Origin of the sequence: Cognatiyoonia sediminum, from assembly GCF_900129845.1 — a bacterium.
In the GTDB taxonomy this organism is placed as follows: Bacteria; Pseudomonadota; Alphaproteobacteria; order Rhodobacterales; family Rhodobacteraceae; genus Cognatiyoonia; species Cognatiyoonia sediminum.
The window spans coordinates 112,661-153,904 of sequence record NZ_FQXB01000006.1 but is presented as its reverse complement, the minus strand read 5'-3'; the positions used below and the strand labels follow the sequence as shown (position 1 = coordinate 153,904).

General features: G+C 54.3%; 47 protein-coding genes and 3 tRNA genes (1 of these 50 running past the window's edge). 18 read left to right on the top strand and 32 right to left on the bottom strand.

Annotated features, from left to right (window positions below; genetic code table 11):
• Window positions 1–107: 107 nt before the first annotated feature.
• Window positions 108–1,766, bottom strand: a complete 1,659-nt coding sequence (locus BUA85_RS15055; RefSeq protein ID WP_072902495.1) for a hypothetical protein — start codon at window positions 1,764–1,766, stop codon at window positions 108–110.
• Window positions 1,767–2,043: 277 nt separating this feature from the next.
• On the opposite strand from BUA85_RS15055, the gene BUA85_RS17125 reads away from it, so the two are divergent.
• The gene (locus BUA85_RS17125) at window positions 2,044–2,316 is read left to right on the top strand and encodes a thermonuclease family protein (RefSeq protein ID WP_072902493.1); all 273 of its coding nucleotides are present in this window, start codon (window positions 2,044–2,046) and stop codon (window positions 2,314–2,316) included.
• 252 nt (window positions 2,317–2,568) lie between these two features.
• Here BUA85_RS17125 and BUA85_RS15045 read toward each other — a convergent pair.
• From BUA85_RS15045 to BUA85_RS16830, 11 genes are all read right to left on the bottom strand, one after another.
• Window positions 2,569–2,643 (bottom strand) — tRNA-Phe (locus BUA85_RS15045).
• Between the two features lie 79 nt (window positions 2,644–2,722).
• The gene (locus BUA85_RS15040) at window positions 2,723–2,905 is read right to left on the bottom strand and encodes a DNA gyrase inhibitor YacG (protein WP_072902491.1); all 183 of its coding nucleotides are present in this window, start codon (window positions 2,903–2,905) and stop codon (window positions 2,723–2,725) included.
• Window positions 2,905–3,927 carry a ribonuclease E/G gene (locus BUA85_RS15035; RefSeq protein ID WP_072902489.1) on the bottom strand — a complete coding sequence of 341 codons (1,023 nt, stop codon included), beginning with the start codon at window positions 3,925–3,927 and terminating at the stop codon, window positions 2,905–2,907. Before BUA85_RS15035 ends, BUA85_RS15040 begins: the two co-directional genes overlap by 1 nt.
• The gene (locus tag BUA85_RS15030; RefSeq protein ID WP_072902487.1) at window positions 3,924–4,529 is read right to left on the bottom strand and encodes a Maf family protein; all 606 of its coding nucleotides are present in this window, start codon (window positions 4,527–4,529) and stop codon (window positions 3,924–3,926) included. Before BUA85_RS15030 ends, BUA85_RS15035 begins: the two co-directional genes overlap by 4 nt.
• 46 nt (window positions 4,530–4,575) lie before the next feature.
• Window positions 4,576–4,794: a translation initiation factor IF-1 gene (infA, locus tag BUA85_RS15025; protein WP_010137880.1), complete on the bottom strand. Its 219-nt coding sequence runs from the start codon at window positions 4,792–4,794 to the stop codon at window positions 4,576–4,578.
• 91 nt (window positions 4,795–4,885) lie between these two features.
• A complete protein-coding gene (locus BUA85_RS15020) occupies window positions 4,886–5,368 on the bottom strand; it encodes an arsenate-mycothiol transferase ArsC (protein ID WP_072902486.1) in 483 nt (160 codons plus the stop codon).
• A 5-nt stretch (window positions 5,369–5,373) separates the two neighbouring features.
• Entirely contained in the window at window positions 5,374–5,853 is a 480-nt protein-coding gene (locus BUA85_RS15015; protein ID WP_072902484.1) for a UPF0262 family protein, read from the bottom strand.
• A complete protein-coding gene (gene hisD, locus BUA85_RS15010; protein ID WP_072902563.1) occupies window positions 5,850–7,154 on the bottom strand; it encodes a histidinol dehydrogenase in 1,305 nt (434 codons plus the stop codon). Before hisD ends, BUA85_RS15015 begins: the two co-directional genes overlap by 4 nt.
• A gap of 134 nt (window positions 7,155–7,288) precedes the next feature.
• Complete coding sequence (locus BUA85_RS15005; RefSeq protein WP_072902483.1) at window positions 7,289–7,768, bottom strand: DUF2948 family protein; 480 nt, start codon at window positions 7,766–7,768, stop codon at window positions 7,289–7,291.
• Window positions 7,768–9,033 carry a UDP-N-acetylglucosamine 1-carboxyvinyltransferase gene (gene murA, locus BUA85_RS15000; RefSeq protein ID WP_072902562.1) on the bottom strand — a complete coding sequence of 422 codons (1,266 nt, stop codon included), beginning with the start codon at window positions 9,031–9,033 and terminating at the stop codon, window positions 7,768–7,770. Before murA ends, BUA85_RS15005 begins: the two co-directional genes overlap by 1 nt.
• 6 nt (window positions 9,034–9,039) lie before the next feature.
• Window positions 9,040–9,186, bottom strand: coding sequence for a hypothetical protein (locus BUA85_RS16830; RefSeq protein WP_165611627.1), 147 nt, complete (start codon window positions 9,184–9,186; stop codon window positions 9,040–9,042).
• 83 nt (window positions 9,187–9,269) lie between these two features.
• Between BUA85_RS16830 and BUA85_RS14995 the strand changes: the two genes are divergently transcribed.
• Window positions 9,270–9,344 (top strand) — tRNA-Thr (locus BUA85_RS14995).
• A 250-nt stretch (window positions 9,345–9,594) separates the two neighbouring features.
• Window positions 9,595–10,020 (top strand): hypothetical protein, encoded by a 426-nt coding sequence (locus BUA85_RS14990; protein ID WP_072902481.1) that lies wholly within the window; start codon window positions 9,595–9,597, stop codon window positions 10,018–10,020.
• A gap of 26 nt (window positions 10,021–10,046) precedes the next feature.
• On the opposite strand, the gene BUA85_RS14985 is transcribed toward BUA85_RS14990, so the two are convergent.
• From BUA85_RS14985 to BUA85_RS14965, 6 genes are all read right to left on the bottom strand, one after another.
• Entirely contained in the window at window positions 10,047–10,571 is a 525-nt protein-coding gene (locus BUA85_RS14985) for a hypothetical protein (RefSeq protein WP_072902479.1), read from the bottom strand.
• A gap of 61 nt (window positions 10,572–10,632) precedes the next feature.
• The gene (locus tag BUA85_RS17035; RefSeq protein WP_278246412.1) at window positions 10,633–10,758 is read right to left on the bottom strand and encodes a hypothetical protein; all 126 of its coding nucleotides are present in this window, start codon (window positions 10,756–10,758) and stop codon (window positions 10,633–10,635) included.
• Between the two features lie 42 nt (window positions 10,759–10,800).
• A complete protein-coding gene (locus BUA85_RS14980) occupies window positions 10,801–12,687 on the bottom strand; it encodes an acyl-CoA synthetase (RefSeq protein ID WP_072902478.1) in 1,887 nt (628 codons plus the stop codon).
• A gap of 117 nt (window positions 12,688–12,804) precedes the next feature.
• Window positions 12,805–14,598 (bottom strand): ABC transporter transmembrane domain-containing protein, encoded by a 1,794-nt coding sequence (locus BUA85_RS14975; RefSeq protein WP_072902476.1) that lies wholly within the window; start codon window positions 14,596–14,598, stop codon window positions 12,805–12,807.
• Between the two features lie 77 nt (window positions 14,599–14,675).
• A tRNA-Gly gene (locus BUA85_RS14970) sits at window positions 14,676–14,749 on the bottom strand.
• A 73-nt stretch (window positions 14,750–14,822) separates the two neighbouring features.
• A complete protein-coding gene (locus BUA85_RS14965; RefSeq protein ID WP_072902474.1) occupies window positions 14,823–16,619 on the bottom strand; it encodes an IlvD/Edd family dehydratase in 1,797 nt (598 codons plus the stop codon).
• A gap of 132 nt (window positions 16,620–16,751) precedes the next feature.
• On the opposite strand from BUA85_RS14965, the gene BUA85_RS14960 reads away from it, so the two are divergent.
• Window positions 16,752–17,624, top strand: coding sequence for a sugar kinase (locus BUA85_RS14960; protein WP_072902472.1), 873 nt, complete (start codon window positions 16,752–16,754; stop codon window positions 17,622–17,624).
• A gap of 166 nt (window positions 17,625–17,790) precedes the next feature.
• A complete protein-coding gene (locus tag BUA85_RS14955; RefSeq protein WP_072902470.1) occupies window positions 17,791–18,234 on the top strand; it encodes a cupredoxin domain-containing protein in 444 nt (147 codons plus the stop codon).
• On the opposite strand, the gene BUA85_RS14950 is transcribed toward BUA85_RS14955, so the two are convergent.
• The 3 genes from BUA85_RS14950 to BUA85_RS14940 form a co-directional block, all read right to left on the bottom strand.
• On the bottom strand, window positions 18,228–18,896 hold the full coding sequence (locus tag BUA85_RS14950; RefSeq protein WP_072902469.1) for an SOS response-associated peptidase: 669 nt from the start codon (window positions 18,894–18,896) through the stop codon (window positions 18,228–18,230). The genes BUA85_RS14955 and BUA85_RS14950 overlap by 7 nt on opposite strands.
• A gap of 1 nt (window position 18,897) precedes the next feature.
• Window positions 18,898–19,200 carry a DnaJ family domain-containing protein gene (locus BUA85_RS14945; RefSeq protein WP_072902467.1) on the bottom strand — a complete coding sequence of 101 codons (303 nt, stop codon included), beginning with the start codon at window positions 19,198–19,200 and terminating at the stop codon, window positions 18,898–18,900.
• 67 nt (window positions 19,201–19,267) lie between these two features.
• Window positions 19,268–20,830, bottom strand: coding sequence for a bifunctional metallophosphatase/5'-nucleotidase (locus BUA85_RS14940; RefSeq protein ID WP_072902465.1), 1,563 nt, complete (start codon window positions 20,828–20,830; stop codon window positions 19,268–19,270).
• Between the two features lie 149 nt (window positions 20,831–20,979).
• Between BUA85_RS14940 and BUA85_RS14935 the strand changes: the two genes are divergently transcribed.
• From BUA85_RS14935 to arsC, 3 genes are read left to right on the top strand one after another with little or no spacing between them, the layout of a single operon-like run.
• Window positions 20,980–21,312, top strand: a complete 333-nt coding sequence (locus tag BUA85_RS14935; RefSeq protein ID WP_072902560.1) for a DUF952 domain-containing protein — start codon at window positions 20,980–20,982, stop codon at window positions 21,310–21,312.
• Window positions 21,309–22,355: a quinone-dependent dihydroorotate dehydrogenase gene (locus BUA85_RS14930; RefSeq protein ID WP_072902464.1), complete on the top strand. Its 1,047-nt coding sequence runs from the start codon at window positions 21,309–21,311 to the stop codon at window positions 22,353–22,355. The genes BUA85_RS14935 and BUA85_RS14930 overlap by 4 nt, the downstream gene beginning before the upstream one ends.
• Window positions 22,352–22,690, top strand: coding sequence for an arsenate reductase (glutaredoxin) (gene arsC, locus BUA85_RS14925; protein WP_072902558.1), 339 nt, complete (start codon window positions 22,352–22,354; stop codon window positions 22,688–22,690). Before BUA85_RS14930 ends, arsC begins: the two co-directional genes overlap by 4 nt.
• On the opposite strand, the gene BUA85_RS14920 is transcribed toward arsC, so the two are convergent.
• The 3 genes from BUA85_RS14920 to BUA85_RS14910 are packed head-to-tail and all read right to left on the bottom strand — an operon-like array spanning window position 22,687 to window position 24,918.
• Window positions 22,687–24,000: an MATE family efflux transporter gene (locus BUA85_RS14920; protein WP_072902462.1), complete on the bottom strand. Its 1,314-nt coding sequence runs from the start codon at window positions 23,998–24,000 to the stop codon at window positions 22,687–22,689. The two genes, arsC and BUA85_RS14920, sit on opposite strands and share 4 nt — an antisense overlap.
• Entirely contained in the window at window positions 23,993–24,484 is a 492-nt protein-coding gene (locus BUA85_RS14915) for a PaaI family thioesterase (protein ID WP_072902461.1), read from the bottom strand. The genes BUA85_RS14920 and BUA85_RS14915 overlap by 8 nt, the downstream gene beginning before the upstream one ends.
• Window positions 24,484–24,918, bottom strand: coding sequence for a PaaI family thioesterase (locus tag BUA85_RS14910; protein ID WP_072902459.1), 435 nt, complete (start codon window positions 24,916–24,918; stop codon window positions 24,484–24,486). The genes BUA85_RS14915 and BUA85_RS14910 overlap by 1 nt, the downstream gene beginning before the upstream one ends.
• Before the next feature lie 161 nt (window positions 24,919–25,079).
• On the opposite strand from BUA85_RS14910, the gene BUA85_RS14905 reads away from it, so the two are divergent.
• The 8 genes from BUA85_RS14905 to BUA85_RS14870 all read left to right on the top strand — a co-directional run bounded on the left by BUA85_RS14905 (window position 25,080) and on the right by BUA85_RS14870 (window position 32,715).
• On the top strand, window positions 25,080–25,448 hold the full coding sequence (locus tag BUA85_RS14905) for a MerR family transcriptional regulator (protein ID WP_072902457.1): 369 nt from the start codon (window positions 25,080–25,082) through the stop codon (window positions 25,446–25,448).
• A gap of 232 nt (window positions 25,449–25,680) precedes the next feature.
• Window positions 25,681–26,082 (top strand): MerR family transcriptional regulator, encoded by a 402-nt coding sequence (locus BUA85_RS14900; protein ID WP_072902556.1) that lies wholly within the window; start codon window positions 25,681–25,683, stop codon window positions 26,080–26,082.
• Between the two features lie 19 nt (window positions 26,083–26,101).
• A complete protein-coding gene (locus BUA85_RS14895) occupies window positions 26,102–27,880 on the top strand; it encodes an acyl-CoA dehydrogenase C-terminal domain-containing protein (protein ID WP_072902456.1) in 1,779 nt (592 codons plus the stop codon).
• A 48-nt stretch (window positions 27,881–27,928) separates the two neighbouring features.
• Window positions 27,929–28,141 (top strand): hypothetical protein, encoded by a 213-nt coding sequence (locus BUA85_RS14890; protein ID WP_072902454.1) that lies wholly within the window; start codon window positions 27,929–27,931, stop codon window positions 28,139–28,141.
• A gap of 17 nt (window positions 28,142–28,158) precedes the next feature.
• Window positions 28,159–28,791, top strand: a complete 633-nt coding sequence (locus BUA85_RS14885) for a glutathione S-transferase family protein (RefSeq protein WP_072902452.1) — start codon at window positions 28,159–28,161, stop codon at window positions 28,789–28,791.
• Between the two features lie 11 nt (window positions 28,792–28,802).
• Complete coding sequence (locus BUA85_RS14880) at window positions 28,803–30,014, top strand: acetyl-CoA C-acetyltransferase (protein ID WP_072902450.1); 1,212 nt, start codon at window positions 28,803–28,805, stop codon at window positions 30,012–30,014.
• A gap of 4 nt (window positions 30,015–30,018) precedes the next feature.
• Entirely contained in the window at window positions 30,019–30,480 is a 462-nt protein-coding gene (locus BUA85_RS14875; protein WP_072902449.1) for a hypothetical protein, read from the top strand.
• A gap of 36 nt (window positions 30,481–30,516) precedes the next feature.
• A complete protein-coding gene (locus tag BUA85_RS14870; RefSeq protein ID WP_072902447.1) occupies window positions 30,517–32,715 on the top strand; it encodes a 3-hydroxyacyl-CoA dehydrogenase NAD-binding domain-containing protein in 2,199 nt (732 codons plus the stop codon).
• 51 nt (window positions 32,716–32,766) lie between these two features.
• Here the strand turns inward: BUA85_RS14870 and BUA85_RS14865 are convergent, their stop codons facing one another.
• Both BUA85_RS14865 and BUA85_RS14860 read right to left on the bottom strand, forming a co-directional pair.
• Window positions 32,767–33,300, bottom strand: coding sequence for a Hint domain-containing protein (locus tag BUA85_RS14865; protein WP_072902446.1), 534 nt, complete (start codon window positions 33,298–33,300; stop codon window positions 32,767–32,769).
• A 162-nt stretch (window positions 33,301–33,462) separates the two neighbouring features.
• Window positions 33,463–34,107, bottom strand: a complete 645-nt coding sequence (locus BUA85_RS14860; protein WP_072902554.1) for a sulfotransferase family 2 domain-containing protein — start codon at window positions 34,105–34,107, stop codon at window positions 33,463–33,465.
• 103 nt (window positions 34,108–34,210) lie between these two features.
• Here BUA85_RS14860 and BUA85_RS14855 point away from each other — a divergent pair, with 103 nt between their 5' ends.
• The gene (locus BUA85_RS14855) at window positions 34,211–35,836 is read left to right on the top strand and encodes an AMP-binding protein (protein ID WP_072902444.1); all 1,626 of its coding nucleotides are present in this window, start codon (window positions 34,211–34,213) and stop codon (window positions 35,834–35,836) included.
• A gap of 6 nt (window positions 35,837–35,842) precedes the next feature.
• On the opposite strand, the gene BUA85_RS14850 is transcribed toward BUA85_RS14855, so the two are convergent.
• The 3 genes from BUA85_RS14850 to BUA85_RS14840 are packed head-to-tail and all read right to left on the bottom strand — an operon-like array spanning window position 35,843 to window position 37,817.
• Window positions 35,843–36,325 (bottom strand): hypothetical protein, encoded by a 483-nt coding sequence (locus tag BUA85_RS14850; RefSeq protein WP_072902443.1) that lies wholly within the window; start codon window positions 36,323–36,325, stop codon window positions 35,843–35,845.
• Entirely contained in the window at window positions 36,322–37,155 is an 834-nt protein-coding gene (locus BUA85_RS14845) for a c-type heme family protein (RefSeq protein ID WP_072902441.1), read from the bottom strand. Before BUA85_RS14845 ends, BUA85_RS14850 begins: the two co-directional genes overlap by 4 nt.
• Entirely contained in the window at window positions 37,152–37,817 is a 666-nt protein-coding gene (locus BUA85_RS14840) for a cytochrome c3 family protein (protein WP_072902439.1), read from the bottom strand. The genes BUA85_RS14845 and BUA85_RS14840 overlap by 4 nt, the downstream gene beginning before the upstream one ends.
• Window positions 37,818–37,976: 159 nt before the next feature.
• Here BUA85_RS14840 and BUA85_RS14835 point away from each other — a divergent pair, with 159 nt between their 5' ends.
• Entirely contained in the window at window positions 37,977–38,981 is a 1,005-nt protein-coding gene (locus BUA85_RS14835; protein WP_072902552.1) for a hypothetical protein, read from the top strand.
• Window positions 38,982–39,042: 61 nt separating this feature from the next.
• Here the strand turns inward: BUA85_RS14835 and BUA85_RS14830 are convergent, their stop codons facing one another.
• The 3 genes from BUA85_RS14830 to BUA85_RS14820 form a co-directional block, all read right to left on the bottom strand.
• Window positions 39,043–40,053 (bottom strand): SPOR domain-containing protein, encoded by a 1,011-nt coding sequence (locus BUA85_RS14830; RefSeq protein WP_072902438.1) that lies wholly within the window; start codon window positions 40,051–40,053, stop codon window positions 39,043–39,045.
• Between the two features lie 64 nt (window positions 40,054–40,117).
• Complete coding sequence (gene upp / locus BUA85_RS14825) at window positions 40,118–40,750, bottom strand: uracil phosphoribosyltransferase (RefSeq protein ID WP_072902436.1); 633 nt, start codon at window positions 40,748–40,750, stop codon at window positions 40,118–40,120.
• Window positions 40,747–41,244: the 3' portion of an adenosine deaminase gene (locus BUA85_RS14820; protein ID WP_072902435.1), read on the bottom strand. Its footprint extends 489 nt past the window's final position; 498 of the gene's 987 nt are visible here — the last part of the coding sequence; its start codon lies off the right edge, out of view; it ends in the stop codon at window positions 40,747–40,749. The genes upp and BUA85_RS14820 overlap by 4 nt, the downstream gene beginning before the upstream one ends.

Here is a 41,244-nt window from a genome sequence, read left to right as displayed (position 1 = left end):
CTGTCTCATCTCCACTCCTTGGTGGTTGCGATGTGCCAGAAACCCTCTCTTATCAAATCACCCTAAACTGTCCCATTAGCGCTGACGTCAGACAATAGACCACCTAGCTAGAGCATATCCATTTTCTTTAATCGGTCGATCAAGTGAGGCAAATGAGAATTCGCTAGCACATGGCTTTGGCCTGGTCCCAGATTGGAAACTTCTTTGAGCATCCGTTGTCTTTTCCGGGTTCCTCGGGCCCCTACCAACTTAGCTATTTCTGGATCTTTAAGGAGTCTTAGCGCCCTTTTACTTACCAACTGACTTAGTTCACTTGGATTACATGGTGGTAGCGTCTCAGTTGCTTCGTCCAATGTTTTCGTGCCAAACTGACGACCTTCCAAGGCATCCTTATCAAAGCTATCGTTTTTAGCGAGTATACTAGGCGAAAAACCGTCTTGCACCGACTTCGCTTCTTTATCGTACTCAATCTCAATTAGTTCCGGTGCGCCTGTAAAAATTAGATCATGATGAATTTGGTGGTTACGCAATGAAAACGCATCCAAAAAATTCGCTGCATCGTTCAGTGATTTGAAAGAAAGCGGGTAGAGTCTTTTGCTTCCAAGGTACTGCCTCGCATGCATCCGCATTACAACATCTCTATTAAAGACGGGCCAGAATGGAAGGCGATGCCCTCGGCCATGAATTTGCGCCGCAACCTGATCTTCCAAAACTCGGTCCCGCCAACCTTCAAACAGAGAACGATTATCGAAATGCCGCTCAAACTTCTCCAAAAACCTCTGACCGTCCCATACGCTTAACTCGTTGGGGTTTGGGGACTTAAAGTTTCCTCCAAATACGCCGCTACTCCAAAATCCATCCACATGATTGTGATTCCATTGAGGAATAGCGCTCCTTCCTAACCGTTGGCGCCTCCACACAGAGAGTATCTTAGATTGGCGCGAACCCTTTTGGCTGAGATTTGCGGGGTTTTCGGCGAAGTCGCCAAGATTTATAGGCCCGGAAAGTTCAACGTCCAAGGCTTCAACAATCTTATTCGCAATGCGGATATCAACACCTTGTTTGGGGTTGCTCCTAAGAGATATTTTTCCAGCGCGATTTAGGGCTCTGAATTCTTCTGCACCAAACGCCTCCCACGCAGTCGCCAGAATGCTGCGACTATCAATGCCGCCCGTTATATCAAATGTTAGCGGTTCATTGCTTGAAACAATGGTGCGAAAACGACCAATTGTTTCAACCCGATACCGGTTTATAGCTTCTTGGTAATTCTCTGCAAAGGTTTGCTTCCTCGGAACAATGACTGCTTTGTCAGCAGTACAAACGATTTCGCCCCAAGTTGGAACAACCGTAATCTCAGCTACGCAAGTCTGGGAGGTTGTCGGAAACTGAGCGATTGCTCCGGTAATTCGCCATGCTTGTAAGACATCTGGTAGTATATTTAGTTGGTGACCATGTTTCTTGGCTTCAGTTAAGAGACGGTCAAAAGAAGGGGAGACTGCCCAGTAGCCGGGAACACGTAACAAGAAAAGTGGAACCAAACCCGCGCTGTCTCCGGCTATTTCCAGTATTTGTTTCTTCCGGGTAACTGATACAAAAATGCCGTCCTGACCGCTCGGCAAGCATCCAAATTGCTCGTAAAAATGGGTTGCACCCTCCGTGCCCTGATAGAGATTGGCACCCTCAAAAAAATAACCTGAAAAACGATGGCATTCAGGAAAATCTTCAGAACTTATGAGAAAGAGGCTACTAAGCAGATTGATCTTCATATTTCTCTCGGCGGCATACGATTTAATTCCACGGGTACGAAAAAGTCAGAAAGCCGGCAACCTGTTAAAATATGCAATTCTAACCATTTCCAATCCCTCAGGCATGCAAATTGCTAGCTGATTTACATTGCCTTGCTTAGGCGCCTCACTTTGAGTGCTCTACTATGTCGACCCGAAGAGACTGCAAGAACTGCGGCACTGTTACTTTTAGAAACACCGGATGCCCACATGAAGCTATTCTTGGCTGATCCTCCCCCTTTGAAGTGGTCCAGTTTGGATGCTAGTGCATGATTGGCCTGGGTTCCATCGGGATGATGGCGACACCATCAGAATAAAGCACAAACAAATTCATCTATTTGGTATTGATGCGCGCGAGATTGACCATCCGTACGGCAGGAAATCTAATTCAGCGTTCATTGACCTCTGCAATGAAAAAGATGTTAGAGCGGAGATCTGCGATATGGACCAATACGGGCGAGATGTCGCTCTTTGCACTTTTACTGATAGCACCAACCTCTCAGCAGAACTTGTGAGCCAGGGCTTGCATTGAATTGGGGCAAGTTTTCAGGTGCAAATCACAAATCTCCGCAAACAGCCGACGCACAAAAAATGTTGTTTTGGCCAGTTCACGACAGAAAGGGATATGCACGGTTTGTGTAACAACGAAGCTAGTCAGTCGAGAAACAGTGTTTGGACAGCGTTCTCCACAAGCAGCCACAGATCAAAAGGTGGACAAAAAGGTGGACGCAAATCATTGCAAATCTGAAAATATATTCAAAATCAGAAATTTGCTTTAAAATAGTGGTGCCCGGGGGCGGAATCGAACCACCGACACGAGGATTTTCAATCCACTGCTCTACCCCTGAGCTACCCGGGCACGGGGATGACCAATAGTCATCGGGTAGCGGACTTCTATGCAAACTGGCATAGGCTGTCCAGCGCCTTTTTTCGAATAATTAGTGAGGCTTGCGCGCCTCTTCTTCTAACGCCTGCGCGAGGTCTTCGTCATCTTCCTCGACCGCAAAGGGAATCGCATAGGACCCCGTCAGCCATTTGCCCAAATCGAGGTCCGCGCAGCGCTTGGAACAGAAGGGGCGATACTTTGGATCGGTGTCATTTTCGCACATTGGACAGGCCATCAAAGCGTCCCTTTCAGTGGCAAACGTTCGCGCTTGCGCTGAAGCTCAAACAAGCCCATCTGCGTCCATCCCACAAGTGAGGTTTCAATCGGATCAGCCTTAAACGCAGCGCGAAGCGATTGCTCTACCTGCTTGCGATGCGCCTTCGACATGGACACAAAATCAACTGCGATCTGACCGCCCAACCCGCGCAAACGCAACGCGCGGGGCAAAGCGCGGCTTGCTGCCAAATTGGCCTTCAACGCCGCGGCAGGTGACGTGTCATTGCCGGTATTGACGTCTACCGCGACCAAAGCGCGGGTCGCTTCGATGTACATGCTGCCGTCAGATAGCGGCACATGCGCGCTGTCCAACCGGTCCAATTGATCAAGCACGCCCAAGGCTTCGAAACATCCCGCGTCGGTCACGACATCCGTAGGCGCTGTCCATTCGCGCCAAGCCAAGATATGTGGCGCATCCCCTTCGGTCAGAACCGCAGGCTCCTTTCCTTCCGCATCCGTCAAAACTGCATCCGCCAAACTGTTCATGGCAAGAATGTCGTCGGCAATCTCGTCCTCTGGCGCATCTGCGCAGGATGACCGCAAGATCACTCCATGCGTGCCCTCATGCGCCTCATGTGCGATTTCGAGGATGCGATCCCGTTCTTCATCATCACTAATCTGACGACTCACATTCAAACCCGGTTTGCCTGGTGTCACGATGGCATAGCGCGACTTGAAAAGAACGCGGTCGGTCACAGGCACGGCTTTCCCTTCGTCTGCATATCCCGTGACTTGCACCAACATCGCCTGACCCGGCTTTAACCCGCGCCCCTGTCGCAAGAAAGCTGTGTCGCCATCGGGCAGTCGGAGCATCATACCGCCCTGCCCTTTGAGCGGTCGATCACAGATACCACGAAAAATCGTCCCGGGCCTTGGCCTGTCAGGCGCGTCGATCAGAAGATCATCCAACTTCCCATTCACCAAGATCGCCGCCGCTTCTCGGCCGTTGATATGATCAAGCGCTATCGTGCGGCCTTTCATGGCGCAATCTCCATCACAGGCAGGCCAGCGGCCGTCAAAAGAGCGGCCGTTTCAGGCAAAGGCAACCCCATCACCGCATGAAATGATCCGCCGATCCAAGGAATAAAGGCACTGGCAGGCCCTTGAATACCATAACCACCGGCCTTGCCTTGCCAATCTCCGGTGGCGAGGTACCATCCAATCTCTCGATCGGACAGCGCCTTCATCTTAACCTGAGACACAACATCACGCTGCCACATGCGCTCCTCACGTCGAACGGCCAAAGCGGTGATCACCTGATGGCGACGGCCGGACATGGCACGCAAGAACTGCCCCGCCTGGCTCGCATCTTCTGGCTTGCCCATGATCCGGCGCCCCAAAGCCACCGTGGTATCGGCGCAGAGAACAACCTCATCGTCCGCAATCGAAACAGTACGGGCCTTTTCCAACGCAATTCGATTGACGTAGTCCCGCGGTTTCTCACCGGCGCGCACATCTTCATCAATGTCAGGGGCGCGCACATCATGCGCAACAAGCCCAAGCTGGCCAATCAGCTCCCGCCGACGTGGTGAGCCAGAGCCAAGTATGAGCTTGAGATTTGGATCAGGCGGCAGCGCGGTCATCTACTCTGAACCCTCAGAACGGCGATAGGCCGCGCCATGCACCCAACTATTTGAAGCGGTAATTGATCCGGCCTTTTGTCAGATCATAAGGTGTCATTTCCACTTGCACCTTGTCGCCCGCCAAAACGCGGATGCGGTTCTTGCGCATCTTGCCTGCCGTATGTGCGATGATTTCATGGCCGTTCTCAAGCTCAACCCGAAATGTCGCATTTGGCAGGAGTTCCTTAACGACACCGGGGAATTCGAGAATATCTTCCTTGGCCATGAGGTCTCCTAAATCAGTTTCTTGTGCGGAACAGTTCCGCGCGCCGCCTACATGAGGGGTGACGGGCAAAATATCAAGAGCAAAGGCAGGGTTATGACTGCGGTGTGAACCCGTGGCCTGGTCCCCAACGCGACGTTAAGCGGTTTACAATCTGGTCACGTGCCTCGCGATAACTCACAAGTCGCGTTTCGCGGTTGTCGCCTAAACCCGTCGGGTCAAGGATCGGCCAATACTCAACATCAAGATGGAAAAACCGTGTTAAATCTAAAGCACGACGCTGGCTCGCCGGAGATAGGGCCAGCACGAGGTCAAAGGACGACAGATCATCGCCCCACTCTTCCATCTCATCAAACGACCGCGACCGATGGCGGGACAACTCGACGCCGAGCTCTTCGCAAACAGCAATTGAAAACCCGTCAATCTCCAGGTCGTTCTTCACGCCAACCGACTGAATATAGCAATCTGTGCCGTAAAGCTGTTTCATAATACCTTCGGCCATCGGCGACCGGACCGCATTATGATCGCAACAAAACAAAACAGATTGCGGCAAGTCTTCGTATGTGTCCGCCGCCATCTGCTTCACCCGCCGAAGTGCAAGACGCAGATCAAAGTGAACAAGCGGCGAGCCGTATCAATATCGACGTCAGCCTTGCCTTCCAGACGCTCTTGCAGCACGCGCGCGCCCTCATTGTGAATGCCGCGCCGCGCCATATCGATGGTTTCAATCTGGCTTGGTGGCAACGTTTTCACAGCATCAAAATAGCTTTCGCAAATCTGGAAATAGTCCTTCACCACCTGTCGGAACGGCCCCAACGACAGATGGAATTCGCCCGCTGCATCATGCGCCTCAGTTTCAAGCGCAAAGACCAAGCGACGCTCGCGAATAGCGAGATCAAGCCGATACGGCCCTTCGGGGATCAAGCGATCCTCGCGCTTAGGTAAGGTGAAACTGTTGTCTTCCAACAGATCAAAAATCGCGACCTTGCGCTCCTGCTCAATCTCAGGCGTGGGAGGCGGCAGACCCGCGTCATCCAAGTTTATTTCAAAAAGCCGACTCATGACCGGTTCAACTTGTCCAAACGCGCACGCACTGACAAGCCGTGTGCCTCAAGACTTTCCGAGATCGCCAATGTTTCCGCCGCAGGCCCTATCGCGGCCAAAGCATCAGGCGTCATCCGCGCCAATGTCGTGCGCTTAAGAAACTCCATCACCGACAACCCGCTTGAGAACCGTGCCGACCGAGCCGTCGGCAGAACGTGATTGGGCCCGCCAACATAGTCGCCGATCGCCTCTGGCGTCCAAGCCCCAATGAAAATCGCGCCCGCATGGCGAATCTTTGCAGCCATGCCTTCCGCATCGGCCACACACAACTCCAAATGCTCCGGCGCAATCCGATCCGACAAGGCCACCGCCTCATCCATGTCCCGCACAGTGATAACAGCACCAAAGTCGCGCCAACTTGCTCCGGCGATGGTACGTCGTTCTAACGTTTCCAACCGCGCTTCAATCGCCTCTGCCACCCGCTGACCAAACCCCTCATCATCAGTGATCAGCAAAGCCTGCGCACTCTCGTCATGCTCCGCCTGAGACAGCATATCCAAGGCGATCCAATCGGGATCATTGTCGGCATCTGCGATCACCAAAATTTCGGATGGTCCTGCGATCATATCGATCCCAACCTTGCCAAACACCCGTCGCTTCGCAGCTGCAACAAAGGCATTCCCCGGCCCTGTGATCTTATCCACCGGCGCAATTGTTTGCGTCCCATAGGCCAAGGCAGCCACAGCCTGCGCCCCGCCAATGCGGTGAATCTCGTCAACGCCAGAGATTTTCGCCGCCAAGAGCACCAGAGGGTTCACCTCACCATCCGGCGTCGGCACGACCATCGCCAAACGCTCAACCCCAGCAACCTTCGCGGGGATCGCATTCATCAACACCGACGATGGATAAGTCGCCAACCCGCCCGGTACATAAAGCCCCGCCGCAGACACAGCCGTCCAGCGCCACCCCAAGGATGCACCAGCCTCATCCTCCCAGCGTGCGTCCTCAGGCATCTGCCGCTCGTGATAAGCCCGAATGCGCTCTGCCGCCAACTCCAAGGCTACTCGGTCGGCCTCCGACACCGACGCGCAAGCGGCTTCAATCTCCGCGTCAGAAAACGCCATTCCAGCGGCATCGATCTCCAACCGATCAAACTTCGCCGTCAGCTCCAAAACAGCCGCATCGCCGCGCGCGCGCACATCTGCGATAATATCCGCTACGACAGCATCCACATCCGGAGAATCCTCGCGCTTTGCGGACAAAAGCGCAGCAAAGCCGGCTTCGAAATCAGGATCATTTGTGGACAAAAACTGTGGCATCATCGCCTCCTTGCGCGCTCTCTTACCTGCACACGCAAGCGCCTGCAATCAAACCCATTTCTCTTTTGAGCAGAAATACCTCCGCCGGAGGCATCCAAAAAATCGAATGCGGCGCAGCCGCTCCGTTTCACAGCCTATTCAGGATGCGAAGGTGCCTTCCTGGATGGCGCAATATAAGGCCGCGTTACATCCTTCAAAACCACCTCCAAAGCATCAACTTTACAGGCAATCGCTCCGTCCCCAGCGAGATTGAAAATAACGCGCCCCGCACCATCGTCACTCCCGTCAAACTCCATCGACAGCAGTGACAAAACCGTATCGGGATCACCTTTGCTGACACCTTGGCTCTGCACCCCTTCCACGCCCTCAACCATCAAGACGGCCTGTACACGCTCGAAATCGCGGCGGCGCGAGTTGGCGCCATCCGCATCTTCCCAACGAAACCGGTTCAACAATATCGCAAAGCGCCGGTCAGCAGGCGTCCAGCGCATCTCTGAGGCCGGAAACACAGCGTCCTGCACCAAAGCCGACACCACCTGCAAGTCTTCCGCATCCACCGCCATTAATCGCAGTGGCCGCTCAACCCCATCTTCAAACTTCGCATCTTTACTCATCAGCTCGACATTCGCTCAATTTGCGCACCAACGGCGCTCAATTTCCGTTCGACATGCTCGTAGCCACGATCCAAGTGGTAGACACGGTTCACAACCGTCTCCCCTTCCGCCGCCAATCCGGCAAGTATCAAAGACACCGACGCCCGCAAATCCGTCGCCATCACCGGCGCGCCTTTCATCTTTTCAACACCATGCACTTTCGCAACACCGCCCTGCACCTCAACATTTGCGCCCATCCGCAACAATTCCGGCGCGTGCATGAACCTGTTTTCAAAGATGGTTTCTTCCAAAACGCTGGTACCATTGCTGAGGCACATCATCGCCATGAATTGCGCCTGAAGGTCAGTCGGGAAGCCCGGGAAAGGCTCTGTTTTTGCATCAACCGGCTTGATTGGACCGTCGCCGCGCGACACCTTCAATCCATCCTTGGTTTCTTCGATAATGGCCCCCGCTTCGATCATCTTATCGGCGAAACAGGGGATCAGGTCCAATCGCCCGCCCAGCAGCTCTACAGATCCGCCCGCAATCATCGGGGCCACCATAAAAGTCCCCAGCTCGATCCGGTCAGTCAGAACCTCTTGGGTGACGCCATGCAAACGATCAACACCCGTGATCGTCAGGGTCGATGTCCCAGCACCCTCAATTTGCGCGCCCATCGCATTCAAACACTCTGCCAAAGCCACCGTGTCCGGCTCCCGCGCGGCATTCCGAATGATCGTCGTGCCCTTCGCCAAGGTCGCCGCTGCCATCGCATTCTCGGTCGCGCCAACGGAGGCAAAGCGGAAGTTGATTTCGCAGCCCTTCAACCCCTGTGGTGCTGAAGCATGGACGTAGCCATCCCGCAATTCTACCTTGGCCCCCATCTGCTCCAAGGCATCAAGGTGAATATCCACAGGGCGCGCACCAATTGCGCATCCGCCTGGCAAAGACACAATCGCCTCACCCGTCCGCGCCAGCAATGGCCCGAGCACCTGAAACGAGGCCCGCAATTTCCGCACCAAATCATATTCCGCTGTGTGACTGGTCAGTGACGCAGCGCTCAAAACCATCACACGCCCACCCTCGAGCCGCGCAATCTCGACCCCGAGCGATTCCATCACATCGGAAATCGTCCGAATATCTGCCAAATTCGGCACATTCGTCAGTGTCACGGGCTCCTCGGTGAGAATAGAGGCAGCGATCAGCTTTAAGGACGTGTTCTTTGCCCCCGCAATCTGGATGCGCCCGTCCAGCGGCCCGCCGCCTTTGACTACAATTGAATCCATGCCCATCTACTCTTTCTTCTCTGCCTCTTGCGCCGCTCTCGCCCGCGCCTGCGCTTTTCGCTTACCCATATTGGACTTTAGCGCTGCTTTTAACCGATCCTCGCGGCTTTCAGCTTTCTTTGACTTGGCTTTGTTATCGCGAGACGTGTTCATGCTGCGTTGTTATCAACCTGTGCAAAAAGGGTCCAGTCAGGGCTTGCGCCAGTTTGATTTTGGGTCTAATTCGCAGCTTCAACGCTGCCGTAGCTCAGAGGTAGAGCACTCCCTTGGTAAGGGAGAGGTCGAGAGTTCAATTCTCTCCGGCAGCACCATCTACATCACACAGTTTTGCCGATCGATTTTGGGTTGCTTGAAGCGTACCCGACGCATTCCGCCTCGCCAGTGCTTGAACCTACAATTAACAATCGATCACTTCACCCCCATGAGGCCTTAACCAGATTCCGTAGCTCACACCAACACAAATAAATGATAGAAGTTGCAGTGGCGACAAATCGACCTAGGCTCATCTTATCGGTTTATGTTTAATTTTGATCTGTCCAACGCGTATTGGGAGCGTGGCTGATGACTATTGCTTTGTTCGAAAGAACCGAATTTTTTGTTGATTTGCGAGATGAATCTAGCGTCGACGCGGTTGCACTATCTTTTTTGTCTAAGAACAAAACCGTTCTGACACACTACGTTCTGACAAAATCTCATCCCGAAGTTGAAACTATCAGCTTACCTAAAGATCCTTTGGTCTGTGTGATTCCAGTCATTGCAAATTCGGAGATTGTCGCTTGCCCATCCATATCCCGAACGAACGGAAAGATGGATTGCCCAGTGATGCGAGCAGAAGGACTTGAAGCAATCCTATCGGTTCCGCTATTCGTTGATTTACTTGGTGCGACGGCGCTTTCCGTGATGAACGCGAAGCCGCGTATTTGGAACAAATCGGAAGCGAAACGACTGGGCGACGTTGCCCTGTCACTGGAACAGAGTGCCGCCTAGATCTTCCTATATGGTCCGAAGTCGCCCTATCGACCACATACTTTCGTTTGACGATCCAGTTCCGCGTATCTTTCACCCCAAATGTGATGGATGTCCGAATGAGGCACGAACTGCCATTCCTCCAAAAATTTCTTTCTCACACCACCCCTGAGGTAGCGCACAATCTGCGCGTTCCCGACCGGTCCAAAATTGATATTTGAGGAATGAAACCCGATGCGTGATCGAGGTGCGACGCATGCGTTCGGTAACGTCGTCAAGATAACACAAGCTGAGTTACAGAAACCTCGGATTTCGACCGGCCCACCCCAATCGAGCAATCGTCGCCGTTGAGCTTCCACGCTAATGATGCGACCGCCGCCATGGTTTCGAACGATGTGAACGCCTTTGTCGTTTGTCTCTATGTCGCCTACAAAACCAGATGCCTTTGGCGCATTAACATTTTGGCTGGGGGAAAGGACCACAGAACTGCTCAGGTCGGTCGTTTCGATGCATCCGGCGAGCCCCAATGGAACGAAGATGAAACCAATGATTTTCGTGAGTCCAAAGGACATCGCAAATCCCCATTTCCAATCTCAGCATCGACCACAGTTCTAGCTGAAAGACCCCAAATTGTCAGGTTTTAAGAAAGATCAATTCACCGACAAGCGTGATCTCGCCTTGCAAACCGAATTCCCAATCACTGCGCAGTTGCTTGTGAAAATGAAGCGCCAGACCGCCGCAAAAAAAGAGGAGCGCCATAGAACGCTCCTCTTAGCAAATTCGACTCGAATTTAGCAGAATTTACTCAACCCAATCCCACTTGTTGGCATAGCTCCCCATGATCTTAGCAACTTCCGCCTCGTCACAGTTCGGGCCTTTGGCGACCTTGGACACCAAACCTCGCTTTTTGTCCTCAACCACACTGTCGATGGACGCATCAACATCCGCCAAAGCTGCATTGAACACGCGTGTCATCGCGCTTTTACGAAGGTCAGGTTTGAAGATTTTGCCAACGGCTGTTTTCGGCAGTTCCGCCATGATCTCGAGATGCTTTGGATGCGCCGCACGTTCGTGAATGTGCTCCTTCGCGTAAGCGCGCAATTCCTCTTCTGAGATCGTCGCACCTTCGACCAATTCGACGTAGGCACAAGGAACCTCACCAGCATGTGCGTCCGGCTGGCCAATAGCCCCAGCAAATGCAACGGCATCGTGCCCCGCCAACGCCTCTTCAATCTCAGCCGGATCAATGTTGTGACCGCCCCGAATGATCAGGTCTTTCGCACGACCCGTAATCCAAAGGTATCCGTCTTCATCCAGACGGCCCAAATCTCCGGTCCGAAGGTACTGCGCGTTGGATTTCGGACCCGGATAGAAGAGGTTCACGTTCTTGTCTTCCTCGGTATAGGTCATGCCCATGTAAACACCGGGGTTGGAAACGCAGATTTCACCAATCTCGCCCATGGTGGATTCTTCGCCGGTCGCGGTCGACATGATTTTCACGTCGCAATACGGGAACGGCACGCCGATGGAGCCAACTTTCTTTTCACCGTCAGGCGGGTTGATCGACACCAAACATGTGGCTTCAGTCAGACCATACCCTTCGCAGATCGTGACCCCAGCGGCCTCTTCAAATCGGCGGTAAAGCTCAAGCGGCAATGGCGCAGATCCACAGAACGCGAGGCGAAGTGTGGAGATATCCGCATCGACCTTACGCTGCATCAGCGCTGACATGGCAGTTGGAACCGTGATCATGAAGGTGGCTTTGTGCCGTTCGATCAGCTTCCAGAAGTTATCAAATACGCCGTCGCCGCGATACCCCTGCGGCGTTGGGAAGACGATTTGTGCGCCTGAGCCAAGCGAAGCGCCGAGCGATACGATTGCCGCGAAGACGTGGAACATCGGCAATGGGCACATTTGAACGTCGTTCTCTGTAAAGAGCAAACGGTCACCCAACCATGCGTTATATATGATTCCGGAATAGCGGTGCTGGGCTACCTTCGGCATCCCAGTTGTACCGCCAGTGTGGAAATAGGCGGCAACACGATCTTCTGTGGAGTCAGCAAACGCCAGCTCTTTCGGCTGTTTGTTCACCTCAGACATGAAGTCGAGAACTTTTGCGTTGTGCTTAACTGGGTTCTTCGGACGAATAAGCGGAACGATGAATTTCTTCAGACCGGTCAAATACCGCAGCAGATCGACTTCCAAAACGGTTTTCACGTTCGGCGCCATCGCTAAAGCTTCCGCGGCTTTCTGCGGCACATCGGTTTTTGGGAAGGCCTTAAGCGTCACCAAAACCTTCGCATTGGTTTCACGGAGGATCGCTGCAATTTGTTCAGCTTCCAAAAGCGGGTTGATCGGATTGACGATGCCCGCAACCTGACCACCAAGGTACGTTAGAACGGTTTCACTCGCGTTAGGAAGTAGGTAGGCAACAACGTCATTCTCGCCGACGCCCAACGACCGAAAGAGGTTCGCAGTTTGAGCCGTTTTGTCGCGCAACTGACCCCATGTGAAGGTTTCATCTGGGTCACTCACACCGGATTGAAGCTGGAATGTGACAGCCTTACGGCCACTGAACTTGGACGCCGTATTGCTCAGCATTTCAAACGTCGTTGTTGGAAGCTCACGGCTTTCCCACGGCATTTCATTTTCGATTGCGTTCCGATCAGCGACGTTCGCGTAAGCCAAGCCGGTTTCCTCCCAAGATATTGTTGTGTCCCCTCACTAACACATAAGGCGACATCTCCCTCGCGCAACGATGCGGAAAATATCCGCCTCGCGCAAGTCTGACGCAGCGATACTTCGTTATTCGGCAGCCAGTCCGGCTGTAAATTGCAGTTTGGCAAGGCGGGCGTAGAGCCCTCCCTCACTCACCAAACTGTCATGGGTGCCCTGCGCTACGATCTGACCGCCCTCAAATACCACGATCCGATCTGCCTTTTTCACAGTCGCAAGCCTATGCGCAACGATCAAAGTGGTCCGGTTCTGGGCTAGCTGATCAACCGCCTTCTGTACCGCGTTCTCACTTTCCGCATCCAGCGCAGATGTCGCCTCGTCGAGTAACAAGATCGGTGCATCTCGCAAAATTGCGCGTGCAATCGCGATCCTTTGCTTTTGTCCACCAGACAGCATGACACCGCGTTCGCCTACGTGGCTGTCATAACCCTCAGGCAAAGCGGTTAAGAAATCATGGGCCGCCGCCGCCTTGGCCGCCGTCTCCACCTCGGCATTGCTTGCCTCTGGACGGCCAAATCGAATGTTTTCTCGTGCCGTATCCGCAAAAATCACAGGGTCTTGAGGAACCAAGGCGATATGTTTTCGAAACGCCTGCCGTTCCATATCCTTCAGGTCAATCCCATCGAGTTTGATGACACCCGATTGAGGATCATAGAACCGCTGAACCAGTTGGATAATTGTCGTCTTGCCGGCACCTGATGGGCCGACCAACGCAACGGTCTCCCCCGGCTGGATATGCAAGCTAACACCGTCCAACGCTGAAACAGACGGGCGGGACGGGTAGCTGAATGTCACATCGTCAAATGTAATTTCACCGCTTAGCGCCGACGGAACTTTCACGGGTTGGGTGGGATCAGAAACGTCATCCTCGGCTCCCAACAACTCAACCAATCGTTCTGTCGCTCCGGCGGCGCGTTGCAGTTCGCTCCAGATTTCGGTCAGGGCTGCGACCGAGCCAGCAACCATAATCGTGTAGATCATAAACTGCACCAGTTCACCAATGGTGATCACGCCGCTGCGCACATCGTTCGCCCCCATCCAAAGGAAACCAACTACGCCTGAAAACGCTACAAAAATCACGATTGCGGTCAAAACGGCCCGTGTCGCAATGCGCCGCCGCGCCGCGACGAAGCTCTTTTCGGTCACGTCATCGAATTTCAATCGGCTGAGGTCTTCATGCGTGAACGCTTGAACCGTCTGCGCGGACAACAGTTGTTCCGAGGCATCGCCGGACGACGTCGCAATCCAATCCTGATTTTCCTTCGAAAGCCTGCGCACGCGGCGCCCCAAGAAAATAATAGGAAAGATGATCACAGGGATCGGCCATAGTACCAACAAAGACATCTTGATCGATGTCCAAAGCATCAACGCAATCCCGCCAACCAAGATCAAAACATTGCGGAGTGCGACAGATACAGAACTGCCGATGACCGACAGGATCAACGTTGTGTCCGTTGTAATCCGGCTCAACACCTCACCGGTCTTGAGTTTTTCAAAGAACGACGGGCTCATCCCGATCATGCGGGTGAAAACGCCTTTGCGAATGTCCGCAACTACGCGTTCGCCAAGCCTCGTCACCAAATAGTACCGGAGTGCGGTGCCAACGGCCAAAAGCCCAGCGACACCAAGAGCAGCTAGAAAATACTGCTGGAGAAGCGCGGCACTTTCTTCGTTGAAATTGTCGATCACCCGACGCACAGCAAGCGGCAAAATCAAAGACAACCCCGCAGTCGTCACCAAAGCAATCGTCGCAAGCGCGATCATCAGCTTATAGGGCCGCATAAACGGCCAAAGTTGTTTCAGCGCCCCAACCTGTTTGGAGGCCTCGCGGTCGTCTTCTGATTGGATTTGGGCGTCAGCCATTTGGCGCTGTCCTGTCTTCGTCTTGTGTCAAATAGAACTGGCACCCAGAAAGGACAAGGCGGCGAAGTGAGGGAAGTTGGAGCGGGTAGCGGGAATCGAACCCGCACCTTAAGCTTGGAAGGCTCTTATGATACCATTTCACCATACCCGCTCAGTAAGGCCACGTCCTATGTGATCGAATTTTGGGCGTCAAGGCCGACAACGACCTCAACTCCCAAGAATTTCTAGTGGCTATCGCGCGGCAGCCCTTTGCGCGAAATATCGCGGTATGTGTCGGCATCGCGCAGGGTCATTCCTTTATCAAATTGTCCTGTCAGCTCGCGGAAATACTGCTGCCACGGTGTCTGGCTTTCGGGATGCGGATAGCCGTTCTCTTCCAAGGTCCGCGCGCGCTCTGCCAACTCGTCCAAAGGCACAAGCATATCCGCTGTGCATTTGTTCAAATCGATCCGAACGCGATCACCGTTCTTGAGCAAAGCCAAACCGCCCCCTGCTGCAGCTTCCGGCGCTGCATTCAAAATTGATGGGCTGCCCGATGTACCCGACTGCCGCCCGTCACCCACACATGGCAATGCCTCCACGCCCTTTTTGATCAAATATGCAGGTGCGCGCATGTTCACAACCTCAGCCCCTCCGGGATAGCCTTTCGGCCCAGCGCCGCGCATGAACATGATGCAGTTCTCGTCGATATTCTCGGCCGGATCATCAATCCGATGATGAAAATCTTCCGGCCCGTCAAAAACTACTGCCCTGCCCTCAAACGCATTTGGATCATCAGGGTTCGACAGATAGGTCTGCCGGAACTGCTCTGAAATGACGGAGGTTTTCATGATCGCACTGTCAAAGAGGTTGCCAGAGAGGTTGATAAAACCAGCCTGCTCTTTCAGCGGCGCCTCGGTTGTCATGATCACATCGGTGTTGGACGACCGCCGCGCTTTGCAGTTTTCCCCCATCGACTGTCCGTTTGATGTCACAGCATTCGGATGCGGCAGCAAATCGCCCGCGATCAGCTCTCCCACAACCGCCGGCACGCCACCTGCTTGCTGGTAATCCTCACCAAGATATTTGCCCGCCGGCATCAGATTCACCAACAGCGGCACGTGGTGACCTATGTTCTGCCAATCGTTGTTGTCCAACGGCACCCCAAGATGGCGCGCGATCCCGTTGAGGTGGATCGGGGCATTCGTCGACCCACCGATAGCTGAATTGATCACAATCGCATTTTCAAAGGCTTCGCGAGTCATGATGTCAGATGGCCGCAGATCTTCCCAAACCATCTCCACAATCCGCTTGCCAGTCTCGTAGCTGATTTGCCCCCGCTCACGATAAGGCGCAGGAATCGCAGCTGAGCCAGGTAATTGCATCCCCAACGCTTCGGCCAAAGAATTCATCGTCGTCGCCGTGCCCATAGTGTTGCAATAGCCAACGGACGGGGCGGAGGCGGCCGCAATCTCCATGAATTCCTCATCGTCGATCTCACCAGCGGCAAGCATCTCGCGCGCCTTCCAGATCACCGTGCCGGAGCCAGCCCGTTCGCCTTTCCACCACCCGTTCAGCATCGGACCAACAGACAAAGCAATCGCCGGAATGTTCACGGTCGCTGCGGCCATCAGCAACGCAGGCGTGGTCTTGTCACACCCGATGTTCAGAACAACGCCGTCAATCGGATAGCCATAAAGGCTCTCAACCAAGGACAGATAGGCCAAGTTGCGATCCAAGGATGCCGTAGGCCGTTTGCCCGTCTCTTGGATCGGATGAACCGGCACTTCAATCGGCGTCCCGCCCATCGAAATGATCCCGTCACGCACCCGCTTGGTCAGTTCCAAGTGGTGACGATTACAGGGACTCAGGTCGCTCCCCGTTTGCGCAATCGCGATGATCGGCTTGCCAGATTGCAGCTCTTCACGCGTCAGCCCGTAGTTGAGGTACCGCTCCAAATAAAGCGCGGTCATTTCCATGTTGTCTTCGTTCATAAACCACTTGCGTGACCGCAAGTCAGATACGCCGATTTTCTTGGCCATGTTCGATCCTGATTTTTGGCTGATGCGCTTTCGCGCGGAATGTAAGCGGCATCTTATTGCGAATGCTCAGATTTAGCTATAGCGCTAACAGTCTAAAATTTGAGGCGGCTAAGCCAGCAGAAAGGGCCAAAGATGAGAGTAGTTTGCGTGGGCGAAGCAATGATCGAACTCTCGACCGATGGTGCGAATGCCAGCCTTGGGGTCGCTGGGGATACCTTGAATACAGCGATCTACCTCAAACGCACGGCCCCCCAACTTGATGTTCAATATGTAACCGCGCTGGGAGACGACAGTTTCTCGAAGAGAATCCTTTCATTCATGGAAGACCACGCGATCGGCACATCGGTTTGCCAAGTAATTGAAGGCAAATCACCCGGACTCTATGCGATTGAAACCGACGAATTCGGCGAACGTTCATTCACATATTGGCGTAGCGCCTCGGCAGCTCGTGAGATGTTTCAAATCGACGGCGCATTAGATTTTTCCGCATTGGATGGAGCTAACGTCATTTACTTATCAGCGATTTCTCTGGCCATCTTGCCGCAAGAGGTTCGCGATGGTCTCTATACCTATTTGAACCAATCACCTGCGCGTATTGCGTTTGATAGCAACTACCGCCCTCTTCTTTGGGAAAATCAAGAGATTGCGCAAAGGGTCATCTCCTCATTCTGGGCCATCTCGGATATCTGCCTTCCGTCTATAGATGACGAGATGAACCTCTTCAACGAAACTGCCGAACAGGTCCAAGACCGGTTTCTTGGGATGTCAAAATCCGGTGCGCTGAAGCGCGGAGAAACCGGCCCGCTTTCGCTTCAGCCGAACACTGAAGAACAAGCGTTTTCATCTGCCAAACAGGTCGTAGATTCCACAGCCGCCGGTGACAGCTTTAATGGCGGATATCTTGGTTCAATCTTAAGCGGATCAACGCAATCTGACGCCTTACAGGTCGCGCACAAATTAGCCAGTCATGTCATTGGATATCGTGGGGCGATTGTACCGGAATAGGTCGATTGTTAGCAAATACCGAAACAGTTGCTTGCAGTTGGCATTATTGTTTCTTTTTTGTTTTAAATCAGGCTGTTATACACTCTCTTTTAGTCACATGAGCGCCCTATTTGATGGATAAAAATGCCTTGAAAGAGTCCGTCTGACTCCGAACGAGGTATGTCAAATGAATAAATTAGTATCCACAGTTTTAGCTACAACACTTGTTGCCCTTCCGCTTGCTGCAAGTGCTCAAAGCACACAGCACGAAGTGCGCATCGAAAAGCGCGGATATTTCCCGCAGACCATTCACGTTCAACCCGGTGACACCATTCGTTTCGTGAATAAGTCGGGCAACTGGGCACGTCTTTATTCGGAAAACTATAACGACAATTACAGTGGTTACAGCTCCAGCAACCCATGCAATACCGACTCAAACGGGAATTACTACTTCGCTGGTGCGAAAGACGGTTGGAATACGGATTGGATCTCAAACAACAATTCAACCGTAATCACGATCCACGACTGCACGGAAACTGACCTCAGATCGCCATATGTATATCAATATGGTGGAAACAACAGCTATTACCGCGGTGAGATCACCTTTGACGAACCCTATCTGGGTCAATGATCCTCGAATGGTTCAATCAACTCCGGCCCAGTTGCCCGATTTGAATTGACCGCCGTTGACACTCTAGCAATTGAAAGCGCTCCTTCGGGGGCGCTTTTCATGAGGGCTGCTGCCCCTTTTCCTTCTTCACCCAACCAAAGCGCCCATTGATCTTCGTCCAAGATCACAGGAAGCCTATGGTGAATGGGTGCCATATCATCGTTCGCAGCTATCGTAACAATGGCGCAGGTCGTCAGCACCTCCTCCTCTGCTCCCCAATTCTGCCAAACACCCGCAAACACCATCGGCGCGCCGTCCGACCGTGTCACCCACCAAGGGAGAGGCGTTTGATCCTTTTCTCGTTTCCATTCATAAAATCCATCCGCCACGATCAAACAACGCCGATTGCGGCAGGCATCGCGGAAGGCAGGCTTTTCAGCAATGGTTTCTGACCGCGCGTTAATTAAAAGCGGACCACCATTCGGCTTTTTGTACCACCGAGGGATAAAGCCCCAGCGCATCGGCTGAAGCCGGCGCACACCGTCAGAGGACGTGACAGCATGAACCTGCGCCGTGGGGCAAACATTGTAGTTCGGAACATGCGGCAGGTCGTTGGACAGATTGGCATCAAACACCTGCGCCATCGCATCATGCGGTAGCGTCACGGCCATCCGCCCGCACATCTCAGCGGGTCCAAGCCTGTTTTGCGAGTTCCATTTTCGGCTCCAGTTCTGCGATCTTCCGCAAAACCTCTTTCCGCTCCGACACTGGAAGATTAGGCAGTTCAGCACGCAGTTCTTCCAACTGCTTATGAAGCAGAACAAACTCCGGCACCGCGTCGTTTTCTTTCAAGGCGCGTGCAAGGAAATCGGCATCTGCATCCGACAGGTCCAACGGCTTTCCAGCCCCCGCCAAATTATCAAATTCACCGCGCGCTTCCGCGTCACGGATCTTTGCTGAAATCAGATCAATAAGTGGATGGTCCATGGGTCCCTCCAAATGAAAACACCCCCACAAAATAGCGGGGGTGTCCTAATCTCGCTAGAAGGCGGGATTATTTTACTGTGATACGACCATCCGTATACGGCTGGTATGGTCCGTTCTCTGCGAGGAATTCCGCAGTAACGTCAGCCAAATCAGGGCCATAGTCATAGGCGTTCGCTGCATCTTCAAACATGCTGTAACCGTCGCCGCCGTTACGGACGTAGTTGTTGGACACAACACCATAGACCGCCGCCAGATTGATCGCTGAATCGCCAACCATCACGTCAGTGATACGGCTGCCCGGCTCCGCGGAGAGATCCACGGTGAAGGACATTCCTGCAACCTGTGGGAAGCGACCTGCGCCTTCTTCAACTTGGCTTACGCCATTCTCCAAGGCTTCGATGATCGTCCCGCCGGTCACTTCAAACGTAGACAGCGTGTTTTGGAACGGAAGCACGGTCAGAACCTCGCCCATTGTCACTTCACCAGAGTCGATAGAGGCACGAAGACCGCCACCGTTTTGAATAGCGATCTGGATGCCTTGATCGGCCACGCGGTCCAGCATCGCGTCGGCAACGAGGTTGCCCATTGGGCATTCAACCGCACGACAGACAGAGCGGTCGCCTTCGATTGCCTCAGCGGCCTCGGCTACAACGCGTGTCTTCATCTCTTCAATTGGGCCAGCAAGCTCCGCTACGCGTGCAACGATGGCTTCGTCTTCGGCGACAGACGCGTCGAGAACGATTGTATCACCAGATGCAGATGTCACATTACCTGCGTCATCAAACTCAAGCTTCAGATGACCAACGTATTTGGAATAGGCATAAGCCTGCACCACAGGAACGTTGCCCACCATAGTTGGATAGGCCATCGCGCCTTCTTCGGTGTTGGACATCAGCGTGTGAGAGTGGCCACCTACAACAGCGTCGATCCCAGCAACCTGCTCAGCGATTTCCATGTCCTTGGTCACACCAACATGGGTCAATGCGATGATGATATCGACACCTTCCGCTTCCAATGCTGCAACATCAGCTTGCAAGCTTTCGATCTCATCCGTGAAGATCACCGCGTCAGAAGGTGAAGACGTCTCCACTGTGTCAGAAGCGAGCGCCGAGATGATCCCGATCTTCTTGCCGCCAACTTCCAGAACAGTGTGGTTGTCGACCTTACCGGCCAGAATATTCGATTGGCTGACATCGATATTGCCCGAAATCACTGGGAACGACACAGCATCCGCCAGTTTCGCAAGACCTTCATCGCCGTCATCAAACTCGTGGTTGCCCACGGCCATGGCGTCAAATCCAACGATCTCGGCCATCTCGGCCTCAACGTCGCCTTTATACGTCGTATACATCAGCGACCCTTGGTACTGGTCGCCCGCGTCCAGAACGATGACATTCTCATCGGCCAGTTCGGCGCGCAGCTGATCGATCATCGTTTTCACGCGCGCATAACCGCCAAAGCATTTCCCTTCGGCGTTATCTTCCGCGTTACACGTGGAATCAAAGCGGTTGATAGGCTCAATCCGGCTGTGCAAATCGTTGATGTGAATGACGTTCAGCGAAAAGTCAGCAGCAGCCATACCGGCTGTCATCGACAATGCACTGGCGGTCGTCAAAATTCTTTTGATCATGGTAAGATCCCCCTTTGGAACTGTCTGTAGCTTGGCCAGACCCGACGAAGGAGTCAAACCGATACGCAGCTGCAGTACGCCGGCAATGCGAATTTTTTGCGACGTGCCTAAATCTTGACGCCCTGCGTGCTTGCGGTATTGAGACCGCCATGCTGATCTACAAAATTTTCCGGTCTGACGAATGGGCCGACCTCCAGTCCCTCAGTGAAACACCCGGCGCACCCATCGACGTGGCGGATGGCTATATTCACTTCTCCACGGCCGAAACCGTCGCCGAAACCGCGGCCAAGTATTTTGCGGGGGCCGAAGGGCTGGTGCTTTGCGCCTTGGAAACCGAAGGCCTTGAGCCATTGAAATGGGAACCGGCTCGCGAGGGCGTCCTTTTCCCACATCTTTACCGAAACATTCGCCTGACTGACATTCTTTGGACAAAGCCTTTGCCCCTCGTCGATGGCACCCATCAGTTTCCGGAGCTTTCATGAGCCTTCTGGAAAAGATCGGCCTGCCTCTAATCCGAAGTGTCGATCCAGAACGTGCGCACGGATTGGCACTTTCCGCACTTCGTGCTGGCCTTGGCCCGCGCACCTACGCCTTCACCACCCCACGTCTGCGCACAGTGCTTGCGGGCATGTCGTTGGAGAACCCAATCGGGCTTGCGGCAGGGTTTGACAAGAACGCGGTTGCTTTGCCCGCGCTACACAAAACCGCTTTTGGGTTTCTTGAAGTTGGCGCGGCTACGCCAAAGCCGCAACCTGGCAACCCCAAACCGCGCCTCTTTCGCCTGACGGAAGACGCCGCCGCGATCAATCGTTTTGGGTTTAACAACGACGGGATGGTGGCGATCAACGGACGCCTCAAAGATCATAAAGGCGTTGTTGGCCTGAACCTCGGCGCCAATAAAGACAGCGCGGATCGCGCACAGGATTTTGCGCAAGTGCTGTCCCATTGCGGGTCAAACATCGATTTTGCCACTGTCAATGTCTCATCACCCAATACCGAAAAACTGCGCGACCTTCAGGGCAAAGCCGCGTTGCAATCGCTTCTGGCGGGTGTGATCGACGCAAGCAACGCTCTTGACGTACCGATCCCGATTTTTCTCAAAATCGCACCGGATTTGACCTCCGAAGAAATCGCAGAAATCGCAGATGTCGCTAACACCTCCAGCATCTCGGGCCTGATCGCCACGAACACCACATTATCGCGCGAAGGTTTGAAAAGTGCTCATGCGGGCGAAAAAGGCGGGCTTTCCGGCCAGCCGTTGTTCGAAAAGTCTACGCGCGTTCTGGCTGAGCTCAGCACCCAAACACACTTGCCGATCATTGGCGTTGGCGGTGTAAGCAACGCGCAGCAGGCTTACACCAAAATCCGCGCCGGAGCCTCCGCAGTCCAGCTCTACACGGCGATGGTGTTCAGCGGCGTCTCGCTTGTCCATGAAATCGCGGTTGAACTCGACAAGCTTCTGATTGCTGATGGGTTCAAAAATGTATCCTACGCCGTAGGTGTGGACAAAGGACTATGGACATGACGACGATTTGGCACAATCCGCGCTGCTCAAAATCCCGCCAGACCCTCGCGCTTCTAGAAGAGAATGGTGTGCAGGCCAAAATCCGCGTCTATTTGAAAGAACGGCCGACCGAAGCTGAATTGCGTGAAACGCTCGCAAAACTTGGAGTGACCGCCGCGCAAATCGTACGAACCGGCGAAAAGACGTTCAAAGATCTCGAACTCAAAAACGCCGACGATGATACCCTCATCGCCGCAATGGTCTCAAACCCAATTCTGATCGAGCGCCCCATTGTGATCAAAGGCGATAAAGCCGTAGTTGGCCGCCCGCCAGAGAACGTTCTGTCACTGCTCTAAGCCAAAGCCGACCGTTCAAGCGCCGGATACCGGATCGCCAATGTAATACCACGCACCACAAAGCTGATCAACATTCCGATCCATAGCCCGTGGTTGCCGAAAGTGGCCATAAGCGGGATGACGGCTGCAAAATACACGATTGTTGAAACGATCATCATATTACGCATATCGCGTGTCCGCGTCGCCCCAATAAATATCCCATCGAGCATCCATGATGCGAACCCTAAGATCGGTGCAAGCGCCATATAGATCAGATAATCGCGTGCTTCGGCCCGCACATCTTCCGCCGTGGTAATTAAATCGATCCCCCAAGGGCCCAGCGCCAAAATCAAGATCGAAGACGCGATGCAAATGCCCCCGGCCCACAAACCAGTAAGGATCGAAGCCCTCCGCACATCCTGCGGTTTCTTCGCGCCATAGGCCTGCCCAACAAGGCTCTCCGCCGCGAAGGCAACGCCATCCATCGCGAATGACGACAGCATGAGGAACTGCAAAAGAACCTGATTGGCCGCAAGCGTGACATCCCCAAACCGCGCTCCAAACAGCATGAAACTCAGAAAAATCGCCTGCAATAGAACCGACCGGATCATGATATCGGTGTTCACCTCTGCCATCTTAATCAGTGAGGATCTTTCCAAAACGCGTGACCAAAGCCGCCAGGTTGCCGTTTTGAAATTCTCGCGGCAAAGCCAGAGGCCCAGCGCCAACCCGAACCATTCGGCAAGGAATGTGGCCCATGCCACACCGACAACGCCCCATTGGAACTGCAGCACGAAAACGATGTCCAACACGATGTTCAACAGGTTCATACCAACCTGAACAGCTAGAACAGCCCGCGTACGCTCCAATGCGATCAGCCATCCTGTCACACCATAAATCGCGATCATTGCTGGAGCTGACCAAACGCGAACAGCCAGATAATCCCGCGTGAGCGCCTCCACCTCATCACTCGCTGGCGACATCTGCAAAGCGACCCAAAATAGGCCTGCCTGCAAGGCAATAATAGCCAATCCGCCCGCCAAACCGATCAAAAGCACGCGGGTTAACAGGACCGAAACCTCGGTTTGGTCATTGGCCCCCTGGGCTTGCGAGGTCAAACCAACAGTCCCCATCCGCAGGAAACCAAAAATCCAGTAGATAGACGTGATGATGATCGCACCAAGCCCTACCGCCCCAAGCGGCGCCGCTTCGCCCATTTGGCCAACAACGGCGGTGTCGACCACTCCCAAAAGCGGGACAGACACGTTTGAGATAACAATCGGAACCGCAATCGCCAGAACACGACGATGGGTCAGCGCCGCCTCAGTCATCCTTCTGCGGCATTAAGAAGTGCCCAGTCGCTTGCGCGAACAGGCGCGTTCTGTTGTCCTGCCAAGCCTCCACATGAACCGACGCATACCGCCGACCCGACCGGTTGACCCGCGCCCGCGCATAAGCGTCCCTCGGCAAGCCGGACCGCAGATAATCCACGCTGAAATCAATCGTCTTTGGCAATCGGTGTGAGGATATATCAATTTCCTCGCCCGCCTCCATTCGCACCCATAGCGACGACCAAGTCAGTTCGATAATCGCGGTCACTTCCAAGAAGGCCGCGGTCGCTCCCCCATGCAGGGCGGGCAACATGGGATTGCCGATCAGCTTGTCAGCATAGGGCATCACGCCAGTCAGCTCATCACCACGGCGATCAAAATGGATCCCCATAAACTGAATATAAGGAACACCCTCCACCAAAGACTGCAACACTGCATCACGCCGTTGCTTCACGACCTGCACAGGTTCGGGACGCTTCGCCATTATGCCGCCCCCTCAACCGTAAAGGCCCCTGTCGCCGTAGCGACCGGACGATCTGCATCTGAATCAACGGCAACAGCCCGCACAAAAGCGACGCTGCGTGTCACATGGTAACAGGTCGCCGTCGTGCTGATCGTCTGCGCCGGCGTGGCGGGGCGCATATAATCAATGCGCAAATCAATCGTTGCTGTTCCGCCCAAGGCAGCCGGATGCGCCATCACCGCAGCCCCGCAACACGTATCCATCAAAGCAGAAACCGCCCCGCCATGAATAACCCCAGTCTCGGGATCACCTATCAGCTTTTCATCATATGGCATCGTAATCGTGGCCGTCCCTTCGCCCACGTCAACGATCGTCATCCCAAGCTCTTTGGCATGAGGCAGCGCCCCTATGAACTGTTTCGCAATCAGCGTTTTGCGGTCTGTTTCGTCGCTCATAGTCTTCATCCGTTCTTTGCGACCAACCTGTCAGACCTGTCGCGATCTGCAAGTGCGTTTCGATATGGACACTTGATGATTGAAAATTTCGTCATCGGACGCGCAACAAAGTTGCTCCGAAAAACCACTTAGTGTTACCCTTAGGTAAGGGAGCAGCAACCATGACCGATACGCGATTAACCTTCAAAGAAATGTGCGCGAAATTCGACGTGACACCTCGGACTTTGCGCTATTACGAATACATTGAACTGCTTGCGCCCGAGAAAGAGGGCCGCTCAAGGTTCTATGGCTCGCGCGAAATCGCTCGGATGACACTTATCATGCGTGGTCGTCGCTGGGGGTTCGCTTTAGAGGACATCCGCCAATGGCTCCTGATCTATGAAGACGAAGGCACCGAAGCACAGATGCAGTCTTGGGTTGCCTTGGCCACTGGTCAGTTGGAAGAATTGCGAGAACAACGCAAACAACTAGATATCGCCATCGAAGAGCTGGAAAAGCAACGCGATGAGGTTGCGGCCTCTCTCGGCTAGGTCAGCGTAAGCCCTATTTTTAAGGCTTACGGGGAAACAGACCGCGATCTTCCCAGTTATAAAGTTGCGTTCACAATCGATCAAAACTTCCTGACCTTTCGTCAACGTGCAAATGACGCCACGTTACGTTTACGTCAACGTCAACATTGGTTGTAAGGTTCGAGTCGGACGCACAGGTGCTGCGGGCCGATCACTGCATTGGCTCAACCGGAATTGCGAATGGAATTTTGTTATGACGACTGAAACCATGAATATCCGCGAAATGTGCGACGCATTCGACGTCACACCTCGCACCTTGCGTTTTTATGAAGCCAAAGAACTCCTCTTCCCCATGCGTGAAGGCCAAAAGCGCCTGTTCACCAAACGGGATCGCGCGCGTCTCAAGTTGATTTTGCGCGGCAAGCGATTTGGCTTCGCCCTCGAAGAAATACGCCAGCTTCTCGACCTTTATCACATGGATGATGAACAAGAGACCCAGCTGAGCAAATCTTACGAACTTGCTGAAAAGCATCTTGCCGACATGGAAGCCCAAAAAGCTGAGTTGGAAGAAGCCATTGGTGAGCTCAAGAAACAAATGGAATGGGGTGCCGCCAAATTGGACGCACTCGCAAAACAGAAAACGGCAGCAGCCTAAATTGGAAAGACGATAGACGATGCCCAGCTATACAGCACCGACCAAAGACCTCCAATTCGTTCTTCATGACCTTCTAAAGGTCAGCGAACAGGACATCCCCGGCTTTGAAGACCTTGACCGCGACTTCACAGCGGCGGTTTTGGAAGAAGCAGGCAAAGTATCGTCTGAAGTACTGGCGCCTTTGAATGTTGTCGGGGACACCGAAGGCTGTGTCCTCGAGAACGGCGTCGTACGCACACCAACGGGCTTCAAAGAAGCTTTTGAGCAGATGAAAGAAGGCGGTTGGACTGCCATGGACGTGCCGGAGGAATTCGGCGGCCAAGGGCTTCCATACATCATGCACACAGCCGCACAGGAACCCATGGTCAGCGCCAACATGGCGTTTAACATGTACCAAGGCCTAACCCACGGTGCCCTTTCGGCTATCTTGGCGCACGGCTCTGATGCACAAAAAGCCATGTACTTGCCCAAACTCGCGTCTTGCGAATGGACAGGCACAATGAACCTGACAGAGCCGCACTGTGGTACGGACTTGGGTCTGATGCGCACAAAGGCGGTTCCTCAGGACAATGGCACGTACAAAGTGTCCGGACAGAAGATCTTTATCTCTGCCGGTGAGCACGACATGGCCGAGAACATCATTCACTTGGTGTTGGCAAAAATCCCTGGTGGCCCAGACGGCATCAAGGGCGTGTCCCTCTTCATCGTTCCCAAATTCCTGCACGACGAATACGGCAACATCGGCGCCCGCAACGGCGTAAGCTGCGGTAAGATCGAAGAAAAAATGGGTATCCACGGGAATTCCACCTGTGTGATGAACTATGACGAAGCCGAAGGCTACCTGATCGGGGAAGAGCACAAAGGCATGCGCGCCATGTTCGTCATGATGAACGAAGCGCGTTTGGGCGTAGGTCTTCAAGGCTACGCACAAGCCGAGGTTGCGTATCAAAACGCAGTCGCTTACGCGAACGACCGTTTGCAAGGGCGCGACGTGACCGGGGCAAAGAACCCAGATGGCCCAGCTGACCCACTGATCGTGCACCCAGACATCCGTCGTAATCTGATGGATCAGAAATCCTTTACCGAAGGCGCGCGCGCATTCACCTATTGGGGTGCAACCCTGATCGACCGGGCACATAAGAACGGCGACAAAGACGCTGATGGTTTGATTTCTTTGATGACGCCTGTGGTCAAAGGCTTCCTTACCGACAAAGGTTTTGAGTACGCAACAGCGGCACAGCAGGTTTACGGCGGCCACGGCTATATCGAAGAATGGGGCATGTCCCAGTTCGCACGCGACGCTCGGATCGCCATGATCTACGAAGGCGCGAACGGTGTTCAAGCGCTTGACCTCGTGGGCCGGAAACTGGCGCAGGACGGTGGTAAGCATGTCATGGCCTTCTTTGAGATGATCAAAACCTTCATCAAAGAGAACGAAGGCAACGAAGCACTGAAAGCTGACTTCCTTGATCCGCTGAAAGAGGCGTCAAAGGATCTGCAAGCCGCTGGCATGTATTTCATGCAAAACGGCATGACGAACCCAAACAACGCTCTGTCCGGCTCCTACGACTTCATGCACATGATGGGCCATGTTTGCCTCGGCCTGATGTGGGCCCGCATGGGCAAGGCCGCGATGGAAGCGCTCGAAAGCGGTGCGTCCGACACAGAGTTCTACGAAACCAAAATCGCAACCGGCCGCTACTACATGGCGCGCCAATTGCCTGCCACAAAGCTGCATTTGGCCCGGATCAACACAGGCGCCGATACTGTGATGGCTCTGGAGGCTGCGAACTTCTAATTCTAGGGTGGGCGTGCACGCGCCCACCCTAACCACATTGAGGACCAGATGCCCAAACGCCTTCGCCTAACCCGCCGCTTCCCTGTCGCAATGACCGAAGATGGCTACCGCAGGCTGAAACGGTTCGCGAAAGAGAGCACTCTGGAAGAAGGAGAGGCACTGTCGTTTCTGTTTGAGAACTTCGATAGCGTCCTAAACGAAGACACGTTTGGACACCGCCTGAAGATTTTTCAGACGGAGCTACCAGACCGAAAGAAATAGCGAAGGGAGGTCGCGATATGACAATCAAACTGCATTGCTTCGGCGAAAGCGGAAACGCCTACAAAGCCGCCCTCGCCCTCGAACTCGCAGGGCTTGAGTGGGAGGTTGTCAAAGTTGATTTCTTCAACGGCGGCTCCCGCACCGACGCCTATCGCGAACAGAACGTCATGGCAGAGGCCCCGCTTTTGATCGACGGCGATTTCAGCCTCAGCCAGTCCGGCGCCATTCAGCAATATATCACCGACAAAACCGGCAAGTTTGGCGGTGAAGCTGCAGAGAAATACGAAGTTCTGCGCTGGGTCTTGTGGGACAATCACAAACTCAGCTCTCAAGCTGGCATGACCCGCTTTTTGATGAACTTCCTTCCCGAAGACAAACGCCCAGAACAAGTCATCAAGTTCAGCCAAAGCCGTCTCGCTGCGGCTTATAATACTTTGAACATGCACCTAGAGGGACGTGATTGGATCGTTGGTCGCAACGTCACCAATGCAGACCTCTCCTGCTGTTCCTATCTCTATTACCCAGAACCCTTTGGATTTAACCGCACCGATTTTCCCAATATCGACCGTTGGCTGGGCAACATCTCAGCACTCGACGGTTGGAAACACCCCTATGATCTGATGCCCCGAGCCTTCCCCGGCGCATCCTGAAGGAGACGACAATGACAGAAGCCTATATCTACGATGCCGTACGCACCCCGCGTGGCAAAGGCCGCAAAGACGGCAGCTTGCATGAGGTGACATCAGCACGCCTTTCCGCAGGTGTTTTGAATTCCCTTAAAGAGCGCAACGGCCTCGAAGGCCACGCGGTCGAGGACGTGATCTGGGGCAACGTGACCCAAGTTGGCGAACAAGGCGGCTGCCTTGCACGAACCGCTGTTTTGGCCTCCGACCTTGATGAAAGCATCCCAGGCCTTGCCATCAACCGTTTCTGTGCGTCTGGTATGGAAGCTGTGAACCTCGCCGCGAACCAAGTCAAAGGCGGCGCAGGCCAAGCTTACATCGCTGGCGGTGTCGAAATGATGGGCCGTGTGGCCATGGGCTCCGACGGTGCTGCGATTGCGGTTGACCCATCCATCGCGATGGACACGTATTTCGTGCCACAGGGTATTTCAGCTGACATCATCGCAACCGAATATGGGTTTTCGCGTGATGACGCCGACGCACTAGCTGTCGAAAGCCAAAACCGCGCAGCAGCAGCTTGGGCTGACAATCGGTTTGAGAAATCCATCGTTCCCGTCAAGGACATCAATGGCCTGACGATCCTCGACAACGACGAATACATGCGCCCCGGCACGGACATGCAGGCGCTTGGGTCTTTGAACGCGTCGTTCCAGCAGATGGGTGAAGTGATGCCGGGCTTCGACAATGTTGCCCTGCTCAAATACCCGCATCTGGAAAAAATCAACCACATCCACCACGCGGGTAACTCCTCTGGTATCGTGGACGGCTCCGCAGGCGTTCTGATCGGTAACAAAGAGTTCGGCGAAGCACATGGCCTGAAACCTCGCGCACGCATCAAAGCGACCGCAAAAATCGGCACGGATCCAACCATCATGCTGACAGGACCGGTTCCAGTGACCGAAAAGATCCTCGCGGATTCAGGCATGTCGATCAGCGACATCGACCTTTTCGAAGTGAACGAAGCATTCGCTTCCGTTGTTCTGCGCTTCATGCAGCGCTTTGATGTCGATGACAGCCTCGTCAACGTTAACGGCGGCTCTATTGCGATGGGCCACCCGCTGGGTGCGACAGGCGCGATCATCATCGGCACATTGCTGGACGAATTGGAGCGCACCGGCAAAGGCACCGGCCTCGCCACGCTCTGCATCGCGTCCGGCATGGGTGCGGCAACAATCATCGAAAGGGTATAACTGCATGGCCTCACCCCGAGACCAGGAAGCATTTGACATCGTTCAAGACCTGCTGGACCGGACGGACGAAGCCTTCTTCGCCGCTGACATGCCAGTCTTGGCCTCAACGTTGCACCTTCCTTACCACTTCGGGGTGGGATCAAGCGTCATCAGGATCGAAACCTACGAGGAGTTGGTCGCAGCATTTGATTGGTACCGCACCTACGTCACAGACCTTGGTGCAACAAACTGCAAACGCACATGTTTGAAGGCCAAGTTCAAAACGCAAGATGTGATCATCGCGACCTTCGATCTGACCTTTTTTGATGGCGATGGAAAGGTCGTGTTGGCCGCGGAGCCTTCGGAGACCGTCGCAATGTACCTTGGGCTGGAATGGCGGTTTTGCACGTCGGACAGCAAAACGAAAATAGATACGGATTTTGAGAAACCCGTTCGAGACGAAATGAACAAAGCGAGAAAGCGGTAAGTTCCAACACCGCGCGCTGAGAAAGAGAGAAAAGATATGACTGACTTTACAATGGCCACAGACGCCGATGGTGTCGCCGTCATCACTTGGGACACAGTTGGCAAATCCATGAACGTGATGAACCAACAAGGATTTGTTGATCTCAATGCGCTGGTCAACGAAGCGCTTGTCGATGACGCCGTGAAAGGTATCGTCATCACCTCGGGCAAAGAAGGCTCATTTGCTGGTGGTATGGATCTCAACATCATCGCGAAGATGAAGGAAAGCGCGGGCGAGAACCCTGCCGCTGGCCTGATGGACGGCTTGATGCAGTGTCACGGTGTTCTGCGTAACATCGAACGGGCTGGCATGGACCCAAAGACAAACAAGGGCGGCAAACCAATCGCAGCGGCCCTGCCCGGCACAGCGCTCGGCATCGGGTATGAAATCCCGCTCTCGTGCCACCGCATCTTTGCCGCAGACAACCCAAAAGCAAAAATTGGCCTTCCTGAAATCATGGTCGGTATCTTCCCAGGCATGGGCGGCACCACACGCCTTGTACGTAAGATGGGCGCGATGGCCGCATCACCGTTCCTTTTGGAAGGCAAGCTGAGCGATCCAAAGAAAGCCAAAGCGGCTGGTTTGATCGACGAAGTCGTGCCTGCTGACGAATTGCTTTCCGCTGCGAAAGCATGGGTTCTTTCCGAACCTACAATCGTCAAACCATGGGATGAGAAGGGCTACAAAATGCCTGGCGGCGCGCCCTACCACCCTGCCGGCTTCATGACCTACGTTGGCGCCTCTGCCATGATCAACGGTCGCACCAAGGGCGTCTATCCTGCGGCAAAGGCCCTGCTATCCGCCGCATACGAAGGCGCATTGGTTCCTTTCGACACAGCGATCAAAATCGAAGCCCGCTGGTTCACACATGTTCTGATGAACCCATCGTCGGAAGCGATGATCCGCTCCCTCTTCATCAACAAAGAAGCCTTGGAGAAAGGCGCAAACCGTCCTGATGTCGATGATCAGAAGGTCAAGAAAGTTGGCGTTCTGGGCGCTGGTATGATGGGGGCGGGTATCTCTCTCGTCTCCGCCTTAGCTGGGATCGAAGTTGTCCTGATCGACCGTGATCAAGACGCCGCCGACAAAGGCAAATCTTACACTGCCGATTACATGGACAAGGGGATCAAGCGCAAAAAGGCGACTGAAGAGAAGAAAGAAGCCGTGCTTGGCCTGATCAACGCCACAACAGATCTCGAAGCCCTCAAAGGCTGCGATCTGATCGTTGAAGCCGTGTTCGAAGACGTGGGCGTCAAGGCCGATATGACGAAGAAAGTCGAAGCCATCGTCGGCGAAGACTGCATATTTGCCACCAATACTTCCACACTCCCGATCACTGAACTTGCGAAGGCCTCTGTGCGTCCGGAACAGTTCATCGGCATCCACTTCTTCTCCCCAGTGGACAAGATGATGTTGGTAGAGATCATCAAGGGTAAAGAAACAGGCGACCGTGCGGTAGCCAAGTCGCTCGATTTCGTGCGCCAGATCCGCAAGACACCAATCGTCGTAAACGACGAACGGTTCTTCTACGCCAACCGCTGCATCATCCCTTACATCAACGAAGGGATCCGCATGGTTAAAGAAGGCGTGGAGCCTGCGTTGATCGAAAACGCAGCGAAGCTTGTTGGTATGCCGCTCGGCCCTCTTCAGCTGACGGATGAAACCTCCATCGATCTCGGCGTAAAGATCGCGAAAGCCACGAAAGCGGCAATGAGCGACGATTACCCGAATGAGGAAGTCGACCAAGTTCTGTTCTGGATGTTTGACGAAGGCCGCTTGGGCCGCAAATCAAACTCCGGTTTCTACGCCTACGACGAAAAGGGCAAACGCCAAGGTCTGTGGGAAGGTCTAGCGGACCAATACCCAGTTGCCGACGAACAGCCTGAACTCCTTGAAGTGCAGCACCGCCTGCTCTTTGCACAAGTCCTCGAAGCGGTCCGTGCGTTGGAAGAAAACGTGCTGGAAGACATCCGCGAAGGCGACGTTGGAGCGATCCTAGGCTGGGGCTTTGCACCTTGGTCCGGCGGCCCATTCAGCTGGCTCGACATCATCGGCGCGCCATACGCCGCAGAACGCTGCGATCAGCTTGCCGCAACCCACGGCGAACGCTTTGCGACGCCGAACCTATTGCGTGAAATGGCCGATAAAAACGTTTCTTTCTACAGCATCTACGGTGCCGGCAAAGCCGCTGCTTAAGCGTCGGAAAAACAAAAAAGGGGCGCTGGCCACCCGCTAGCGCCCCTTTTCTTATGCAGCTTGTCTTTGATCTAGCATGACCTCTGCGCCCACCGCTTGCGGGCAATGGAACATTGCCGCAACCGACGTGCGAAGAACCTCATCCTGCGCAAACAGGATCTGTGTCGACAGCAAAGGCTCAAGAACCACGCGCGGTTTGATCCCCCAATGCCCCGAAAGGTCACTGGCTCGGATCATTGCGAATGGGTCAACGAAGGCCTCCGCAGACATATCAAGATCAAAGATAACATCCTGTTCGGGCAGCATCAGTATCTCACCCTGATTGCCAAAAACGCCCTTGGGTACCACCATCACACTTGCCCCGAGAGGCAAGCGCTCTCGGCGAACATCAGTCACGGGCTGATATCCACCGTCAAAGGTCAGCAACCGCGTCCCAGATTCCACCGCTTCAACGGGGATTTGGCCCGCTGTTGTGATAACCTTCTGTCCGGAAAGCAAACCCACATGTGGCACAGAATGCCTGTCCCCAATTTGCAAGATTGAGGACTCTACCGCCGTATCAAGGGTTAACGATGCACTATCCATACCTCACCCCCTTTTTTTTTGTGTGAAACGCTCAAAAATAGGAGCGGATCACTTTTCATAGAGGGTGATGCAGATGCCCTTCATTGGCCGAAAACATGGTAAGAATGTGGCATTGATTTTGTAAGAGCTACAGTGTCGGAAAAAATCCGCATTCATTCCAAATCAGAAACAATAGCCATATCTTTGAATGTCACCCTGACACACCTCCGCCACAGCATCGCGCGTGTCGGCATCAAAATACGACCGATAATCCCGCTCCCTCTCGGATTGATTGAGATGCGGAATCTCTAGTTCAAACTCAAGGTGGTCCCATAAAGGTTCCAGGTCAGTTTCGAGATGCTCTAGCCGTGCAACCAGATTGGCATGATCCACACCTCGGCGGTCCGATGTATAGGCCGCAACAGGGTTGGCTTTCAGAGAACGCAGAACCGCTGGCTCTTTCGCAAATTGCTCGAACTCCAATGATTTGGCCAAGCCAATAACCGGATGATCAAAACTCCGCCCCCGCGCCCAGCTGTAATAGCTCACCATCCGGTCCCACGGATTGCGCACCAACGTCACCACAAACCAATCCTGCATCTGATCCGGCGTGACCACACCCTCAATATCCGCCAAGGTCGAATGTTTCCAAAGCCGGCCAGCCGCGGTGAGTGACGCCAGTCTCCCCTTGCGACGCAGTGCCTTGGGTGTATCGCCGATCAAAATGTCATCTTTCTGCGCCCGCTCCTCCAAGGCCGACGCCAAAGACGTACCACCTGTTTTCGGCATATGCGCAAAGATATATCGACGGCCCGGAGAGATGATCATGCCACCACCATGGCCGATCAAAATCCATCTGTCTCACTCAAAACCTCTATTGTCTGACATTTAAATTTCTGCATAACTTCCACACCACAAAGGGAGATGCGCCATGGGTTGGATGTCAGACGAAACAGGGCTGGAAAAATGCACGGCGAACTATGCGCCGTTGACACCGCTGAGCCATCTACAAAGAGCCAACATCGTTTACCCAGAACGCACAGCACTGATCTACGGCGATCATCAGCTGACCTATCGCCAATACCACGCCCGCGTCTCGCGCCTTGCCTCGGCGCTTACAAAAATCGGTGTCAAATCAGGCGATGTGGTCGCGACGATCCTACCGAACACCCCTGCGCAATCCGAAGCCGCCTTCGGCGTACCCGCCTGCGGTGCGATCCTGAACACGATCAACACGCGGCTCGACGTCGACACCATCGCCTACATTCTCGATCATGGCGAAGCAAAAGTCGTCCTCGTTGACAGCCAATTCCTGCCCGCCCTTATGCAAGCTGTGGACCTCATGGAAGGCCAGCCACCCGGCATCGTCGAAGTGCCCGACCCCATCGCAGGCGTTGCCGGCATCGGCAAACAAATCGACTACGAAGGTTTCATCACGACCGGCGATCCGGATTTTGAATGGATCATGCCGGAGGACGAATGGGAAAGCCTCGCGCTCAATTATACCTCCGGCACCACAGGCCGTCCAAAGGGCGTCGTTTACCATCATCGCGGCGCGTATTTGATGACAATGGGCACGCCGATCAGCTGGCGCATGACGCTGTTCCCGACGCTGCTGCAAATCGTACCACTCTTTCACTGCAATGGCTGGAACCACACATGGATGATGCCTGTGATGGGCGGAACCGTTGTCTGCTGCCGCGACATCACGGCCAAAGCGATCTATGACGCCATCGCAGACCATGGCGTGACCCATTTCGGCGGTGCTCCCATCGTTTTGAACCTGATCGTCAACGCCACCGAAGAGGAACGCCGCCCTTTCGACCGCACGATCGAGGTCTTCACCGCAGGCGCGCCGCCTGCGCCCGCAACACTGGAAGCCATTGGCAAACTCGGTTTCAACATCACGCAGGTCTACGGCCTCACCGAGACCTATGGTCACGTCACCGAATGCGTCTGGATCGACGAATGGGATGATCTTCCTGCCGAAGACCAAGCCGCGATAAAGGCCCGCCAAGGCGTCGCTTATCCGCAGATGGAACATATCACGGTCGTCGATGATCAATTGCAGCAGGTCACCATGGACAGCGGCACGCAGGGTGAGATTGTCATGCGCGGCAACTCCGTCATGAAAGGGTATTTCAAAAACCCCGAGGCGACCGCCAAATCCTTTGCGGGTGGCTATTTCCATTCCGAAGACCTCGCCATCCAACACCCTGACGGCTACATCCAAATCTCTGACCGCGCCAAAGACATCATCATCTCTGGCGGCGAAAACATCTCCTCAGTAGAGGTCGAAGGCGCCCTGATGCACCACCCTGCCGTCAACCTCTGTGCGGTTGTGGCCAAGCCAGATGAAAAATGGGGCGAGGTTCCTTGTGCCTTTATCGAACTCAAAGACGGCGCCAGCGCGGATGAAGCGGAAATGATCGCCTTCACTCGCGAACGCCTCGCAGGGTTCAAATGCCCTAAGAAAGTAGTGTTCCAGGAACTTCCCAAAACATCGACAGGGAAGATTCAGAAGTTCGAATTACGGGCTTTGGCGAAGACGTACTGATCGGCTTCAATACGACAGCGCCACCCAAACATGCACCGCGATCAGCGGGGCAATTGCCACGGACAGCCCAATGTGGATGGAAAACCACGTCAGATACGCCCCGCGTGTTTTGTACCGCATGACCTCTTTGTTCAGAATGCCGGTGATCCCGATCAGAATGAACAGCACGGTGATCGCCATCATCCATGTGTGACCCAACCGCGCCGCATGAAGACCGAACAGGATCACAGCCGCAACCCCCGCCCAACGGTGGATCACCACATCGCGCCGCGTCATATCCCCAATCCAGCGCTTTCGTAGCAGATACCACTGGTAAATCATCGTCGACAAAAGCCCGACACCCGTGACGGATTGCCACGCAAACTGGATGTTAGGGGATAGAACAACGCCCTGCCAACCCACACTCAAAGCCACAGCCGCCAAGAGCAAACCGACAAGCCCTATCAGAGCGTAGGGCGTACTCAAGATGCTCAACGTCCGCGCAATCATTGCGCCACCTCCGCCTCAGACTGCAGGATCAATTCATCCACGATCGAGGCGGACGCCGCCGCACGCACCTCGGTCAAAAACGTCTCAAGATCGGGCAAGGCGAGCTTGCCTTGATCCGGCCAATCGCTACCGATCTCGATCGGTTCAGCAAAGCCCGATACTTTATCCAGATACTGCGTGTAGGCTTCCGCGACCGCTTCAAACGTGGCCTCTGTCGTCGCCAAATACTCATCGGCCCCCAAAACCGCATCAGGATAGGTCCATGTCGTCGCCCCCATAACGTCACCCAATTCCCAATCCACCTTTGGACTATCGGCATGCTCATTGTGACAGGTCACACACGGCTGAGCGGAAGCGATATCAGGGAACATCCCCACCACCCCAACTTCCTCAATCTGAGAAAACACGGGCTCGCGAGAGCTTTTCACAATCCCGGACGCCTCCATCTGAGCCGCATCAAACAGGTTCGATTTGTTGATCGGCTCATCAGACCCAAGATTTAGGCTCAACCGCGTCGGCTTTGCCTCAAGCCGCGCCGCGGCAAGGCGCAAAAACAGCGCAGGCAGCGGCCCCTTTTCCACATCCGGTTCGGCCCAATCCTCTCCAAAGCCCAAGCCAACCTGCTTGCCCGGCCCGACGATCCGGCTGGTGTAAATCTGCCGCGCGGCTTCGTTCACCGAATTGACGGCCCTGAAAACATGCTCAACCTCTACAGCCCGCGCCGCGGTCTGTCTTTGACCGCTTTCCTCCAACGGCGGCGGTGCCGAAACAAACAAATATATCGCGAGGCAAAAGATGCAGCCCGCTAAAACCAATCGAAATGTGCTCATGGGCCCTTGGCCTCATATAGTTTCTCAGTTCCGTAAGGGTTGGGCCCATCCGCCAAATACGCCTCCAACGCATCCACATCGAACGCGGCGTCCAGCAACTTCGGCGCTTCATAGGCATGGTTCCCGTGAAAATCGTGGCAGCCCAAACAGCTGCCCCAGTTTTCATCTTTGATCAGCTGGAGATGGCTCACATCCAACGGGTCCGTCTTCAGCTCCAAATCGCCGTGGCAAGCGACACAGAAATCCACCTGCGTAAAAGCCCGTTCGTTCGTGTGCTCCGTGTGGCACCCCAAACAGCTTGTGGCGTCGACAATCTCTTGCGCGTCTTGGAACCGCGCCTCACGGAAGCGGTAGATCGGATGGCGCTCATTCGGGCGTTCGTGGCAACCCAAACACGTATCCGACGTCACAGGGTGATAGCCGAAATCCACTGCCTCAGACCGCGCGCCGACGACATAGCGTAAGTTCGCCTGGATCTGCTGCCGCCAAGTTGCATCTGGCGCAATATGGCAATCCGAACAGCCCAGGTTCGCATGATCCACCTGGATCGGACCATGTGCAACAGTCCGAAGAACGGTTTGATTTTGAAAGGCCGAAACCGCTAATGCGCCAAATGGGATCAGCAATAAAAGTGCTGCATATTTTATGTGTTGCGGTGTCATAGCCCCTACCGCTTAAAATTCTTTAGCCCGACAAATTTTGACGCGCACCCTTTGGCTAAGCCCACATGGTTAAGGGAGGGTTAATTGCGCTCCACGCCTCGCAAATCGACTGTTCAAAGCTGCCAAAGCGCCGTAAGGTCAGCGAAAAAGAACAGGCGTATGACAGCACTTGATCAGTATGAGCGGTTGGAAAGTGACGGCCTCTGGCGCGAGAAAACGGGTGCGCAGCGACGGGACGTGCTGGTCTCATTCGGCCACGCTACGCTAGTTATCTCAGACTCAGCAGATCGACCGCTGACGCATTGGTCACTCCCCGCAGTTACACGCCTCAACGAAGGCGAACGGCCCGCGCTTTTCTCTCCTGCCCCCGACGCCGAAGAAACGCTCGAAATCGCCGACGATACAATGATCGACGCCATCGAAACGGTCCGCCGTGGGTTGCTGAATGCCCGCTCGACATCTGGACGGTTGCGTTTTGCGATCTCGGCGAGCTTTGCGGCCCTCGTCGTCGGTCTCGCCGTGTTCTGGTTTCCTAACGCCTTACGCGAACAAACGCTCGCCGTCGTCCCGCAATCAAAGCGCGCCGAGATGGGGGCCATTATCCTTGGCCACTTGCAATCCACTCTCGGGCAACGCTGCACCTCCCCTCGCGGACAGGATGCGCTTGGGGCGATGAGCAACCGTCTCTTCGGCCCTTCCGCACAAGCTCAGATCGTTGTGCTGCCAGACGGTCTCGAAGAGGCTGTGGCCCTTCCTGGAAACATCATTGTTTTGGACAAATCTCGGGTCGAAAGCGCCAAGGAACCTGAATCCGTTGCTGGCTACGCGCTCGCCGCCTTCCTCGATGCCGAAGAGAAAGACGCGCTTGGACCTATTATCGACCAAGCAGGCCTACGACCAACTCTGCAACTTCTGACGACAGGCGATCTCCCACCTGAAAGCCTTGAAGCTTATGCGATCAGCTTAACCAACAGCCCGCAATTGATCGAACTGCGCGCATCAATATTGGAAGGCTTCCAATCCCAAAATGTGGACATCACCCCGCTTTTTGCTGATCTGGAAAGCCGTGGTCGATTGGTCCCGAACCAAACCAACGAAGCGGACAATCAGCCTGTCATTTCAGACAGCCAATGGATCGCGCTCAACGGAATTTGCGACGCATAGTGGGCCCCAGACAAGGAAAAGCCCCGCAAACACACGCGAGACTCTTCCCCGGGAGAACCGGTTAATTTCTTAAAAAGGCGTCAGAAAACCCTAATCCGCGCACTGTGGCCAAAGCCTGCTGCTGCGCGTTTGCACTTGTAAATGGACCTGCCGCCACGATCTTTAGCCGTCCACTCCGACCGGAGGCGACAGGTAGACCAAGATCACCCAATCGGGCAATCAAACGATCCGCATTTGAATGGACGGCAAAACTGCCAACTTGAATATATGTCTTTGATACAGACGCTGTAGGAGCCGCCGTGGCCACTTGCACATCGACCTCCGGGCAAACCACCGCCTCGCCTGTTTCCGCATTGGTATAACGAACCCCTGTTTCGGCAGTCCGCTGGCACACCTCTGCCAATGTCAAACGAGGGATCTCATCAGACACGGCTGGCACGTCAACGATCTCAGTCGCGGGCCCACAATCAATCGGCAATCCGGTCGAGAGGCTCAACAAATTGGGCTGAATACCCGATTTTCCGGCGCATGCCTGATCCCGAGTCACAGGCTGTGTTTGAATAGGAGCAGGTGTCTCTGCAACAACCGGAGCCGGAGCGACAACCGGCGCACGTCTTGGTGCCGCAGGAGCCGTCGGGCGCGGTGCGGGCGCCTCGGCCACCTCTTCCGACAAATCAGTGGAGATGACAGGTGTTTCGGCTTCGTCTGCCAATGCACTTTCAACCGGTTCCGCTGCGGTTTCCGGTGTTGAAGCGGCCTCTGCCGTGTCTGCCTCGTTTACCGCCTCCGCGACTTCGGTTGTGTCGTCCTCAGCGATCGTGTCCGTCACCGTCCAGGCAAAAGTCGGTTCAAAATTGCAAAGCGGATTGCGATCTTGATCCACACGCGCGATCCAAGACGTCGCGCCATTTACTGTGGCGCGAACAAACGCGCAGCCTTGGCTATCGACATATTGGGAACCTTCAAACGTCGCTGGAGGAAGCTCCGCGGGGCCGTCGATCGATTGGGCAAACGCAGGGGGGACTGCAAGTCCGACTGATAGAAATAGCGAAAATGTCGCCAGCTTATGCATATGTATCCCCACAACAATTAGTGGAAGTTTGGATGAAATCCCTATATCTGTAAAGGAACTTCGCCTATTTCGTCCCAAACATCCGGTCGCCCGCATCGCCCAAACCAGGCACGATGTAGCCATTCTCATTCAAATGACTATCGATCGCCGCGGTCACAATCGGCACATCTGGATGCGCCTCTTTCATCCGCGCAATCCCTTCGGGCGCCGCCAACAGGCACATGAACCGAATGTTTGTTGCACCGGCATCCTTGAGCTTCTGGATCGCGGCTACCGACGAATTGCCCGTCGCCAACATCGGATCAACGGCAATCACCAAACGCTCTGACAATTCGGTCGGAACTTTGAAGTAATACTCAACCGGCTCCAGTGTTTCTTCGTTTCGGTACAAGCCAACGAAGCCGACCCGCGCCGACGGGATCAATTCCAAAATACCGTCCAACAGGCCGTTACCGGCGCGCAAAATAGAGACCAATGCCAGCTTCTTACCCGCCAAGGCAGGCGCATCCATTGCTTCCAACGGCGTATCAATCCGCTTTGTGGTCATCGGCAATTCGCGCGTGATCTCGTAGGCCAAAAGCTGACTGATCTCGCGCAACAACTGGCGAAACTCACCAGTCGACGTATCGGTTTTGCGCATCAGGCTCAGCTTGTGCTGCACCAGCGGGTGGGTCACATGGGTTACGTGCTCAGTCATTGGTCCCTCAATTCTTGCGCCAATCGCTCTTTGGTCTGCTTATCACAAAACGCAGCATCTAAAGCCGTCTGCGTGATAGCGTCAAAATCATCTTCGCCCCAGCCAAAGTTTTCTGCAAGCTGACGATATTCTTCTGTCATGGTTGTATGAAAGAAAGGTGGATCATCGGTGGAAACCGTCACTTTCACACCCGCATCTCGCAACCTCTGGATCGGATGCGCATCCCACCCCGAAACAGCCTTCAAGACGACGTTGGACACAGGGCAAACTTCGAGCACCACGTCCTGATCCACCAACTGCTGTACCACGTTCGGATCGTGTATCGCATTGATCCCATGCCCGATACGCGACACCTTCAAATCGCGCAGTGTGTCGGCCACCATATCCGGCCCACCCCACTCGCCCGCGTGGCAGGTCAGGTTCAAACCGGCCTCGCGCGCCATATCAAAGCTATAGGCAAACTCACCTGGGCGGCCCATCATCTCCGCCCCGGC

What these genes read in the sequence shown, in the direction of transcription:
- BUA85_RS16830 (WP_165611627.1), bottom strand. Translation starts at nt 9,186, where the DNA reads ATGAACACGTCTCGCGATAACAAAGCCAAGTCAAAGAAAGCTGAAAGC.
- BUA85_RS15035 (WP_072902489.1), bottom strand. Translation starts at nt 3,927, where the DNA reads ATGAAAGGCCGCACGATAGCGCTTGATCATATCAACGGCCGAGAAGCG.
- BUA85_RS14985 (WP_072902479.1), bottom strand. Translation starts at nt 10,571, where the DNA reads ATGTCCTTTGGACTCACGAAAATCATTGGTTTCATCTTCGTTCCATTG.
- BUA85_RS14955 (WP_072902470.1), top strand. Translation starts at nt 17,791, where the DNA reads ATGAATAAATTAGTATCCACAGTTTTAGCTACAACACTTGTTGCCCTT.
- BUA85_RS14935 (WP_072902560.1), top strand. Translation starts at nt 20,980, where the DNA reads ATGCTGATCTACAAAATTTTCCGGTCTGACGAATGGGCCGACCTCCAG.
- BUA85_RS14945 (WP_072902467.1), bottom strand. Translation starts at nt 19,200, where the DNA reads ATGGACCATCCACTTATTGATCTGATTTCAGCAAAGATCCGTGACGCG.
- BUA85_RS14840 (WP_072902439.1), bottom strand. Translation starts at nt 37,817, where the DNA reads ATGACACCGCAACACATAAAATATGCAGCACTTTTATTGCTGATCCCA.
- BUA85_RS14900 (WP_072902556.1), top strand. Translation starts at nt 25,681, where the DNA reads ATGACGACTGAAACCATGAATATCCGCGAAATGTGCGACGCATTCGAC.
- BUA85_RS14975 (WP_072902476.1), bottom strand. Translation starts at nt 14,598, where the DNA reads ATGGCTGACGCCCAAATCCAATCAGAAGACGACCGCGAGGCCTCCAAA.
- arsC (WP_072902558.1), top strand. Translation starts at nt 22,352, where the DNA reads ATGACGACGATTTGGCACAATCCGCGCTGCTCAAAATCCCGCCAGACC.
- hisD (WP_072902563.1), bottom strand. Translation starts at nt 7,154, where the DNA reads ATGCCACAGTTTTTGTCCACAAATGATCCTGATTTCGAAGCCGGCTTT.
- BUA85_RS14845 (WP_072902441.1), bottom strand. Translation starts at nt 37,155, where the DNA reads ATGAGCACATTTCGATTGGTTTTAGCGGGCTGCATCTTTTGCCTCGCG.
- BUA85_RS15015 (WP_072902484.1), bottom strand. Translation starts at nt 5,853, where the DNA reads ATGAGTCGGCTTTTTGAAATAAACTTGGATGACGCGGGTCTGCCGCCT.
- BUA85_RS17035 (WP_278246412.1), bottom strand. Translation starts at nt 10,758, where the DNA reads ATGGCGCTCCTCTTTTTTTGCGGCGGTCTGGCGCTTCATTTTCACAAG.
- BUA85_RS14990 (WP_072902481.1), top strand. Translation starts at nt 9,595, where the DNA reads ATGACTATTGCTTTGTTCGAAAGAACCGAATTTTTTGTTGATTTGCGA.
- BUA85_RS14875 (WP_072902449.1), top strand. Translation starts at nt 30,019, where the DNA reads ATGGCCTCACCCCGAGACCAGGAAGCATTTGACATCGTTCAAGACCTG.
- BUA85_RS14965 (WP_072902474.1), bottom strand. Translation starts at nt 16,619, where the DNA reads ATGGCCAAGAAAATCGGCGTATCTGACTTGCGGTCACGCAAGTGGTTT.
- infA (WP_010137880.1), bottom strand. Translation starts at nt 4,794, where the DNA reads ATGGCCAAGGAAGATATTCTCGAATTCCCCGGTGTCGTTAAGGAACTC.
- BUA85_RS14865 (WP_072902446.1), bottom strand. Translation starts at nt 33,300, where the DNA reads ATGGATAGTGCATCGTTAACCCTTGATACGGCGGTAGAGTCCTCAATC.
- upp (WP_072902436.1), bottom strand. Translation starts at nt 40,750, where the DNA reads ATGACTGAGCACGTAACCCATGTGACCCACCCGCTGGTGCAGCACAAG.
- BUA85_RS17125 (WP_072902493.1), top strand. Translation starts at nt 2,044, where the DNA reads ATGCTAGTGCATGATTGGCCTGGGTTCCATCGGGATGATGGCGACACC.
- BUA85_RS14940 (WP_072902465.1), bottom strand. Translation starts at nt 20,830, where the DNA reads ATGATCAAAAGAATTTTGACGACCGCCAGTGCATTGTCGATGACAGCC.
- BUA85_RS14830 (WP_072902438.1), bottom strand. Translation starts at nt 40,053, where the DNA reads ATGCATAAGCTGGCGACATTTTCGCTATTTCTATCAGTCGGACTTGCA.
- BUA85_RS14895 (WP_072902456.1), top strand. Translation starts at nt 26,102, where the DNA reads ATGCCCAGCTATACAGCACCGACCAAAGACCTCCAATTCGTTCTTCAT.
- BUA85_RS14890 (WP_072902454.1), top strand. Translation starts at nt 27,929, where the DNA reads ATGCCCAAACGCCTTCGCCTAACCCGCCGCTTCCCTGTCGCAATGACC.
- BUA85_RS14885 (WP_072902452.1), top strand. Translation starts at nt 28,159, where the DNA reads ATGACAATCAAACTGCATTGCTTCGGCGAAAGCGGAAACGCCTACAAA.
- BUA85_RS15055 (WP_072902495.1), bottom strand. Translation starts at nt 1,766, where the DNA reads ATGAAGATCAATCTGCTTAGTAGCCTCTTTCTCATAAGTTCTGAAGAT.
- BUA85_RS14880 (WP_072902450.1), top strand. Translation starts at nt 28,803, where the DNA reads ATGACAGAAGCCTATATCTACGATGCCGTACGCACCCCGCGTGGCAAA.
- BUA85_RS15040 (WP_072902491.1), bottom strand. Translation starts at nt 2,905, where the DNA reads ATGGCCTGTCCAATGTGCGAAAATGACACCGATCCAAAGTATCGCCCC.
- BUA85_RS14835 (WP_072902552.1), top strand. Translation starts at nt 37,977, where the DNA reads ATGACAGCACTTGATCAGTATGAGCGGTTGGAAAGTGACGGCCTCTGG.
- BUA85_RS14905 (WP_072902457.1), top strand. Translation starts at nt 25,080, where the DNA reads ATGACCGATACGCGATTAACCTTCAAAGAAATGTGCGCGAAATTCGAC.
- murA (WP_072902562.1), bottom strand. Translation starts at nt 9,033, where the DNA reads ATGGATTCAATTGTAGTCAAAGGCGGCGGGCCGCTGGACGGGCGCATC.
- BUA85_RS15020 (WP_072902486.1), bottom strand. Translation starts at nt 5,368, where the DNA reads ATGGCGGCGGACACATACGAAGACTTGCCGCAATCTGTTTTGTTTTGT.
- BUA85_RS14920 (WP_072902462.1), bottom strand. Translation starts at nt 24,000, where the DNA reads ATGACTGAGGCGGCGCTGACCCATCGTCGTGTTCTGGCGATTGCGGTT.
- BUA85_RS14950 (WP_072902469.1), bottom strand. Translation starts at nt 18,896, where the DNA reads ATGTGCGGGCGGATGGCCGTGACGCTACCGCATGATGCGATGGCGCAG.
- BUA85_RS14960 (WP_072902472.1), top strand. Translation starts at nt 16,752, where the DNA reads ATGAGAGTAGTTTGCGTGGGCGAAGCAATGATCGAACTCTCGACCGAT.
- BUA85_RS14915 (WP_072902461.1), bottom strand. Translation starts at nt 24,484, where the DNA reads ATGGCGAAGCGTCCCGAACCTGTGCAGGTCGTGAAGCAACGGCGTGAT.
- BUA85_RS14910 (WP_072902459.1), bottom strand. Translation starts at nt 24,918, where the DNA reads ATGAGCGACGAAACAGACCGCAAAACGCTGATTGCGAAACAGTTCATA.
- BUA85_RS15005 (WP_072902483.1), bottom strand. Translation starts at nt 7,768, where the DNA reads ATGAGTAAAGATGCGAAGTTTGAAGATGGGGTTGAGCGGCCACTGCGA.
- BUA85_RS14860 (WP_072902554.1), bottom strand. Translation starts at nt 34,107, where the DNA reads ATGATCATCTCTCCGGGCCGTCGATATATCTTTGCGCATATGCCGAAA.
- BUA85_RS15030 (WP_072902487.1), bottom strand. Translation starts at nt 4,529, where the DNA reads ATGACCGCGCTGCCGCCTGATCCAAATCTCAAGCTCATACTTGGCTCT.
- BUA85_RS14850 (WP_072902443.1), bottom strand. Translation starts at nt 36,325, where the DNA reads ATGATTGCGCGGACGTTGAGCATCTTGAGTACGCCCTACGCTCTGATA.
- BUA85_RS14930 (WP_072902464.1), top strand. Translation starts at nt 21,309, where the DNA reads ATGAGCCTTCTGGAAAAGATCGGCCTGCCTCTAATCCGAAGTGTCGAT.
- BUA85_RS14870 (WP_072902447.1), top strand. Translation starts at nt 30,517, where the DNA reads ATGACTGACTTTACAATGGCCACAGACGCCGATGGTGTCGCCGTCATC.
- BUA85_RS14855 (WP_072902444.1), top strand. Translation starts at nt 34,211, where the DNA reads ATGGGTTGGATGTCAGACGAAACAGGGCTGGAAAAATGCACGGCGAAC.